Origin of the sequence: Butyrivibrio sp. XPD2006, from assembly GCF_000420865.1 — a bacterium.
Taxonomy (GTDB): domain Bacteria; phylum Bacillota; class Clostridia; order Lachnospirales; family Lachnospiraceae; genus Butyrivibrio.
Genome location: NZ_ATVT01000013.1, coordinates 1 through 57,671, shown reverse-complemented (window position 1 = coordinate 57,671; position 57,671 = coordinate 1). Strand labels below are relative to the sequence as shown.

At 44.9% G+C, this 57,671-nt stretch carries 50 protein-coding genes, 3 tRNA genes and 1 pseudogene; 15 read left to right on the top strand and 39 right to left on the bottom strand.

The window, feature by feature from the left end:
• The first annotated feature begins 520 nt into the window (after positions 1-520).
• Positions 521-1,312, top strand: coding sequence for a hypothetical protein (locus G590_RS20830; protein ID WP_022766279.1), 792 nt, complete (start codon positions 521-523; stop codon positions 1,310-1,312).
• A 992-nt stretch (positions 1,313-2,304) separates the two neighbouring features.
• Here the strand turns inward: G590_RS20830 and G590_RS20825 are convergent.
• Positions 2,305-4,701 (bottom strand): annotated as a pseudogene (locus G590_RS20825) (Tex family protein); the annotation flags it as partial.
• 207 nt (positions 4,702-4,908) lie between these two features.
• Between G590_RS20825 and G590_RS0113940 the strand changes: the two are divergent.
• From G590_RS0113940 to G590_RS0113925, 4 genes are read left to right on the top strand one after another with little or no spacing between them, the layout of a single operon-like run.
• Positions 4,909-5,259 (top strand): hypothetical protein, encoded by a 351-nt coding sequence (locus G590_RS0113940; protein ID WP_155828774.1) that lies wholly within the window; start codon positions 4,909-4,911, stop codon positions 5,257-5,259.
• Between the two features lie 30 nt (positions 5,260-5,289).
• On the top strand, positions 5,290-5,817 hold the full coding sequence (locus G590_RS19665) for a hypothetical protein (protein WP_022766276.1): 528 nt from the start codon (positions 5,290-5,292) through the stop codon (positions 5,815-5,817).
• A 42-nt stretch (positions 5,818-5,859) separates the two neighbouring features.
• Entirely contained in the window at positions 5,860-6,588 is a 729-nt protein-coding gene (locus tag G590_RS20820; RefSeq protein WP_022766275.1) for a DUF975 family protein, read from the top strand.
• Positions 6,589-6,608: 20 nt separating this feature from the next.
• Positions 6,609-8,564: a glycoside hydrolase family 2 protein gene (locus G590_RS0113925; RefSeq protein WP_022766274.1), complete on the top strand. Its 1,956-nt coding sequence runs from the start codon at positions 6,609-6,611 to the stop codon at positions 8,562-8,564.
• Here the strand turns inward: G590_RS0113925 and G590_RS0113920 are convergent.
• Positions 8,561-9,928, bottom strand: coding sequence for an MATE family efflux transporter (locus G590_RS0113920; protein WP_022766273.1), 1,368 nt, complete (start codon positions 9,926-9,928; stop codon positions 8,561-8,563). The genes G590_RS0113925 and G590_RS0113920 overlap by 4 nt on opposite strands.
• Before the next feature lie 160 nt (positions 9,929-10,088).
• Between G590_RS0113920 and arcC the strand changes: the two genes are divergently transcribed.
• The gene (gene arcC, locus G590_RS0113915) at positions 10,089-11,027 is read left to right on the top strand and encodes a carbamate kinase (protein ID WP_022766272.1); all 939 of its coding nucleotides are present in this window, start codon (positions 10,089-10,091) and stop codon (positions 11,025-11,027) included.
• A 108-nt stretch (positions 11,028-11,135) separates the two neighbouring features.
• On the opposite strand, the gene clpX is transcribed toward arcC, so the two are convergent.
• Complete coding sequence (gene clpX, locus G590_RS19655; protein ID WP_022766271.1) at positions 11,136-12,692, bottom strand: ATP-dependent Clp protease ATP-binding subunit ClpX; 1,557 nt, start codon at positions 12,690-12,692, stop codon at positions 11,136-11,138.
• Between the two features lie 11 nt (positions 12,693-12,703).
• The gene (locus G590_RS0113905) at positions 12,704-15,256 is read right to left on the bottom strand and encodes a hypothetical protein (protein ID WP_051142160.1); all 2,553 of its coding nucleotides are present in this window, start codon (positions 15,254-15,256) and stop codon (positions 12,704-12,706) included.
• Positions 15,257-15,293: 37 nt separating this feature from the next.
• Between G590_RS0113905 and G590_RS0113900 the strand changes: the two genes are divergently transcribed.
• Positions 15,294-15,791 (top strand): DUF402 domain-containing protein, encoded by a 498-nt coding sequence (locus G590_RS0113900; protein ID WP_022766269.1) that lies wholly within the window; start codon positions 15,294-15,296, stop codon positions 15,789-15,791.
• Here G590_RS0113900 and G590_RS0113895 read toward each other — a convergent pair.
• The 6 genes from G590_RS0113895 to G590_RS0113870 form a co-directional block, all read right to left on the bottom strand.
• The gene (locus G590_RS0113895) at positions 15,785-16,984 is read right to left on the bottom strand and encodes a cell wall hydrolase (RefSeq protein ID WP_022766268.1); all 1,200 of its coding nucleotides are present in this window, start codon (positions 16,982-16,984) and stop codon (positions 15,785-15,787) included. The two genes, G590_RS0113900 and G590_RS0113895, sit on opposite strands and share 7 nt — an antisense overlap.
• A gap of 6 nt (positions 16,985-16,990) precedes the next feature.
• Positions 16,991-17,473, bottom strand: coding sequence for a deoxycytidylate deaminase (locus G590_RS0113890; RefSeq protein WP_022766267.1), 483 nt, complete (start codon positions 17,471-17,473; stop codon positions 16,991-16,993).
• 76 nt (positions 17,474-17,549) lie between these two features.
• The gene (upp, locus tag G590_RS0113885; protein WP_022766266.1) at positions 17,550-18,179 is read right to left on the bottom strand and encodes a uracil phosphoribosyltransferase; all 630 of its coding nucleotides are present in this window, start codon (positions 18,177-18,179) and stop codon (positions 17,550-17,552) included.
• A 22-nt stretch (positions 18,180-18,201) separates the two neighbouring features.
• Positions 18,202-18,630 carry a ribose 5-phosphate isomerase B gene (gene rpiB, locus G590_RS0113880; RefSeq protein WP_022766265.1) on the bottom strand — a complete coding sequence of 143 codons (429 nt, stop codon included), beginning with the start codon at positions 18,628-18,630 and terminating at the stop codon, positions 18,202-18,204.
• Positions 18,631-18,667: 37 nt separating this feature from the next.
• A complete protein-coding gene (locus tag G590_RS0113875) occupies positions 18,668-19,726 on the bottom strand; it encodes an L-threonylcarbamoyladenylate synthase (RefSeq protein ID WP_022766264.1) in 1,059 nt (352 codons plus the stop codon).
• Positions 19,727-19,734: 8 nt separating this feature from the next.
• Positions 19,735-21,435 (bottom strand): glycosyl hydrolase family 18 protein, encoded by a 1,701-nt coding sequence (locus G590_RS0113870; protein ID WP_022766263.1) that lies wholly within the window; start codon positions 21,433-21,435, stop codon positions 19,735-19,737.
• A gap of 684 nt (positions 21,436-22,119) precedes the next feature.
• Between G590_RS0113870 and G590_RS0113865 the strand changes: the two genes are divergently transcribed.
• A complete protein-coding gene (locus G590_RS0113865) occupies positions 22,120-22,920 on the top strand; it encodes an adaptor protein MecA (protein WP_022766262.1) in 801 nt (266 codons plus the stop codon).
• 123 nt (positions 22,921-23,043) lie between these two features.
• On the opposite strand, the gene nifJ is transcribed toward G590_RS0113865, so the two are convergent.
• Complete coding sequence (nifJ, locus tag G590_RS0113860) at positions 23,044-26,574, bottom strand: pyruvate:ferredoxin (flavodoxin) oxidoreductase (RefSeq protein WP_022766261.1); 3,531 nt, start codon at positions 26,572-26,574, stop codon at positions 23,044-23,046.
• A 384-nt stretch (positions 26,575-26,958) separates the two neighbouring features.
• On the opposite strand from nifJ, the gene G590_RS0113855 reads away from it, so the two are divergent.
• Positions 26,959-27,129, top strand: coding sequence for a DUF362 domain-containing protein (locus tag G590_RS0113855; RefSeq protein WP_022766260.1), 171 nt, complete (start codon positions 26,959-26,961; stop codon positions 27,127-27,129).
• Between the two features lie 49 nt (positions 27,130-27,178).
• On the opposite strand, the gene dnaB is transcribed toward G590_RS0113855, so the two are convergent.
• From dnaB to G590_RS0113825, 6 genes are all read right to left on the bottom strand, one after another.
• Positions 27,179-28,522, bottom strand: coding sequence for a replicative DNA helicase (dnaB, locus tag G590_RS0113850; protein ID WP_022766259.1), 1,344 nt, complete (start codon positions 28,520-28,522; stop codon positions 27,179-27,181).
• Position 28,523: 1 nt separating this feature from the next.
• The gene (rplI, locus tag G590_RS0113845; protein WP_022766258.1) at positions 28,524-28,970 is read right to left on the bottom strand and encodes a 50S ribosomal protein L9; all 447 of its coding nucleotides are present in this window, start codon (positions 28,968-28,970) and stop codon (positions 28,524-28,526) included.
• A 4-nt stretch (positions 28,971-28,974) separates the two neighbouring features.
• Positions 28,975-31,026 (bottom strand): DHH family phosphoesterase, encoded by a 2,052-nt coding sequence (locus tag G590_RS0113840; RefSeq protein WP_022766257.1) that lies wholly within the window; start codon positions 31,024-31,026, stop codon positions 28,975-28,977.
• 166 nt (positions 31,027-31,192) lie between these two features.
• Positions 31,193-31,837, bottom strand: a complete 645-nt coding sequence (locus G590_RS19650; protein ID WP_022766256.1) for a PepSY domain-containing protein — start codon at positions 31,835-31,837, stop codon at positions 31,193-31,195.
• A gap of 91 nt (positions 31,838-31,928) precedes the next feature.
• Positions 31,929-32,435, bottom strand: coding sequence for a YgjV family protein (locus tag G590_RS0113830; protein WP_022766255.1), 507 nt, complete (start codon positions 32,433-32,435; stop codon positions 31,929-31,931).
• Positions 32,432-33,616, bottom strand: coding sequence for an MFS transporter (locus tag G590_RS0113825; RefSeq protein WP_022766254.1), 1,185 nt, complete (start codon positions 33,614-33,616; stop codon positions 32,432-32,434). Before G590_RS0113825 ends, G590_RS0113830 begins: the two co-directional genes overlap by 4 nt.
• Before the next feature lie 169 nt (positions 33,617-33,785).
• Here G590_RS0113825 and G590_RS0113820 point away from each other — a divergent pair, with 169 nt between their 5' ends.
• The gene (locus G590_RS0113820; protein WP_022766253.1) at positions 33,786-35,333 is read left to right on the top strand and encodes a sodium/proline symporter; all 1,548 of its coding nucleotides are present in this window, start codon (positions 33,786-33,788) and stop codon (positions 35,331-35,333) included.
• 89 nt (positions 35,334-35,422) lie between these two features.
• Here G590_RS0113820 and G590_RS0113815 read toward each other — a convergent pair whose 3' ends face one another.
• The 8 genes from G590_RS0113815 to G590_RS0113780 all read right to left on the bottom strand — a co-directional run bounded on the left by G590_RS0113815 (position 35,423) and on the right by G590_RS0113780 (position 40,474).
• On the bottom strand, positions 35,423-36,151 hold the full coding sequence (locus G590_RS0113815; protein WP_022766252.1) for an AlkZ-related protein: 729 nt from the start codon (positions 36,149-36,151) through the stop codon (positions 35,423-35,425).
• Between the two features lie 14 nt (positions 36,152-36,165).
• Positions 36,166-36,792 (bottom strand): flavodoxin family protein, encoded by a 627-nt coding sequence (locus G590_RS0113810; protein ID WP_022766251.1) that lies wholly within the window; start codon positions 36,790-36,792, stop codon positions 36,166-36,168.
• Between the two features lie 22 nt (positions 36,793-36,814).
• On the bottom strand, positions 36,815-37,300 hold the full coding sequence (gene msrA / locus G590_RS0113805) for a peptide-methionine (S)-S-oxide reductase MsrA (protein ID WP_022766250.1): 486 nt from the start codon (positions 37,298-37,300) through the stop codon (positions 36,815-36,817).
• A 17-nt stretch (positions 37,301-37,317) separates the two neighbouring features.
• Complete coding sequence (locus tag G590_RS0113800) at positions 37,318-38,313, bottom strand: DUF4003 family protein (RefSeq protein ID WP_022766249.1); 996 nt, start codon at positions 38,311-38,313, stop codon at positions 37,318-37,320.
• Positions 38,314-38,382: 69 nt separating this feature from the next.
• Entirely contained in the window at positions 38,383-38,814 is a 432-nt protein-coding gene (locus G590_RS0113795; RefSeq protein ID WP_022766248.1) for a DUF7684 family protein, read from the bottom strand.
• Positions 38,815-38,899: 85 nt separating this feature from the next.
• Positions 38,900-39,889 (bottom strand): PstS family phosphate ABC transporter substrate-binding protein, encoded by a 990-nt coding sequence (locus G590_RS0113790; protein WP_022766247.1) that lies wholly within the window; start codon positions 39,887-39,889, stop codon positions 38,900-38,902.
• Between the two features lie 158 nt (positions 39,890-40,047).
• Positions 40,048-40,224: a hypothetical protein gene (locus G590_RS21400; RefSeq protein ID WP_022766246.1), complete on the bottom strand. Its 177-nt coding sequence runs from the start codon at positions 40,222-40,224 to the stop codon at positions 40,048-40,050.
• A 22-nt stretch (positions 40,225-40,246) separates the two neighbouring features.
• A complete protein-coding gene (locus G590_RS0113780) occupies positions 40,247-40,474 on the bottom strand; it encodes a hypothetical protein (RefSeq protein WP_022766245.1) in 228 nt (75 codons plus the stop codon).
• A gap of 157 nt (positions 40,475-40,631) precedes the next feature.
• Here G590_RS0113780 and G590_RS0113775 point away from each other — a divergent pair, with 157 nt between their 5' ends.
• Together G590_RS0113775 and G590_RS0113770 are read left to right on the top strand one after the other, a co-directional pair.
• Positions 40,632-41,423: a hypothetical protein gene (locus tag G590_RS0113775; RefSeq protein ID WP_022766244.1), complete on the top strand. Its 792-nt coding sequence runs from the start codon at positions 40,632-40,634 to the stop codon at positions 41,421-41,423.
• Between the two features lie 51 nt (positions 41,424-41,474).
• Positions 41,475-42,647 (top strand): hypothetical protein, encoded by a 1,173-nt coding sequence (locus tag G590_RS0113770; protein WP_022766243.1) that lies wholly within the window; start codon positions 41,475-41,477, stop codon positions 42,645-42,647.
• Positions 42,648-42,733: 86 nt separating this feature from the next.
• Here G590_RS0113770 and G590_RS0113765 read toward each other — a convergent pair whose 3' ends face one another.
• From G590_RS0113765 to G590_RS0113750, 4 genes are all read right to left on the bottom strand, one after another.
• Entirely contained in the window at positions 42,734-43,570 is an 837-nt protein-coding gene (locus G590_RS0113765) for a carbohydrate ABC transporter permease (protein ID WP_022766242.1), read from the bottom strand.
• Between the two features lie 7 nt (positions 43,571-43,577).
• A complete protein-coding gene (locus tag G590_RS0113760; RefSeq protein WP_022766241.1) occupies positions 43,578-44,459 on the bottom strand; it encodes a carbohydrate ABC transporter permease in 882 nt (293 codons plus the stop codon).
• 2 nt (positions 44,460-44,461) lie between these two features.
• A complete protein-coding gene (locus G590_RS0113755) occupies positions 44,462-45,820 on the bottom strand; it encodes an ABC transporter substrate-binding protein (RefSeq protein ID WP_022766240.1) in 1,359 nt (452 codons plus the stop codon).
• Positions 45,821-45,978: 158 nt separating this feature from the next.
• Positions 45,979-48,177 (bottom strand): alpha-galactosidase, encoded by a 2,199-nt coding sequence (locus G590_RS0113750; protein WP_022766239.1) that lies wholly within the window; start codon positions 48,175-48,177, stop codon positions 45,979-45,981.
• 171 nt (positions 48,178-48,348) lie between these two features.
• Between G590_RS0113750 and G590_RS0113745 the strand changes: the two genes are divergently transcribed.
• From G590_RS0113745 to nagE, 3 genes are all read left to right on the top strand, one after another.
• Positions 48,349-49,185 (top strand): AraC family transcriptional regulator, encoded by an 837-nt coding sequence (locus tag G590_RS0113745; RefSeq protein ID WP_022766238.1) that lies wholly within the window; start codon positions 48,349-48,351, stop codon positions 49,183-49,185.
• Positions 49,186-49,319: 134 nt separating this feature from the next.
• Entirely contained in the window at positions 49,320-49,802 is a 483-nt protein-coding gene (locus tag G590_RS0113740) for a PTS sugar transporter subunit IIA (RefSeq protein WP_022766237.1), read from the top strand.
• 44 nt (positions 49,803-49,846) lie between these two features.
• Complete coding sequence (gene nagE, locus G590_RS0113735; RefSeq protein WP_022766236.1) at positions 49,847-51,289, top strand: N-acetylglucosamine-specific PTS transporter subunit IIBC; 1,443 nt, start codon at positions 49,847-49,849, stop codon at positions 51,287-51,289.
• Positions 51,290-51,318: 29 nt separating this feature from the next.
• On the opposite strand, the gene pflA is transcribed toward nagE, so the two are convergent.
• The 10 genes from pflA to G590_RS0113685 all read right to left on the bottom strand — a co-directional run bounded on the left by pflA (position 51,319) and on the right by G590_RS0113685 (position 57,668).
• Positions 51,319-52,053, bottom strand: coding sequence for a pyruvate formate-lyase-activating protein (pflA, locus tag G590_RS0113730; protein ID WP_022766235.1), 735 nt, complete (start codon positions 52,051-52,053; stop codon positions 51,319-51,321).
• 28 nt (positions 52,054-52,081) lie between these two features.
• Positions 52,082-54,340, bottom strand: a complete 2,259-nt coding sequence (pflB, locus tag G590_RS0113725) for a formate C-acetyltransferase (protein WP_022766234.1) — start codon at positions 54,338-54,340, stop codon at positions 52,082-52,084.
• 235 nt (positions 54,341-54,575) lie between these two features.
• Entirely contained in the window at positions 54,576-54,839 is a 264-nt protein-coding gene (gene rpsR / locus G590_RS0113720; protein WP_022766233.1) for a 30S ribosomal protein S18, read from the bottom strand.
• A 15-nt stretch (positions 54,840-54,854) separates the two neighbouring features.
• Positions 54,855-55,334, bottom strand: a complete 480-nt coding sequence (locus G590_RS0113715; protein WP_022766232.1) for a single-stranded DNA-binding protein — start codon at positions 55,332-55,334, stop codon at positions 54,855-54,857.
• A gap of 17 nt (positions 55,335-55,351) precedes the next feature.
• On the bottom strand, positions 55,352-55,639 hold the full coding sequence (rpsF, locus tag G590_RS0113710; RefSeq protein ID WP_022766231.1) for a 30S ribosomal protein S6: 288 nt from the start codon (positions 55,637-55,639) through the stop codon (positions 55,352-55,354).
• A gap of 110 nt (positions 55,640-55,749) precedes the next feature.
• Entirely contained in the window at positions 55,750-56,505 is a 756-nt protein-coding gene (locus G590_RS0113705; protein ID WP_022766230.1) for an NAD-dependent protein deacylase, read from the bottom strand.
• A 20-nt stretch (positions 56,506-56,525) separates the two neighbouring features.
• Positions 56,526-57,218 (bottom strand): S1 RNA-binding domain-containing protein, encoded by a 693-nt coding sequence (locus G590_RS0113700; protein WP_022766229.1) that lies wholly within the window; start codon positions 57,216-57,218, stop codon positions 56,526-56,528.
• 79 nt (positions 57,219-57,297) lie between these two features.
• Positions 57,298-57,368, bottom strand: a tRNA-Cys gene (locus tag G590_RS0113695).
• A 21-nt stretch (positions 57,369-57,389) separates the two neighbouring features.
• Positions 57,390-57,461: transfer RNA gene (locus tag G590_RS0113690), tRNA-Glu, on the bottom strand.
• Positions 57,462-57,595: 134 nt separating this feature from the next.
• A tRNA-Asn gene (locus tag G590_RS0113685) sits at positions 57,596-57,668 on the bottom strand.
• Positions 57,669-57,671: the final 3 nt, after the last annotated feature.

The following is a 57,671-nucleotide window of genomic DNA, read 5'->3' as shown; positions in this document are numbered from 1 at the left end:
GGCTTGGCCCGGCACATGAATGTGTAGATTAGGATTTTTCTACCTATACGTTAAAAAGTAGCCTATGGGCGTAGAAAGCCGGGGCATGGAAATTTGCACAAGAGGTTTTTTCTACCTATACGCCGAAAAGTAGCCTGTGGGCGTAGAAAGCCCAAGATGGGTTTCTACCTATATCGCAAAAAGTGGCTCGTGGGCGTAGAAAATTCGCCTGTTTTTATTAAACGCTTAGATTTCTTTCTCCATATATCACCAAAAGTACCCCATGGGCGTAGAAAAATAAATATGGCTGCTTTATTATTATTTCATTTCATTTCTTAAACAGTAATATTTGTATGTAATAGTGTTAATTTCTTAAGATTTGTTTAAGATTGGTCCAAATCTATTTACATGTATATTCTCATTTGATATATTCTGTTGCAGCGTTTCATCAAAAGCATTCTGCTCAGATGGCGCCCGAGTGTCTACCTGCTGTCGCAGGAACATTTCAACACATGTATTATTTATGAAAGGAATTGAATAATTGGATCAAACAACTTATTTTATCGATCGTAAAAAGAGGCTTGAAGCAGACATCAAAAAAATAGAGAAAAAACTATCATCAATGCCTGAAGAAACTTTGGTTTACCACAGACAGATGAAAAATGGTAAAACCTATATAACTTATTTCAAACAATCATTTATAAATGGGGAAAGAATTCGCACTCTTTTGACAAAAAAGAAAGACATAAAAGAAGCAAAGCTGCTCGCACAGAAAATGTATTTATCCAGGGCTCTGATCGACAAGAAAAACGAGTTAAAGTGCATTGAATTCTACTTAAAACACAGAAAGAATGAAAGCTACTACGATATGCTCGGGACAGATTCTCCATATAGAGAATTGCTAGTGATCGAAAACTCAATTGCTGATGAATGGGAATATGCTCCATATGAGAAGAGTACAGATCATCCGGAGCATTTGATTCATCCAGCCCCCAAAGGAGAAATGGTCCGTTCAAAATCCGAAGCAGATATAGCACAATCTCTTTTCTCTCATAATATACCTTACAGGTATGAAGAAATACACGATATCTATGGTTCTCCGATAGCAACAGACTTTACGATAATGCACCCAAAAACACATAAGATTATTCTTTGGGAACACTTTGGACGTTGTGACGATCCCGGATACCAAAATACCATCGATTATAAAATGTATCGCTATATCCGAGCCGGTTACCTTCCCGGGCGCACAATGATCATAACCTATGAGGATAGTACCCATCCATTCGTATTCTTAGACGCTGAAGAAATAGTTCAAAAATATTTCCTCTAAAAAGATCAATGTCTATTTTCTACGCCCATAGGGTACTTTGGGTGATATATGGAGAAAGAAATCTGGGCATTTAATAAAAACAGGCGAATTTTCTACGCCCACGAGCCACTTTTTGCGATATAGGTAGAAACCCATCTTTGGCTTTCTACGCCCACAAGCTACTTTTTAGCGTATAGGTAGAAAAAAACCTCTTGTGCAAATTTTTATCGCCTTGGCTTTCTACGCCCATAGGCTACTTTTTAACGTATAGGTAGAAAAGACACCCTTGCGCAAGCTTCAACTCAGCCTAGCGCCGATGATGAAGCCTAACGCCGATGATGAAGCCTAACGCCGATGATGAAGCCTAACAGCCCCGCGATACTCAAAAGGCAAAACAAAGCCCCGCGGGGCCAAGGCTCCGCGGGGAAAACTTGCATAAAAGGTTTATTGACAGCCGTATAGTCGCAACAAATCATTATCTATATCGATAATCTTACAATCACTGCCAAAGCCCAACCTCACTTACCAAGCCATCAGTCGTTGGCGTTACCCTTGAAGATTACGATACCTTTCTTCTTGAACTTCTTGGGTGCTGCATCGCCGGCAGAAGCTGCGGCAGGTGCATCGCCGGATGAAGACACCGGTCTTCTTGTTGATGATGTAGCAGGCGCATCGCCGGATGCAGAAGCAGGTCTTCTTGCTGATGATGTAGCAGGTACATCAGCGTTTGCAGGTCTGCGAGCAGATGATGTTGCAGCGCCCGTGCTCTTTACAGCAGCGCCTTCACCGGCAGAAGCTGCCTTCTTGGCGGGAGCTGTTCTCTTGATGCCGGCTTCCTTGGCGAGCTGATCTACGACTGAAACCTTCTTGGCTGCGGCTTTTGCAGCATCTCCGCTTCCTGCGGACTTGCCGGATCCCGAAGCCCCTGAAGCGCCTGACTTGCCGGCTCCACTCTTGCCTCTCTCGGCAGCCTTGGCTGCTGCCTCGGCAGCTACCTTGGCAGGATCCTGGATCTTCATGGTAAGAGAGATCCTCTTCTTATCAAGTTCAACATCAAGAACCTGAACGTCTACGATATCGCCTACGCTGACAGCCTCAAGCGGATGCTTGATGAACTTGTCTGTGATGTGCGAAATATGTACAAGGCCGTCCTGGTGAACACCTATATCTACGAAACAACCAAAGTCTATAACATTTCTTACAGTTCCCTTGAGAACCATACCGGGCTTTAAGTCCTTCATCTCAAGGACATCGCTCCTTAAAATTGGAGCAGGCATGCTCTCACGAGGGTCTCTTGAAGGCTTCTCAAGCTCTGAGAGGATATCAGTAAGAGTGATCTCACCGATTCCAAGCTCCTCGGCAAGCTTCTTTTTATCTGACTCGGAAACCTTCCTGGAAAGACTTCCGACTCCTGATGCTGCCCCGGTCTGTGCTCCGCTTACCGAAGCCCCGTTACCGTTCTGTGCCTTCTGGCCTTTGCCGCCCTTTGCGTCATTTGAATCCTCAACCACTGCAAGATTACTTCCTGCGAGGGCTGCAGCAAGTGCTGCTCCCATAGCTGTAGAAGTATTCCTGATAACCACCTGCTTGGGTTTCTTCTGTGGACGCGGCTTGTCCTCTGCCTTGGCTGCCGGCTTCTCAAGTGCAGCCTTAGCTGCGTTCTTCTGAGCCGCTCTTACATCATCAAATGTAATGCCAAGCTTATCCATAAGCTTCAAAGTTGCCTCATAAGACTCAGGGTGCACACTTGTTGCATCAAGAGGATTCTCACCGTCTGCTATCCTGAGGAATCCTGCACACTGCTCATAAGCCTTTGGTCCAAGCTTTGGAACATTCAGAAGGTCCGCTCTGCTCTCGAACTTACCGTGCTCTTCTCTGTAGTCAACGATATTCTTGGCAATAACCTTACTGATACCTGAAATATACTGAAGGAGCGGTGCCGAAGCAGTATTAAGATCAACACCAACCTTGTTAACGCAGTCTTCTACTACGCCCTCAAGTGTTTCTCCAAGCTTCTTCTGATTCATGTCGTGCTGATACTGACCAACACCGATGGACTTAGGATCGATCTTAACAAGCTCAGCAAGCGGATCCTGAAGTCTTCTTGCGATAGATGCTGCACTTCTCTGTCCAACATCAAACTGAGGGAACTCCTCTGTAGCCAGCTTACTTGCAGAATAAACAGAAGCTCCTGCCTCATTGACAATGACATACTGAAGAGGTCTGTCAAGCTCATGGATAAGCTCAACGATTACCTGCTCAGACTCACGTGAAGCAGTTCCGTTTCCGACTGAAATAAGATCAACATCATATTTATCAATAAGCTTCTTGAGATCTGCCTTGGCTTCCTCAACCTTAAACTGCGGAGCTGTAGGATAGATGACCTTGGTATCAAGAACCTTACCTGTAGGATCTACGATAGCAAGCTTACAGCCGGTTCTGAAGGCGGGATCCCATCCCAGTACTGTCTTTCCCGCAATAGGCGGTGCCATAAGGAGCTGAGTGAGGTTCTTGCCAAAGACAGTTATGGCTCCGTCCTCAGCCTTCTCAGTAAGCTCATTTCTGATATCCCTTTCAATTGCAGGAGCAATGAGTCTCTCATAAGCATCCTGATTGATCTCCTCGATAACAGGAGTAGTGATCGGGTTCTCATTCTTTACCATCTTCTTGTTAAGGAACTGAAGGATCTGCTCCTCAGGTGCCACAATCTTAACCACAAGGAACTTCTCAGCCTCTCCTCTGTTAAGGGCCAGCACTCTGTGTCCAAGCACCTTGCTGATGGGCTCCTCATAGTCATAGTACATCTCATAAACGGACTGGGCCTTCTCATCCTTGGCTTTACTGGTGAGCACGCCCTTCTCCATAGTTGCCTCACGGATATATGTACGGAAATCAGCGTTGTCAGACACATCCTCAGCGATGATGTCCATAGCGCCCTGAAGGGCGTCCGCTGCGTTCTCCACACCTTTTTCTGCATCGACAAATGCTGCTGCCTCGTCAAGAAGCGGCTTATTGGTCTCCTGTGCAAGCAGTATCTCTGCCAGTGGCTCAAGACCTTTTTCTCTTGCCACTGAAGCTCTTGTCTTTCTCTTTGGTCTGTAAGGAAGATAAAGATCCTCGATAGCCACCATGGTCTCAGCCGCAACAATCCTGGCTCTGAGCTCATCTGTCATCTTGCCCTGCTCTTCAATTGATGCAAGGACCTGCTCTCTTCTCTCCTCAAGGCCTCTCAGATATTTGAGTCTCTCATCGAGATTACGGAGCTGTTCGTCATTGAGCGATCCGGTGACTTCCTTTCTATATCGAGAAATAAAAGGAATTGTGTTGCCCTCGTCAATAAGTTTGACTGCTGCCTCAACCTGCCATTTCTCAACATTTAGTTCTTCTTTGATCTTTAAAACAATGTCCATAAAATCCTCTCCAAACCTGTTTTGCTTTGAAGTGCGCATAAATACTGTAGGAAATTTAACTTAATTTTTCATAAACAATGCGCACTCCCATATTATACCAAGCATTTCGGACACTTTTCAAGACTCCCCGACACCCCTCAAACATTGAAAAAAACACGCTTTTAGTGTAACATCTATAGTAAGAATGAGGTTTTGTGAGGAAAAGTTTTGATGGGAAATGACGGGCATTTAGCTTTAGCAGGTACTGCTTTGGTGATGGGGTTGGCTTCCATACCCCTTTGTTTGTTTTTGAACTTAGGTGTTGTAATTGGAGGAATAGCCATTGTTCTCGCAATCCTGAGCAAGGGAACTTTAGAGAAGCTCCTTCCTCAGGCCAAGAAAGCCATCATCTACGGTACGATCGGAATCATTGTAGGATACGGCGTATTTGCCTACGACCTTCACACAGTCCTCACCGATCCCGAGTACAGAGCTCAGCTGAATGCAGTTTCAGAGCAGATGAACGGCGTAAGCTTTGACGACATGCTTAAGGATTTAGGAGTCCCGCTGGACGACTGAGATCCGGTCAGGCATGGAAGAGAGGTGCCTATGGGTATCGGTGCAATAAGTGGATACGGAGCATATAACAGTTCATATGCAATGGGCATGTCGACCGGCGCTTATGCTGCAGCATCAACTGCAGTAGCAGCAGGCGAAGCCCCCAAGGCCATATTAAATCCCGGACAATCCACCAAGGCCAATCCGGGCAAAAGAGTTTCTCCCGCAGAATGTGAAACCTGCAAGAACCGCAAGTATCAGGACGGTTCCGACGAAATGGTTTCTTTTAAGACTGCGCAGCATATAAGCCCACAAGCAGCAGCATCCAGAGTTCGTGGTCATGAAGCAGAGCATGTGAGCAACGCCTACAAGGATGCAGCCATGAACAACGGCAAGGTCCTTCAGGCCTCAGTTTCTATCAGGACAGCAGTGTGTCCGGAATGCGGACGCACCTATGTAGCAGGCGGAGAGACCTGCACCAAGATTGCATACAGCAATGAAGAAAATCCTTATGTTCAGGCGAGAAAAGACCTCAACAAGCAGGGCTTATTGGGTGCGAATGTGAACCTCGCCGGATGATCACATGGAGGAGTTATCTAGCAGTGGGGAGCATTTACTTTAATGAACTACTTGTCATCAGCGCAGCTTAAGGCTATCGCAAAAGAAAAGTCACTTGGAAAATACGGAACACTGATCGGCGCAAATCTGACCATCCTGGCCATTCAGCTGCTGGTCTCCGGCTTCTCGGCCCCTTCAGGCACGAGAAGTATTCTTTTAATAATCATCAACAGTTTAATCACCATAATCATAAATATTCTTCTGGGTGTACTTGTGTCCGGAAGAGCTTATCTGTACATGAATCTTCTGTATTCACAGCCGGTATCAACTTCCGACATATTCTTCGGTCTCAGGCAACAGCCTCAGAAAGCGGTTACCATCCAGGCCCTCTTTGTCCTTGTTGATTTTATTGCGAGTATTCCGGCACAGATCTTCATGACCAGATACATTACGACCAGAGCATCCTCTGACATGACTGCTGCTGTTTTTCTTCTGGGAATAGGACTTATCATCAATATCGTTGTTAATCTGGTCTACTCCCAGTCATTCTATATTCTCCACGACTTCCCTGACAGGTCGGCAAAAGAAATTCTGGCCACCAGCAGGCGATTGATGAAAGGCAACATCTTCAGGCTCTTTTACCTGAATGTAACCTTCATTCCGCTGTATCTGCTCGGTATTATCACGATGTTTATTCCGCTGCTTTGGATCGGCGTTTACAGAAATGCAACAAACTGCGCATTCTATCAGGATCTGATAGCCAAGGCTGCAGGTCAGGAAAATTTGAACTAACGAGGAAAGGTAATTTATATATGGACCTCATTGATGCACTAAGAAGTATCGATAAGCCACACGAAGACGACGTTTTGAACAGGCTCTTTACCCCATGGGGTGAAAACCTTGATAAAGATCATGTCCTTCAGGAATATCCAAGACCACAATTTGTAAGGGACAGCTACATCAATTTAAACGGCTATTGGGATTACTGCATTGTTCCCATGCCGACAGATTCCGAAAACGAGAGTCAGAGCAGCTCACAAGAGGTTCAGATCCCGTCACAGATTGACGGTCAGATACTTGTACCCTTCTCTCCCGAGTCTATGCTCTCCGGAGTAGAAAGGCGTCTTGAGCCAAACCAGTATCTCTGGTACAAAAGAGCTCTTCCCACCATCACAAGAAAAGAAGAAAACTCAAGGATCCTGCTTCACTTCGGAGCTGTTGATCAGTTTGCGGATATCTTTGTAAACGATACCTTTGTTGTATCTCACAGCGGAGGCTATCTTCCTTTTACCATCGATATTACCGATCAGCTGAATCTCTCAGCAGACAAAAGAGCTTTTGAGAACAACACACTGATGGTAAGAGTTACCGATACCAGCGACTCCTCTTATCATTCAAGAGGCAAGCAGACCCTGCGCAGAGGCGGAATGTACTACACCTGTCAGAGCGGAATCTGGCAGACCGTATGGATGGAGGAAGTTCCCGCAACCTATATCAGAGAAGTGCGCATTCGCCCCGAGAGCGACTTAAAGACACTTTCCATCGAAGTTTCAACAAACCTTCCCGGCAAGGTATCTGTTAAATTCCCGGGACATGAAATGATAAAATCAGCGGAATCTTCAGGTTCTTTTGAACCTATGATCGCGGAAGACCTGTCTTTTGCCTCGGACACATGTCCATACACACAGGCAGACAGTAGGACGCTTGCGCCAAGTCACTACCGCTTTACATTTACAATTGACGACGCACACCTGTGGAGTCCCGAGGATCCGTTCCTCTACCCACTTCATATCAGCACAGGAGACGATCATGTGACATCGTATTTTGCCATGAGAAGCTTTACTGTTGAGCCAGACAGCGAAGGCACTCCGAGATTCTGCTTAAATCACAAGCCGTACTTCCTCATGGGTGTGCTTGACCAGGGCTACTGGCCGGACGGTCTCTACACCGCACCTGCTGACGATGCACTGATATTCGACATTAAGGAAATGAAGCGCCTTCACTTCAATATGATGCGCAAGCACATCAAGGTAGAATCCGCACGCTGGTACTACCACTGCGACAGACTCGGAATGATAGTCTGGCAGGACATGGTCAGCGGAGGTTCCAGCTACGCCAAGCCGGTGGTATCCTACCTTCCCACCGCGTTTCCTAAAATCTTTGGTCGCATGAGCGACGGTCCTTCACATTACAAGACCTTCTCGAGAGGCTCTGCCGAGGGACGAAGCGAGTGGCTTCAGGAGATGAAGGGAACGATCAGTCACCTCTTCAATGTTCCCAGTATCGCAACCTGGGTTCTGTTCAACGAGGGCTGGGGACAGTTCAACGCCGCCAGTGCAACTATTATGGCAAAAGAGATTGATGACTCCCGTCCAATCGATCAGGCCAGTGGATGGTTTGACGAAGGCAGCGGAAACTTCAGAAGTGTCCACAACTACTTCAGACCTCTTGATGTGGAAAAAGAAAAACAACGAGCTTTTGTCATTTCCGAATACGGCGGACTTGCCTGCCATATCGACGGACACAGCAGCGTTGACAGAATTTACGGATATAAAAAATACGACTCCCTTGATACTCTGGGAGTCGCATATTACAACCTTATAAATGCAAGTATGAAGCCCCTTATTCCAAAGGGACTTTGCGGAGCTGTCTACACACAGGTCAGCGACGTTGAGGAAGAAGTAAACGGCCTTATGACCTACGACCGCAGGATCACCAAGATAAATCCTGATCTTGACCCGCATATGACAACTCATATCAATGATTAATATATTTCCACCTGTCCTCTGAAGATTCGATCCAGCTTGTTTCTGACAGAAATATAAGCCGGTATCAGGAAGGCATCTGCAAGGACCCAGGCTATCGGGCTTGCAAAGCACAGGGCAGGAAAACCAAGTATCGGTACAAGAACCAATGCAACAATGGTTCTTCCTATCATCTCCATAACTCCTGCCAGTACGGCAAAGAGTGAGAAGCCCATTCCCTGGATGAGAAATCTTACGATGTTTACAAGCGCCAGCGGAATGTAGAACGCACTGTTTATTATCAGGTAGAGGTGTGCATTATCAAGACATGCCACATCTCCCGAATCAAGGAATATCATTGCAAAAGTCCTGCCAAAGAAATACAGGACAACAAAAGCTATAAGTGAATAGGCAACGCCAAGCTTGATTGCGGCTGTGAGTCCCTGCTGAAGGTGGTCGAGCTTTTTGGCTCCCACATTCTGACCACCGTAGGTCGCCATGGTTGAACCAAGCGCATCAAAGGGAATGCAGAAGAACATTCCGACCTTGCCGGCTGTTGTAACCGCCGCTGCTGCATCCACGCCAAGTCCGTTGATTGCTGTCTGCAGGATAACGCTTCCGATGGCTGTTATGGAATACTGAAGTCCCATGGGAAGTCCCATGTTGAGCAGGATAAAGAAATGCGATCCGTCAAGTGCCCAGTCTTCCTTTGAAAGATGCAGAATCTCAATCTTTCTGATAATAAAGACAAGACACATGATCCCTGCAAGTGCCTGGGATATAACAGTAGCAAGTGCTGCTCCGGCAATACCCATATTAAGCGGTATGATGAACAGAAGATCAAGTCCGATATTCACAACAGATGCAATGATAAGAAACTGCACCGGATGCTTGGAATCTCCAAGAGCCCTGATGATTCCGGAGAGCAGGTTGTACATATATGTAACAGGTATTCCCAGGAATATCACCAGTATATATTTATAGGCATATTCGAGAACATCCGCAGGCGTATGCATTGCTATCAGGATCTGTCTGCAGAATATGCTGACAAAAAAAGTCATGACAGCAGCCAGTGCAGCGCATAAAATAATGGCATGGGACACAAACTTGCGCATGCTCTTTAGGTCTTTTGCCCCGAATCTCTGAGCGACAGGGATGGCAAAACCGTTGCACACTCCCATGCAAAAGCCCATGATAAGGAAGTTGATGGCTCCGGTAGTACCCACGCCGGTATAAGCCTCTTTTCCCAAAAACCATGATACGATGGCTGTGTCTATGATATTATAAAGCTGCTGGAACAGCATTCCCCAAAAGAGCGACAGGGCAAAGCCAAAGATAAGGCCCATGGGATTGCCGACTGTGAGATCCCTGGTATTTGTTTTTTTCATATATATCCGATCCGCCATGAAGATATGGCAAACAAAAATTAACGTGTTACCGACAAGGCTATATAATACAATCCTATTATAGGAAATTCAATCATCATTTTGCACATATTATATCAATTCGCTACAATGTTTTTATCTAAATAGCGCATAGGAGGAGAAAATGGATAACATCAAAGCAGTAGTTTCACTTGGTCACGAGGCACTGGGCGTCACAACAGGCGAGCAGCTCACAGCCACCAAGATTACAGCAAAGGCCCTTGCAGACCTGGTAGAAGCCGGATATCAGCTGATCATCACTCACAGCAACGGCCCTCAGGTAAGCATGATACACAAGGCCATGACAGAGCTTCACAGGATCTATATCGACTACACCCCTGCACCAATGTGTGTTTGCAACGCCATGAGCCAGGGATATGTCGGATACGATATTCAGAATTCGCTTAAGACTGAGCTTTCCAGCCGCGGTATTTCAACACCTGTCAGCACAATCCTCACACAGGTTACTGTTGATCCTTACGACGAAGCCTTCTATGCACCGACCAAAGCCATCGGCAGAAACATGTCCAAGGAAGATGCTGATATTGAGATCAAGAAGGGAAATTTTGTAAGAGAAGAAGCCGGCAACGGATATCGCAGGATCATCGCCGCGCCCAAGCCGATCGACATTGTCGAGATAGATGCGATCAGAGCTCTCGTTGACGCAGGCCAGGAAGTAATCTGCTGCGGAGGTGGCGGAATTCCTGTAATCCAGCAGGGTCATGTGCTCAAGGGTGCATCTGCGGTTATCGAGAAGGATGCCATCGCAGGCAAACTCGCAGCTGATCTTAAGTCTGACAGACTTATCATCCTGACTTCCGTTCCTTATGTTTATAAGAACTTTGAAACACCCGAAGAAGAACCCATCACCAAGATGAACATTTCTCAGGCAAAAGAGTATATCGTTGCCGGAGAATTCGGCGAAGTAGATATGCTTCCTAAGGTGGAAGCAGCTATTGAATTCCTTGAGGCCAACCACAACGGTTCAGTACTTATCACATCGCTCAGTACCGTTGCTGATGCTCTTAAGGGTAAGGCAGGAACATTTATTACATTTGAGTAAGTGTGAATATAAATTTTGGCCCTAGGGGACGGAGTCAGGGGACCATTTTCAGAATATTCTGTAAATGGTCCCCTGACTCCGTCCCCTAGGGCCAAAATTTTTTAAGGATCAAACCTCTTTAGCCTCTTTTGTATTAAGCTGTGGAATCTTAGGCACGCTGTCACCCCTGATCTCGATGATCGGTGAAGCCTTACCCTCTATATAATCTCTTGTAATGGTCACACGGCCAATGTTTTCATCCTTTGGAATCTCATACATGATATCAAGCATAAACTCCTCAATGATAGCACGAAGAGCTCTGGCTCCCGTCTCCTTCTCCATGGCCTTCTCGGCAATGGCTTCAAGGGCAGAGTCATCAAATCTGAGATCCACTTCATCCAGCGCCAGGAGTTTCTGGTACTGCTTGAGGATAGCGTTCTTGGGTTCCTTGAGAATCTGAACCAGCATGTCCTTATCAAGAGCACGCAGTGTACAAATGATAGGAAGTCTTCCGAGGAACTCGGGGATCATTCCGAATTTCTTAAGGTCCTCAATGGTTACATTAGTGAGAATATCCGGATCATTCTCGTATTTATCCTTAAGGTCTGCATCAAATCCAATTGAAGTCTGCTTGTTGAGTCTCTGGGTAATGATCTCCTCGAGATCAGGGAAAGCTCCGCCGCAGATAAAGAGGATGTTTCTGGTGTTGACTGTAGCAAGCGGAACCATGGCATTCTTGCTGCCGGCGCCCACAGGAACTTCAACATTTGAACCCTCAAGGAGTTTTAACATTCCCTGCTGTACCGACTCTCCGCTTACATCTCGGGATGTGGTGTTTTTCTTTTTAGCTATCTTGTCTATCTCGTCGATGAAGATGATACCGTGCTCGGTCTTCTCCACATCGTTGCCGGCTGCTGCCAGGAGCTTACTTACTACGCTCTCTATATCATCACCGATATAACCCGCCTCAGTGAGGGATGTTGCATCTGCAATTGCAAGCGGCACATCAAGAAGTCTGGCCAGAGTCTTGACCAGATATGTCTTACCGCTTCCTGTCGGACCAAGGAGCAGAATATTGGACTTCTCAATCTCAATCTCGTCCATGGTGTCTGTGGCAACTCTCTTGTAGTGGTTGTAAACAGCAACACTCATGACCTTCTTGGCCTGATCCTGTCCGATGACATACTCATCGAGCTTGGCCTTAATCTTGTGAGGTGCAGGAATATCCTTGATATTTATTACAGGCTTGTCTGCCTTCTCCTTCTTTTTCTTGATCTTCTGTGAATTGGGGATTCCTCCGCCAAGATTAGAATCTCCATTATTGAACCCATCCATGTTAAAGAAACCGAAGTTCGGAAATCCTCCGGAATGCTTGTTGAGCTCGTTCATAAGATTCGGGTTGTTAAGAAGATTGTTGTAATCAAACTGACTGACAGCATCCATGGTTTTGTGCATGCAGTCATCGCAAATACTTATATTGTTTGGAAGATGGAACATCTTGCCTGCCTTGCTCTCGGGTCTTCTGCACACAAAGCAGACATCCTCATACTGAGACTGCTCTTTGCCTTCTTCACCTGTGCCTTTGGCAGAGCCTTCCTGCTCTCCCCCTACTACATCGCCTTCAAGTTTCTCTCCGTCTTCATTAACCTCTCTGAAGTCCAGATCGTCGTTTCTATTATCTGTCATTGTATATCCTTTCATTTTATATAAGTGATGAAATGATAGCCATTATCGGAAAAGAGCTTGTCCGTATCATTCATTCCATACTTATAAACCTGACCTGTCTGCGGATTCATAAGAACCGTATTCAGGTCATTGAAACCGATCACCAGCATTGATGATCCGTCGTTTAGCATTGCAAGAACCGGTATGTCCTGATTGACATAGTATAACATAGCTGACAAAGGACAGCCATCCAGTTCAAGTATCTGTGCTTCCGGCAGCGAGCTCTTTAGAATGTTCACTACGCTCTCGCCTTCATCCAGAAGATCCTGGACATTTCTGTTGATGCCCTCATATCTGAGCATAAGGTCTATGCACACAGCTGTCGAGCTCATCTCATCCATTCCCTCATAGCTCTCGGCAGTTCTGGTGATGGTCATATTCTGATTGGAGCGAAGAAGATTACCCTTAAGCCACACATAGTCATTGTCATCGCCAATGACAACACCGGGCGCATCGTTGGCCAGTTTGACCGCATCTGCCGGATTTGTATAGATAGCCCTGATTCCGTCCATGCCATAGACATAGTAGAAAGGCTTTTCTTTGGTATCTCTCTCGATATCGGGCTTAACATTTCTGCTGCCCTCGAACAAAGTCTGGTTCGGTGTAAGAACCCTGAGCTGCTTGGACTTGATGTCATTCTTGGTTGTTATCTGAACAATCTTCTCAAAGATATCAACGGATACCACTGTTACCAGATTGTTGCCTTCATCAGCCTTAAGCGTGCTCATGATCTGATCGTCATAGGTGGAGATATAATTCTCTCCGGCTTCATCCTTAACAACTCTGGTGAGCTTGATCTGTGTATCTCCGATTGACACACCTGTCACATAAACACCGCTTGGATGGTAGTTTTCAAGGATGTTTCCGTCCAGATCTCCAATCCTGATGTTGTACATTGCATAAAGCGGATTGCCGATGGTATCTACTCCGATGTCTGACGTATGGCACAATCCATATACCAGATCTTCTCCCATAAATCCCAGCAGGATGATGCAGTCTCCCGGGTCAGCCTTTATCTCCGACTCAACCCTGTTGCTGAGGTTCATAAGCTTAAGGCTCTGAAGATTGTTCTGCCATGCGATGGTGCTCTCTGATCTTGAAATCTTGTACTCACCTGCGCCGATATTATCAACCACAAGACTGGCTGTCTTGGTATTAAGGTCAACAGCATATATATTCTGATCCAGCATTGCGTAAAAGATATCTGCGCTGCTGGCATAGGCTATGTTTCCGACATAGTTGCAGAGAATCTCAGCTGACTGAACACTCTCTACAAAGACCTGTTCCTCCACTGCATTTATTGCTGAATTGTAGTCATAGACGGCAATTCCCACAGCTCCTTCGTGGATTCCGCGGTTCATGTAACCCGCAACTGCAAATCTTACGTTTCCTGCCTCATCCACCTTAAGGATCTTGATAGAATGATCCGGCCATCTCGTCCTTGGATCATCATTGTCTGTATCGTAGAAGCCAAAGAGATATGCAAGCTTACTCTCTGAATTGTTGAACATATAGAGCCTGTTCTCGCTGACAAATGCAAATGCGCTTCCGCCACTGCTCTCCACCAACTGGAGATCCGGATCCGAAATATTCAAAGCGATTGTGTTTGTACCGACAGCATATGAATTCGAGTCAAACAGATAGTTCATGGTCCTCTCAAAATTCAGAAGATACATTCTGTCTGTGGTATATCTGACTCTGTAATACTCCGATACATTGTAGAGTCTGCTGGCTGTACCGTCCTTGATCGTCACTCTGTACATCAGCTCATAGACACCTGTCTGTCCATGCAGATCCTTGACAAACACCTCAGGCTCAGTATGCCCTGTGACATTCATATCGCCCCAGGTAACCTGGCTGAAGCTGCTGTGGATATTGACCTTGTTAAAAGTGGTGTTGTCGCCGTCACCGTTGGATTCTAAGTATTTGGTATACTCCTGAGCCTCGGTCTTGCTGAAGGTTGCTTCACTGAATCCTAAAACAAAATCCAGTTCATCATTCATGTGATACATGGAATCGTCCTCTGTCCACACGAATCTTGTGTAGTACCTGGCTCTGCCTATATCAGTATCCATCAGAATGACCAGCATATACTCCTGGCCGGCATTTATAAGGTCTTTTAAGACAAAAGACCCTTCGATATTATCAGCACTTTCCCTGTAGTCGGTGATCTCAGTGTTCTCTACAAGGCTCTTGCCGTCTATACTTCTGACTTCAAACCCAATATTCCAGGCCTTGCTTCCGTATGTATTGATCTTGTAATGTACATCCCTGCCTGCTCCTATCGGAAGTATTGTTCCGCGAAGGTAACTTAAGTCTATCTCTGAGGTGTATCCGTGAAGAGGGTTGATCTCTTTGTCTCTGCTGACAAGAGTAACAATTGGAAGCGTTGCCTCAGACATCGGCGCAGACATGTCCGCGTTGTCCCCGTTGGAGAAGTGACTTACAACGATCATTGCTATGACAAGAACTACTATAAAGTAGATTGTTTTTAATATTGTTAGTCTAATTGATTTATCTCGCATAATTGACTTTCAATTTTCGCTAGAGTATTATTTTTGTATGAATAATTTAACGCTATTTCGCAGGCGCTTCATCCCTGATGAATGCGTCGAACTCAAGGATGATATTATTCTTAAACGTACCGATTCCATGATCGTGACAAAATGGCATGTCATCAAGGAACGGCGCGATTTTTCTGACGGCTATTCCTGCTTCTATCTGGATAGAGGTTACAGGATCAGCAAGTTCTTAAAGAGCAACGGAGATCTTCTGTTCTGGTACTTTGACATAGTTGACTACGACTTTGACTCCGACAATAACGCTCTTCACATCATTGATCTTCTGGCTGATGTAGTGGTATATCCAAACGGCAAGCTCAGGGTCGTTGACCTTGACGAGCTCTCTGAGGCTTTTGAAAAGCATCTCATCGATGAGACTCTTCTTAAAAAGAGCCTGCTCTCTCTGAACAGGCTCCTGAATGAAATCTATACAGATGGTATAGAGCCACTTGCGGCCCCTATTGAAGATCTTATTAAAGCCGAGGGCAGTGATCAGTAGAACACGTGCCCACCAATGTTGATTCCCGAAAGTCCCGGCACCGGCGTTCTGAAATAAACGCAGTTGCCTACATTCGAATAACCTTTCATAGCTTCGTCGGCAGCCTTGTAACAGTCTGCCGATGCTTTTCCATCTGCCAGCGCCAGCGCAAGTCTTCCGCTGGACGCAGGTGAAAACTGTTTGTTCTGATAAATAACTCCCACCACCGTATCCGGATAGACGGAAGATAATACTCTGTTGATAACCACCGCGCCAACTGCCAGTTTGCCGTCATACGGCTCTGACCCGGCCTCGCAGTATATCAGGTTCGCCAGAAGGTATCTGTCTCCCTCGGCAAAAGTAACTTCAGAAATATTCCTCCAGGTAGAGTTTCTGGCCAGTTTGGACATCCTCATCTCTTCAGCAAGCTTGGCTTCCAGTTTCTTGATGTCCGCCTCCTGAGCCTTGATCTGATCCTCCAGCGCCTGAGCCTTGGCCTCGGCATCGGAAATATCATTGGCATATTGCTTGATGGATCCGGAAGTCTGACTTACCAGGCCTGAGACTCTGCTCTGTTCAGCCTGTTCCTTAACCTTGTAATCCTCAAGCTGTTCTCTCTCTTCCTCGAGGACAGCTTCTTTTTCTTCTATGAGCTGCCTGGTCTCAACATATTCGTTAAACATCCTGCGGTCGTAAGCCGAAAGCTGTTCAATATAGTTGTTCTTGTTGAGGAAATCCGCAAAATTACTGGAACCAAAAACCATTCCCAGAAGCACGTTGTCCTGTTTCTCATACATAAACTGTATGCGCTTCTTCATGGAAGCATACTGATTCTCTTCTGTAACTCTTGCTGCTTCCAATTCAGCCAACGTATTCTCTATCTCGGTTTCCTTGTCTCCAATCTGCTCTTCCAAAGACTCAAGGTTGTTACTCACCTCGGTCAGCTGATTGTTAAGGTTGTTGAGCTGCCCCTGAAGTGAGGATTTTTCCTCATTCATCTCGGCAATATCATCCTTGGTATCATCAAGCTCACCCTGGGTCTGTTCCTTGGCTTTCTTGGCATCTTCAAGCTGCTGTTTGGTTGATTCTGTGGCATTTGCCACAACAGGCATGCTGACAAACAACATAACTGCTGCGCACAAAAGTGCTGCAGCTTTCAAAAGAGCTCCGAGTATGTAATTGTCTTTTGCAAAATAGCTCTTCACGTGTTCCATGGTGCGTTAAATTGTAATCTTGATGGCCCTTCCGCTTCTGGTGTACTGATAATACCTGACTCCCGCTGCGTCGAACATCTTCTTGGATGCCCTGGTAGAGGGTGTCTGACTGTATTTATCATCGTCATATACGACTGTTTTGATGCCGGACTGAATTATAGCCTTGGCACATTCATTACACGGGAAAAGAGATACGTATATCTTGGCGCCTACAAGACTACCGCCACGATAATTCAAAATGGCGTTGAGCTCGCTGTGAGTAACGTAAGGATACTTGGTACCCAGTTCATCATCACTTTCTCTCTCCCAGGGAAATTCCTCATCAGAACACCCCTTAGGAAAGCCGTTATATCCCATAGAAAGAATGTTGTTGTCCTCACTGACTATGCAGCTCCCAACCTGTGTGTTGGGATCCTTGGAACGCATTGCCGCCAGTTTGGCAACACCCATGAAATATTCATCCCAGGAAATGTAGTCTTCACGCTTCATATGTTCTCCCCCTCCATACTTGCATGCCAGATTGCGATACAGGATTGCTCCGCTGCGCTCTCGCAATCCTTACCTTTTACTTGGTTCCGAAAATTCTGTCTCCTGCATCTCCAAGTCCGGGAACAATGTATCCGTGCTCGTTAAGATGCTCATCAAGTGATCCAACGTAAATGTCTACATCAGGATGTGCTTCCTGCATAGCCTTAAGTCCCTCAGGAGCTGCGATGATGCACATGAAGTGAATATGCTTGCATCCTCTGTCCTTGAGCATCTGGATAGCTGCAACTGAAGATCCGCCTGTTGCCAGCATAGGGTCAACGACGAAAATCTCTCTCTCTGAAACATCTGCAGGCATCTTGCAATAATACTCAACAGGCTTAAGTGTCTCGGGATCTCTGTAAAGACCGATGTGACCAACCTTGGCTGTAGGAATAAGTGTAAGCATTCCGTCAACCATTCCAAGGCCTGCACGAAGGATCGGAACTACACAGAGCTTTCTGCCCTTAAGTTCTTTTACTGTTGTCTTGCATATAGGTGTCTCAACTTCAACATCCTGAAGCTTAAGATCTCTTGTAGCTTCATAGCAGATCAGCATAGCAATCTCACTGATAGTCTCTCTGAAGTCTCTTGTTCCTGTTGTTGTTCTTCTGATAAATCCAATTTTGTGCTGGATCAAAGGATGATCCATAATTACTACTTTGCTCATACGTATCCTCCTGATTTATATGTTATTTTTCTATCTTGGATATTCTTCTTGCGTGCTTCTCAAGCCCTGAAAAAGGAGTATCCAGGAAAACATCTACGATCTCATTGGCAAGGAGCTCACCTGTCATTCCGCCACCCATGGCAAGAACGTTGGCATCATTGTGCTCTCTTGTAAGTCTTGCTGTTGTTGTCTCGCTGCAAAGTGCGCATCTGATTCCGGGAACCTTGTTGGCTACAATTGAAATGCCGATACCTGTTGTGCAGATAACGATTCCTTTTTCACACTCGCCTGCTGCTACAGCCTCAGCCGCAGCTCTTCCAAAGTCAGGATAGTCGCAGGAATTCTTGTCATAGGTTCCGAAATCCTTAACTTCCATGCCTCTCTCAGCCAGGTGCTTTTTAACTGATTCCTTAAGATCAAATCCGCCGTGATCACTTGCAATTGCTATCATTTTTTACGCTCCTTCATCTATTATACTATATTTATTTCTATATCATAATTACGTGATGTCCGGCAGCCTTCAAAAGCCTGTTCATTATTGCCTGGCCGATTCCGCTGTCATCAAAAGACTCTGAGAACATAACATCAATATTCTCATCATCGAATTCTCTGAGCACCTTAAACAGCTCATGAGCGATGGAGGATTCATCCTCCCTGTTACCTACGCTCTTTATTACATCTGCGCTGTAAAGGTCTCTTGTGGCATCCGTTCCGATTATTCCTACTCTTTTGCCCTCTTCCATGGCCTCTTTTGCCCTGGCATTTATATAGTCCACTACATCCTTCTGGTTGCCCTGGATAATAGTAAGGCTTCCCTTGGGTGCATAATGTCTGTACTTCATTCCCGGAGCTTTGGGCTTCTGGGTGGAGGCTGCATCGATTATTGTCCTGTCAATTGTAACCTGTCCCAAAACCTCTTTTAACATATCCTGCGTAATGTAGCCCGGACGAAGTATCATGGGCTCTTCCGATGTCAGATCAACGATTGTGGATTCAAGTCCTATGCCAACCTGACCTCCGTCGATTATCATCTCAATCTTGCCCGAGAGGTCCTCCACGCAGTATCTTGCCAGCGTAGGGCTGGGGCGACCTGATGTATTGGCGCTGGGCGCAGCAATATATCCGCCTGACTGCCTTATGAGTTCAAGTGCGATCTCATTATTGGGCATACGGATCGCTACTGTATCAAGGCCTCCTGTTGTCTCGTGAGGTACCTTGTCGTTCTTGTTCATTATCATAGTGAGAGGTCCGGGCCAAAAAGCTTCAGCGAGTCTGTAGGCTGCCTCGGGGACCTCATCCACTATGGCCTCCACATCCTCCATGGATGCCACATGTACTATGAGTGGATTGTCCGAGGGGCGCCCCTTGGCTGCGTAAATCTTCTTGGAGGACTCAGGATTTAAAGCATCTCCTCCGAGTCCGTAAACAGTCTCAGTGGGGAAAGCCACCAGTCCACCCTCTCTTATTATGCTGCCGGCCTTTGTCAGTATCTCTTTTGCCGCAGCATCAATATTGTGTTCATCTATCTTAAAAAGCTCTGTGTTCATAATTCCTGTCAGCCACCTATATAATCAGCTATGAGGTCCCAGATTTCGGGAGATTCCATTCCCAGGCACCACTCTGCAATACCGGCGATATTATTAGCTCTCATGGAATCAATCTTCTGTCCGATGGAAGTCTCATCCTCCATCCAGATCTGAACGAGGGTTCCGCCATCTGTGTACTCACCATAGTTCTGACCTGCTTCAGCATTCCACTGCATATCAATGTTGTGATTTGCAATAAACTCTTTGGCAGTCTTCATTGAGACAGCCTCGCTGGAAACCTTGCCATCGGCTGTGCGCCATATTCTTGTATAGAACGGGACTGCATTTATTACCTTATTTGCAGGTACATCCTCTAAAGTCTTGATAATACCGTTCTCAACATAACCAAGAGAAGCAACGGATCCCGCTTCCTGAGAACCGCCGTAGTGCTCATCATAACCCATGATTATTACATAATCCGCAAAAATACCCTGTTCCTCAAGATTGTAATGCGAATTGAAATTCATAGGTACATAGTTGTCGACCGAAAATACAAGCCCGGCCTTTCTGCAGGCAATGGACAATTCTCTCATGAACTGTACAAAGGACTGTCCATCCTCTGAAGCCACCTGTTCAAAATCAAGGTTGATACCGTCAGCTCCGACAGCCAAAGTCTCTTCCACTGCCTTACTGATGATGGCAGCTCTGCTGGATGCATGGGAGAGGAACTCATGAGTTGATACTTCGCTTCCTCCTGTAAAATTATCAAGAAGAACCCATACATCAATACCTTTATTATGAGCAGTCTCGACATAAGAAGATCCCGCAAAACTTCTGACTGTTCCGTCGTTGTCTGTAACAGCCAGCCATGTAGGACAGATAACATTAAGGCTCTTGGCACCTGAGATCATATCTGTGATCGTATCATTGCCGCCCACTCCTCCGATGTTATGAAAACCAAGGTTGACCATACCGTCTTTGGAAATACCGGTGAATTCAGGTTCAACATAATCCTCAACCGGTATAGGACTCCTGGTAGTAATGTCCTTGAGTCTCTTATTCTCCACGTAACCTATGAAGGAATCAGCACTCTTTACCTTGGTCCAGTTCTCAAGTTCTTCGAGAACAACCACTTTGTCGCCCTTTTTAACCTCTTCAAGAATCTCACTCTTAACACCGCCTCTTAAGCGTATCTGGGTGTTCTTGGAGATTGTCGCAACCTGCTCATCCTCCCAGTTAGTGGTGAGCTGCATGTGGTTGGGGTTATCAAATCCTTCATAATAGAAGTTGGTATATTTCCTAACATATTCAAGAGCCACATAGAGTGTGTCACCCTCGAGGCGTGATATAGTATAACTCTCCTGCGCTCCGCCGCCCTCGGTATCAGACCAGGTGTCAGTACCGATGACATTTGTTATAACAGCAGTCGGTGTTGTGTAGAGAAGTGTTCCGTCTTCGATTCCGTAATAGAATCTGTCGTTGAGATATTTCTGCACTGATGCAAAATCCATGTAGTAGTATCCGTCAAAGAGCTTTGCATGCTCTTCAATACGTTCATTGCCCAAAATAATAGGCACGTCGTTTTCTCCCTCTACTCCGAAGTACGCTTCCAGATCGGCCTTTTCGGTACTGTAAGAATACTTCTTAAGAAACTCCTGCCCAACATAAATACCTGCAAAAATAAAAATAAGGACGATTATAATAATCGCCGGAATTACCTTTTTCTTCATATCCTAGCTCCTTTACAATCGCCCTATATTATAACAGACTATTAAGTTTACGTCATTAATGAAAGTACTCACGCTTTGTGAACAATCTGTATTAATTCGTACCTTGTGTGCATGGTGGGGTCCAGACTTGAAAGGTTGATTGTTATTATGGACTTTCATTTTGTCTAACTGATACCGGTTCTCCAAAAGGTCATAAATCGTGATAAATTCCTCAAATGGTCATTTCCAATAACAGTTTTTCATTGACATATTTTAATATTTAAAGGCACCCAACCACAAATCCTTCTGTCGTATATTTTGACTCGTACAAAATATGGTATAATTTAATTAAGAAAAATAGATTGTCGTTATATCTAAAATCGTTGTTTGGTCTTAGGGGAATCATAGTTGAAACTGCTAAGACATCTTACCTTGAGGTAAGACAATAGAAAGAATAGAAGTTCAAAATTTCCCTATCACGCCTCCTTCCCGGACTTAAGTCTTGGCGGAGCGCCTTACAAGAAACAATGATAACAGCCAAATCTTAAGATTTACCATCGAAATTTCTTAAGATTTGTTGTAGAATTCTTAAGATTTTATGTAGATAGAATGTTTTTAGCGGAAAATGACGATATATCTATTGACATAGTATATTTCAGCACTTAATATCTATGTATTCCAAAGTCAGGAGAGGAGGTATGCATCATGAAGATTGAAAAAGTCAATGATCACCAGATTAGATGTACACTTACCAGAGATGACCTTGCGAAGAGAGACCTCAAGATTACAGAGCTTGCATATGGAACGGACAAGGCTAAAGAGCTTTTCCAGGACATGATGCAGCAGGCAAATATAGAGTTTGGATTTGACGCTGAAGATACTCCTATTATGATCGAGGCTATTCCCATCAACTCAGAATGTATTGTACTTATCATTACCAAGGTAGAGGATCCGGATGAACTTGATACCAGGTTCTCCAATTTCGCTCCTTCCGTTCATGAAGAGGACGAGGATGACGAGTACGACGATGAGGAATACGATTACGATGAGGATGACGAGGACAGTGAAGAAGACGTAATGGGTCTTTTCAAGAGACTTCAGCACAGCAACATGAACGACTTCATGGATAGCCCATTCCAGAGTTCACAGTCAGACTCCAAAAAGGTCAAAGAGAAAACACAAGGCCCCAAGAAAAAAGGCCTTCCAAGCAGAAAGGGATCGAGAATCTTCTCATTCAACTCCCTTCACGAGGTTACTAAATTCGCAGCAATAGTTAATCGCAAGTTCTGTGGAGTAAATACTCTCTACAAGAACGAAGCCAAAGGTAAGTACTACCTGATACTTCATCAGGGTGATATCGATAATGCAGTATTTGCAAACATCTGCTCTCTTCTTACCGAATACGGTCAGACAGAGATCGGCAACACAGCAGATGAGCACTATTTAGCAGAGCATTACACTGTAGTTATCAAGGACAACGCAGTTCAGGCGCTTTCCAAAATTTAAAGAATGTTTTGAAACCCCACGGCCATAGGTTGTGGGGTTTTTCTTTGCACAAAAAAGGCTGCGAGGCAAAATGCCTCACAGCCTTTATCATTACTTATTCAAGCTTTCAGATGATCCAAAAGATCAATCCTTGCCGTAAAGTGCAACAAGCTTCTCGAGATAAGCTCTGTGCTCCTTAGCGTGCTCTGCAGCAGCAGCATTGAGCTTAGCAGCTCTCTCAGGATTCTTGAGCTTAAGTGAAAGGTATCTAACCTCACCGTCAAGGAAGCTCTGGAAGTCCTCTGTAGCAGGCTTAGAATCAAGAGTGAACTTGTTCTCTGCCTCAGGATTGAATCTGAACATATCCCAGTATCCTGTAGCTACAGCCTTCTTCTCCTCATCCATAACCTTGTTCATGCCGGCCTTAAGACCCTGGTTGATACAAGGAGCATAAGCGATGATAAGTGAAGGTCCCGGATAAGCCTCAGCCTCTTTGATTGCGTTGATGGTCTGCTGCATGTTAGCACCCATAGCGATCTGTGCTACATATACATAACCATAGCTCATAGCGATTGAAGCAAGATCCTTCTGCTTGATCTCTTTTCCGCCTGCAGCGAACTGTGCAACAGCACCTGTAGGTGTAGCCTTAGATGACTGTCCGCCTGTATTTGAGTAAACCTCAGTGTTTACAACGAGAACGTTTACATCCTTACCGGAAGCAAGTACGTGGTCGAGACCACCGAATCCGATATCGAATGCCCATCCGTCACCACCGAAGATCCACTGTGACTTCTTAGCTGCAAAGTCTTTATTCTTAAGAACGTACTTAGCTGCGTCTGAGTTGTCGCCTGCAAGAGCCTCAACAAGAGCATCTGTAGCAGCGAAGTTCTCAGCGCCGTTTGAGAATGTATCGAGCCACTTCTGAGCAGCATCCTTAGCAGCGCCGCCGGCAGCAACGATCTCCTCAACCTTCTCCTTGATTGCATCACGGAGAGCGTTCTGAGCAAGTACCATACCCATACCAAACTCAGCATTATCCTCGAACAGTGAGTTATCCCATGCAGGACCCTGTCCCTTAGCATTTACTGTGTAAGGTGTTGAAGGTGAAGAGTTACCCCAGATTGATGTACATCCTGTAGCGTTTGCAACGTACATTCTCTCACCAAAGAGCTGAGTAACAAGTTTAACGTAAGGTGTCTCACCACAACCAGCACATGCGCCTGAGAACTCAAGGAGAGGCTGCTTGAACTGTGAACCTCTGATTGATGTCTCTTTAAGCTTCTCAACAACTTCATCCTTAATAGGAAGAGTTACTGCATAATCGAAGTAAACCTGCTCGTCCTTGTTGTCTGCAATAGCACCCATCTTAAGGGTCTCACCCTGCTTGTTTCCAAGACATACATTTGCGCAAGATCCGCAACCTGTACAATCAAGAGCAGAGATAACAACTGAGAACTTGTATCCGGGAACGCCGTTAAGGTCCTTAGTCTCAAGTCCTGCAGGAGCCTTAGCAACTTCATCGTCTGTAAGAGCTACTGTACGAATTGCAGCGTGAGGACATACGAGTGAGCAGAAGCCACACTGTACGCACTTCTCAGGATTCCACTTAGGAACGTTAACTGCGATACCTCTCTTCTCGAATGCAGCTGATCCTGAAGGTGTATCACCGGCAACGTAAGGAAGAACCTCTGAAACCTTAAGAGTATTACCTTCCTGAGCGTTAACCTTAGACTGGATGTTGTTAACGAAGTCGATAACGTCTTTTCTTGATCCTTCTGCCTTCTTAAACTCAAGACCCTCATCCTGTGCGTTAGCCCATGACTCAGGAATCTCAACCTTGATAAGGTTCTTAGGATCTGCACCGGCATCGATAGCATCCCAGTTCTTCTTAACAACGTCTTCACCCTTACGGCCGTATGTCTTCTGAGCAGCGTCCTTCATGAACTTGATAGCGTCTGCTTCAGGAATGATCTTTGTGATGTTGAAGAATGCTGACTGAAGAATTGTGTTAATTCTTGTAGGTCCCATTCCAACCTCAACACCGATCTTAGAACCGTTCATGATGTAGAAGTTGATCTTGTGGTCATACATGAACTTCTTAACCTGTCCGGGGATCTCATCCTCAAGCTGATCTACTGTCCAAGGGCAGTTAAGAAGGAATGATCCTCCATCAACAAGCTCCTGAACCATGTTGAACTTGCGGATGTATGAAGGATTGTGGCAAGCTACGAAGTCTGCCTTCTTGATGAGGTAAGTTGACTTGATAGGCTTCTTACCAAATCTAAGGTGAGACATTGTAACACCGCCTGACTTCTTGGAGTCATAATCGAAGTATGCCTGAGCATACATATCTGTGTTATCACCGATGATCTTGATGGAGTTCTTGTTAGCACCAACAGTACCGTCAGCACCAAGACCCCAGAACTTGCAGTTTGTTGTTCCCTCAGGAGTTGTAACAAGAGGTGCACCTGCATCAAGTGAAAGATTTGTTACATCATCCTCGATACCGATTGTGAACTCTTCCTTAGTATCGTTGTTGAATACAGCAACGATCTGAGCAGGAGTTGTATCCTTGGAACCAAGGCCGTAACGTCCGCAGAATACAGGAACTGACTCGAACTTTGTTCCCTTAAGAGCTGCGATAACATCAAGAGCAAGAGGCTCACGGTATGAACCGGGCTCCTTTGTTCTGTCGAGAACTTCGATTCTCTTAACTGAATCAGGGATAGCATCAACAAGAGCCTTAGCTGAGAAAGGTCTGTAAAGTCTAACCTTTACAACACCAACCTTCTTGCCCTGCTTCTCAAGGTAATCGATTGTCTCTTCGATTGTATCGTTTACAGAACCCATAGCTACGATAACTACCTCTGCGTTAGGATCGCCGTAGTAGTTGAAGAGCTTGTAATCTGTACCAATCTTAGCATTAACCTTGTCCATGTACTTCTGAACAATTGCAGGAAGCTCGTTGTAACCTGTGTTGCAAGCTTCTCTTGTCTGGAAGAAGATATCAGGGTTCTGAGCTGAGCCCATCTGACATGGATGATTAGGATTGAGTGCGCCAGCCTTGAAAGCATCGATTGCTTCATGGTTAACCATCTCATCGAGATCCTTGTAATCCCAAACTTCAATCTTCTGAATCTCATGTGAAGTACGGAATCCATCAAAGAAGTTAATAAAAGGAATTCTGCCTTCGATTGCTGCGCAGTAAGCAACAGGTGTTAAGTCCATAACCTCCTGTACACTAGAATCGCAAAGCATAGCAGCACCAGTCTGGCGGCAAGCATATACGTCAGAGTGATCACCGAAGATGTTAAGTGCGTGAGAAGCTACGCAACGAGCTGATACGTTGAATACACCGGGAAGTCTCTCACCAGCTACCTTGTAGATATCAGGGATCATAAGAAGAAGTCCCTGAGAAGCTGTGTATGTAGATGTAAGAGCACCTACTACCAGTGATCCGTGTACAGCACCTGCTGCACCAGCCTCAGACTGCATCTCAGTAATCTGAACTGTACGGCCGAAAATGTTCTTCTTTCCGGCTGTTGCCCATTCATCTACATGCTCAGGCATAACAGATGATGGTGTGATTGGGTACATAGCGGCAACTTCAGTGAATGCATATGAAGCATATGCAGCAGCTTCGTTACCGTCCATGGTTTTCATGTTTCTTGCCATTTTAATTCCTCCTACCTTATTATATTGTGAGTTATTGGCTTTTTTTACACAATTGTCAGTATACGACAATAAGTGTAGTAAAAACTTGATTAGAATCAAAAACGCGCAAAAACACCGTCCACACCTTTTCCCTCCCATAGAAATTAGCTGTGTACGGATGAATCGCTCGTATTCTGCCGTCTTTCATAGTAACATTTTTGTAAAAGATTGTCAGCCAATTTATAATATTTTTATCAATTAATCTGATAAAACTTTTCGTTATTGTTATTGATTAATCACTTTTTCTATATTATGATAAATAAGTAACAAAGGTAGGTATGGCTAAGCCGCTTTGTTATGCTACACATTGGTAGTAACTTTTTATTTACGGAAGGAGAATTTATTATGGCATACGTTATTAGTGATGGTTGCATCAGCTGCGGATCATGCGCTGCTCAGTGCCCTGTTTCAGCTATTTCTCAGGGAGACACACAGTACGTTATCGATGCTGATACATGTATCGATTGCGGTTCTTGCGCAGCTCAGTGCCCTGTTTCAGCTATAAGCCAGGGTTAATCAAATTAAAAAACATGAGCCTTTCGGAATCTGCCGAAAGGCTCTTTTTTTATCTTCCTTTTTCAAGATTGGCGAACTTAGTGAACTGCGGAAGCCACATAAGCTCTACTGTTCCGATAGGGCCGTTTCTCTGCTTGGCGATAATGATATCCGCTACACCCTTCTTTTCAGTGTCTTTATTGTAATAGTCATCTCTGTAGATGAACATTACCATATCCGCATCCTGCTCGATGGCTCCGGACTCACGAAGGTCTGAAAGCATAGGTCTGTGATCCGGCCTCTGCTCAACCGCACGGGACAGCTGTGAAAGTGCAACTACCGGTACATTGAGCTCTCTGGCAAGAGCCTTGAGTGCACGGGAAATATCTGAAATCTCCTGCTGCCTCGACTCTGAACTTCTGCCGGTTCCACCTGTCATAAGCTGCAGGTAGTCGATCATGATGACCTGGAGACCAAACTCCATCTTGTACTTTCTGCACTTTGAGCGAAGCTCCTGTATCGAGATACCGGGAGTATCATCGATGATAAGTCTGCTCTTACCTATTACATCAGCACTCTCAATAAGGTTCTCCCAGTCCATATCTGACATGTTACCGGTACGGATGTGCTGAGAATCAACATGGGACTCCATGGACATAAGACGGTTTACCAGCTGCTCTTTACTCATCTCGAGAGAGAAGATGGCAACACATTTGTCATCATGGAAAGCCATATGCTCTGCGATATTAAGAACAAAGGCCGTCTTACCCATTGATGGTCTTGCTGCAATAAGTATAAGATCGGAAGGCTGAAAACCTGCCGTATCATAATCAAGATCTGTAAAGCCTGTGGCATGACCCGTTACGTTACCTGTGGTCTTGCTGGCTTTTTCTATTCTGTCCAGAGCGTTCATAACGATCTTGTCGATGGCCACAAACTCTCCGGTGTTCCTCTTCTGTGTAATCTGGAATACGCTCTTCTCGGCATCATTCAAAATGCCTTCCATGTCATCTGCGTTGTTGTAGCAGTTGTTGATGGTATCTTCGCTGACATGGATGAGCTTCCTGAGTGTGGATTTCTCAGCAACGATCTGGGCGTAATACTTGACATTGGCTGAAGTGGGAACGGCATCAACAAGGCTTGCAAGATACTCTGCACTGCTGACCTGAGCCGATACGTTCTTGTCCCTCAATCTGTCCTGAAGTGTTACCACATCCACGACTCTTCCGTCAGCCTCAATCTCTTCCATGGTCTGAAACAGTATTCCAAGCTGCTTATTGTAGAAATCATCTGCTGTGATTATCTCAGATGCTACGTGGATCGCTTCCCTGTCAAGAAGCATGGCTCCTACAACGGATTGCTCTGCCTCAAGGCTGTTTGGCGCCACTCTTTTGAGAATGGTTTCTTCCTGCATATTACTGTTCCTTTACCTGTACCTTCAGGATTGTTGTAACCTGTGGGTGAAGCTTAACGGGTATCTCATATGTGCCGAATGCCTTGATAGGTTCCGGCATCTGGAGTTTCTTTTTATCGATGTCAAATCCAAACTGCTGCTTAGCAGCTGTCACGATCTCTTTTGACGAAACAGATCCGAATACTCTTCCGCCTTCACCGGCCTTCATTGTGAGCTGAACAGTCTTTTCAGCAATCTTCTCGCCGTAAGCCTTAGCTTCGTCCAGCTGATTCTGTGCTACGATTGAATCTCTCTTCTGCTGGTTCTTGAGCTCATTCTTGGCTTTCTGTGTTGCTTCTACAGCCAGCTTCTTGGGGAGTAACATGTTCTTGGCATAACCGTCGCTTACCTTAACGATCTCTCCCTTCTTACCAAGTGTCTTAACATCTTCTAATAAAATAACCTGCATTATATTACAATTCTCCTTCTTCTATCATTTGATCAAGTGTCTTCTTAAGGGTGACAATAGCTTCGTTTACGGAAACGCCTTCCATCTGGCAGCCGGCGCTTGACATATGTCCGCCACCGCCAAGCTTCTCCATGATGACCTGTACATTAACTTCATCAATGGACCTTGCGCTGACATAAACCTGATTCTGGTAATCGGTACATACAAAGCTTGCCCTTACTCCCTTAATATTCAGGAGCTCATTGGCAGCCTGTGCACCAACGATGGTAGGACTTGAAATATCCTCATTGGTGAGAACCGATATTGCGAATCTGTTCTTGTAGATCTCTGCCTGGCTGACTGCATCGGCTTTAGCCTTGTACTCGCTGGCATCTTCTCTGAACAGTTTTCTTACTCTTGTGACATCTGCTCCGTTTCTGCGGAGGAATGCAGCTGCCTCAAAGGTTCTGACACCGGTCTTGTTCATGAAGTTGTTGGTGTCTACCATGATTCCGGAGTAGAGACTGTCAGCCTCTTCAGCATGAATCTTGACGTTGTCGCCGATGTACTGCAGAATCTCCGATACCATCTCACAAGCAGATGAAGCATAGGGCTCAACATATGAAAGTGTTGCATTCTCTATAACCTCTGTACCCTGTCTGTGGTGATCCAGCACAACTATGGTCTTGCAGAATCTTAAGAGCTCAGGGCACTCGGTAATGCTGGGCTTATTAACATCCACAACTACCAGAACCGTGTTGTTTCCTGCCACATCAATGGCCTGCTGGTTCGATATTATCATGTCATCTTCGTACTCGGGATTGGACTTGAACAGGTCAACCAAAGGCTGCATGGAAGTTGTGACATCGTTGAGCACGATGTGGCACTTCTTGTCCAGGGTCTTGGCGATTCGGTAAATACCCACCGAAGAACCAAAACTGTCTACGTCTCCGATCCTATGTCCCATTACAATGACATTGTCTTTTCCTGAAATGATCTCTCGAAGGGCGTGGGCCTTGACTCTGGCCTTGACCCTTGTACTCTTCTCAATCTGCTGGCTCTTACCGCCGTAGTAGGAGATAGTGTCTGCACTCTTAACAACCGCCTGATCTCCGCCTCGTCCGAGAGCTACATCTATGGCATTTCTTGCAAACTCATAATTCTGCGCATAGGAAAGTCCGTTGAGTCCGATACCTATACTCAGGGTAACTGCCATCTCGTTACCGATGTTAACTGTCTTAACATCCTCAAGGATATCAAATCGCTGTTCTCTCAAAAGTTCACATGACTTCTTGGGCATAACAACGAAGTACTTGTCTTTTTCAATCTTCTTGGTAATACCGTTGCAGGAAGCAATGTACTTGTTGATCTTCCTGTCTATAAGAGCTGTCAAAAGAGATCTTCTTACTTCCTCTACGCTGTCCAGAGCCTCTTCGTAGTTATCAAGATAAATAAGTCCTGCTGCCAGTGACTGATTATCAACTTCCTGAATAGCAAGCTTAAGTGCTGTCTCATCAAAGAGATACACAGCAATAAGGCTTCCGTCATACCCTTCCGCATCGATGATGTCGCTGTTAGTCGCCATCTCTTTTAGCGAGATTCTCTTGAGCTTCATGGTGTAATTGCTGTTCTCGTAATCTATTTCATAGGAAAGTTCTTCATAACCTTCCGGGAACTTATCAACAGTAATACTCGGGAAAAGAGATGAAATGGACTTCCTGTATCCCCTCTCCTGATGAACGATTTTCTCGAATGCGGAATTGGTCCAGACAACCTTGCCGGTATCATCCAGTACTGCATGTGCCAGGTCAAGTTCTCTCAGGAGCTTCTTCTGGATCTGACCGTACTCGGTAGCAAAGCTCACAAGCTCATTCATAATGATGGGCTTGCTGTAGAAATGCATATATAAAACCGCTATGAAATAAAGTCCTGTGAAAATAAGAAGAATCAGGCCGGCAGTGAAATTGACGGTAAATATCGCCAGATTAACAAACGCCAGCAGAATTCCCAGATATGTAAAGACACGAAAATAAGATTTGAGTCTCCCCTTTAATTTAACTCTGTTCTTAACAGCCATATTTCCAGTCCTCTTCCCCCAACACATTGGACATCAGATGCAAAATTACCACTAATATAGTATAGCATAAAATCCTCGGAATGATTATATCAGAATTGGGTTAACATAAAGATAGGAAGGACTCTCGTCCTTCCTACTGTTTATAAGTGATTCAGTTATTGTCTTATTAGTCGTCGATATCGAAATCTACGATCTGTCCGTTTGCTACTGCGATGTCGTAGTTGTACTCGTAGAAGCCCTGATGGAACTCAACTTCCCAGATTTCCATTCCGTCATCGTAATCTTTTCTTACATTTGAGAACATTATGTCGTTCTTGGTAAGTCCTGCATGATTAAGTGCGATCTGAAGTGCCTGATCCTTGGTTACCGCGCCTGTGGTTGCTGCCGGTGCCTGAGGTGCTGCGGGAGCTGCTGCCTGAGGAGCTGCTGCCTTAGGTGTTACAGGAACTGCTGCAGGAGCTGTTGCCTTAGGTGTTACAGGAACTGCTGCAGGAGCTGTTGCCATATAATTTACTTCGCAATCCTGGTCAAAAGAGATTATTGCTCCTGTTAATGCATCTATATCGTAGTCATATTCCATGTTTCCTGCATAGAATTCAACTTCATATTTTGTTCTGCCATCATCCATTTCCATTCCTTCTTTTACGAAGGTAACCTGGTTGGCGTTAAGACCTGCGTTTGTGAGTGCGATCTGCTTAGCCTGCTCAAGTGTAATGTTTCCTGCTGCAAATGATGCGATTGGCATTGCTGTGATTGCTAACATTGCTGATGTGATGATAGTTGCTGCTGATGTGATAATATTCTTCTTCATAATGTATTCTCCTTCTCTTCTTCACTTCCCTTTCGGGAAGGCTCTCTCTCTTTGTTGAGTTAAGAATACCATTATGTGTATCACAGAATTATCACACAGATTTCTTGTTCTCTTTTATCATCTTAGCAAGGGTTACAGCATTGGTTACAACTGTGGCGGCATCAAAGATAGCGCCTGTATATGACTTAAGGATGAAATGATAAACAGCCCACGGCACGAAAGAAAGTGTTACAAGGAGCTTGAACTTAACCGGATCCTTGATATCCATAAATATAATATAGACAGTGCAGACTGCTGCCGGAATAATTCCAAGAAATCCCTGATCGTTGAGCGCTATGGTAAATCCGATGGATGCCACGATCAGAATAACCTTCCACACCCAGTTGAGCTTGTCCTTATAGCATAGGAAATTCCTGAAGCAGGAAAGCACGTTGCTGACAGCACCGGTAACTCCTCCAAGAAGAAGCATGCTAACTGCCTGCATAAGGAGCTGGATTGTCTGTACAATAAGTATCTTACTTTTTTTCTTGATGGCGCCGGATCCTACCTGAACAACAGCTGCCACAAGATCAATGATGTTCGCAATTATAATATTCATTTAACACTGATACCCTTCTTAACTTTTCTTACTAATATCATGATAAATATCATGTCGATGAAAAGAGCTATCGCAATGCTTCCAACACCTGTTGCGATGCCAAAATCATCGGCGATAAAACCAACTATCGAAGGCATGATTATAGACCCGAGACTGGCAGTTGTCAAAATAAAACTCCAGGCGAGGCTGTATTTCTTTATGAGCTCCCCGGCAAAAGAGACAGTGGTCGCATAAATACCTGCCATAGAAAAGCCAAAGCCCATTATTCCTATGACAATAGGCGTTGTCGACTTGGACATGATGAGCACGATGAAGAACAGCACTATTCCTACTCCCATTGCCGGCAGAAGGTTCTCCTTTTTGACTCTGGTGGACAAAAATGCTGTCGTAAGCCTTCCACATAATATCATTACCCAGAGGATACTGGCAGTGCTCTGCGCAAGGTTGGGCGGCAAAAGACCTGTATCCTTGAAGTACGTGATCATCCAGCCGATTACGCCCTGCTCGGCGCATAGATAGAAGAACAGAGTTGCTGTAACAATATAGAAGATTGGTTCACGAAAGAACCCGAAAGTATTGCCGTCGCGCTTCTCTTTACTCTTCCCGGCATCTTTTGGATCATCCTGATCCTCAGGGATCATATAGTACATAATGCAGGTCAGAACGCCAAGAACCACCAGGAGCATACATGCATAGCTCCAGTTTGCAGACTGCGTCCTTGTGATCATCATCAGGATAAGCGGGAACACGAACGCACCTATAGCAAAGCATGCATGAAGACAGTTCAGCGCCCAAGCCATTCCGGTGGCTATTGAATTTATCTTGGTATTGCAGTAATTACTGGATGCTCCCCTTGCAACTCCTGTTGCAAAGAATGCAAACGCCAGAAGAAATCTGTTTCCTCCAAGAAGCATTATAAGAAATGATAATGGGAAAAAGACCTCGAAAAGGAGTATGCTCTTTTTCCTTCCGATAAGCATTGGAAGTGCTCCGGAGAAAAAGCTTGAAAAGAGATTTCCCACAGAATGCAGACTTACTATAAGTCCGCAAAACGCATAGTCAAGCCCGTGAGCATCTCTTAAAAACGGCAGTAGTGATCCTATAGAAAGCGCCAGCATTCCGTTGGCGAGAAATACCGCAAAGCACAATATGAATTGTTTTCTTTTTATCTTATCTTCCATTCGTAATTCTTCCTGTTCATTTAGTTTTCTGATTTAGCCAACCAACATTATACTGAAGATTTGTTTTTAAATAAATGAAGATATTATACAATTTGTTGTTTTATTTACCTCTTTAATGTGTTAACATGGTGAAGTGTAAGTATGTATGAAAAAAGAAAGGGGAAATATCATGACATCATCACAAATCGGAATTATCATCTCAATTCTTGTGTATCTGTGTGGCATGCTCCTGGTGGGCTTTGTCAGCTCCAAAGATACCAATGACGTAAAAGACTTTTATCTGGGCGGAAGAAAGCTCGGTCCCTTCGTCACTGCCATGAGTGCAGAGGCCTCCGACATGAGCTCTTACCTTCTTATGGGCGTACCCGGACTTGCTTACTTTTCAGGTATTGCCGATGCCGGCTGGACAGCTTTTGGTCTTATAGTCGGAACCTATCTCAACTGGCTCTTTACCGCCAAGCGCCTTCGTAATTACACTGAATCACTGGATGCCATAACCATCCCCGATTATTTCAAAAAGCGTTTCAACGACAATAGCAATGTTATCCTTTGCCTCGGTGCTGCATTTATTCTTATCTTCTTTGTTCCCTACACAGCATCCGGTTTCTCAGCCTGCGGCAAGCTCTTTTCATCTCTGTTCGGAGTTAACTATCAGCTGGCCATGATCGTATCGGCAGTCATCATCGTCGGATACACAACAACCGGTGGATTCCTGGCTGCTTCCAAGACTGACTTTATCCAGTCAATTGTTATGACTCTTGCCCTAGCTTTTGTAGTATGCTTTGGCATCAACGCTGCGGGAGGTATTTCAGCGGTTTCAGAAAACGTAAAGAGCCTTCCGGGCTTTTTGAATGTAAGTGCAACCTACAACAACGCCACAGGTTCTGCGGACTCTTACGGTTTCTTTAATAAAGTCACCATGTTCTGCTGGGGACTCGGATATTTCGGAATGCCTCATATCCTTCTTAGATTCATGGCTGTAAGAAAGTCATCAGAACTTAAGCTCTCCAGAAGGATTGCTTCTGTATGGGTTGTCTTCTCACTCGGTGTAGCCGTAATCCTCGGTGTTATCGGAAGGGCAATGACTCAGGCCGGCGCTCTTGAATCTCTGATTGAAGATCCGACCAGCTCATCCAAGGCAGAGACACTTATTGTTGTTCTGGCAAATCAGATCAGCCAGTACAATTTCCTCTTTGCTCTTATAGCAGGTATCATCATCGCGGGCATCCTTGCATCAACAATGTCCACCGCAGACTCACAGCTCATCGCAGCATCCTCAGCTGTTTCCGAGAATATTGTTCAGGACACATTGGGCATTAAACTCTCTGAGAGAGCAGCTATGCTTACTGCAAGAATCACACTTATCGCTGTTGCAGTATTTGGTGTCATAATCGCATGGAATCCCAACAGCTCAGTATTTGGTATCGTATCCTTTGCATGGGCAGGCTTCGGCGCAGTATTCGGACCAGCAATGATCATGTCCCTTTACTGGAAAAGAGCTAACAAGTTCGGTACGATTGCAGGAATGGTTTCAGGCGGAGTAATGGTATTCGTATGGAAGTACCTTGTAAGACCTATGGGTGGAGTATGGAACCTGTACGAACTGGCCCCCGCATTCCTTGTTGCAATCATCATGATAGTTGTTGTAAGTCTGTTAACACCTGCTCCGGATGATGAGATGGTATCCAAATTCGAGCATGTATCAAAGATGTCTTAATATAAAATAGCCATAAATCCCTAATTCTTAAAAAGAGCTGTCAACCCCGTTCTGGAGTGACAGCTCTTTGTTCGTAGTTATTATTTATCTCACTTCACACCAAGGACTTTTTTCACCTGGGCAGAAGTAGCAATAGGGTAAACATCTTTCATATGGTCTGTGATACGCTTTCCGGAATCAGCAGATGACTCTTTATAAGCAGAAGTCACATGTTCATAACCCCACAGTGTCTCAGGCCTGGTATAGATTGCTATAGGCCATCCGTACAACTCACCTTTTTTGTTCTTTCTCTGCCTGAAGTCCCTGACACATAGATAAGTCTTCATCTGAAGATCGGTCACGGTACCATCAAAGCCCTTCTCCTTGCCCTTACCAAAACCGGCTCTGGCCTTGAGTTCGTTGGAATAAACCTCATCCTCAACTTCCAGCACATCCATGATCTTCTTCTGACGCCTTGAAGCCTTCTCGTCGTCCCAAAGGGCATCAAAATCATAGCCATCCCGTCTGTAGTTTGCAAAATACGGAAGCCACTCTTTGGAAATAAATCCAGCCTTCTTATCAAAAAACTTACCGTAGGCAACCTCTCCGCTTCGGGCAATAACTTCTCTCCACTCCCAGGGATCAACCTCAGGATCACCGCACCACCAATAGTCCGGCACAGTGCGCTCCTCCAGTGAAAATCCCGGAATATCATTTTTAAACAGCGGTAAAAAGCCTGTCTCATTTATGTAGTTTATCGCATCCCGAACAGTATGCAGGCATTCCGGATCGTTCCAGTCAACACCATACATTATCCAGGTTCCGTTTTCATTACCCATGCTCTGCCTCTGATTTATTTGCCGTCAGGAAAGCTTGTGAAGGATCCTCTCTCCACCTCGGGTTCACCATATTTCTCTTTGGCATCGGCAAAAGCTTTGATCATAAAGCTCATGTTCCTGGCCAGATTCCTCATGGTCTGAAGGCCTTCAAGGTCCTTCTCCACGTCTTCTCTTGAAAAGCCGTGAACCTGGTTCCAGTAGGTGCTTGATGCAACAGGCATTCCACTGATGGTAAAGTATTTATTCAGTACATCGAAGGTTGCTGTGTTTCCGCCCCTTCTGCAGCTCACCACAGCCGCACCAACCTTGAGGTGCTTGGAGAATGAAGTACTGTAAAAGAGCCTGTCCATAAACGACAGGATCGTGCCGTTGGGTGAGCCATAATAAACAGGGCTTCCGACAACCAGTCCGTCTGCCTCTTCAAGTTTGGGAGCAACCTCGTTAACCAGGTCATTGACAACGCACTTTCCGTTCTTTTCACAATATCCGCAGGACACGCATCCTCGAATATCCTTGTTGCCAACCTGAATAACCTCAGTCTCAACGCCCTCATCCGAAAAGACCTTGATCATCTCCTCTAACGCTCTGGCCGTACAGCCGTTTGCGTGAGGACTGCCATTAAGTAGTAATACTTTTGCCATAGAAACCTCCTAATCAATTGCCCTATGCCTTTTTCCTGCCGGACTCTATAAGCTCTTTTTCAAAAGCTTCCGGATTCTTGAGGTAATAATCCTGATGATATTCCTCTGCCTCATAGAAGCTCTTAAACTTCTCAAGAGCGATCTGAACGCGCTTTCCGGTCTCCTCTTCCAGCTTTCTGATACGGGCTTCTGCCCTGAGCTTCTCTTCCTCAGTGGTGTAGTAGATTGCCAGAGTATAGGAAAATCCCTTGTCAATAAACTGTCCTTCGCCGTCAAAGGGATCCACGTTGGCCAGGAAGATATCAAGCAGCTTGTCATATGAAACCTTCTCAGGATCATACTCAAGCATTATGGTCTCGCGATGGCCTGTCTTCTGCGCCTTCACATCTTCGTATTTGGGATTTTTCTCATCCCCGCCGGAATATCCGCAGACAACCTTGTCCACTCCATACATCTTATAAATCGGTGTGACGCACCAAAAACATCCACCGGCAAAATATGCTCTCATAACTCTCCTACCTTTTATCAATTTGATGAAGAAGATGTTGCGGAAGAAGTGCTGGCAGCCATGATAGCAACAAGCATTGCAGTCTGCTCTGCAATTACCCTTGCCACAGTTCCGCTTATAACAGACGCTCCAACCTTGTAGTTCTCATCGGAATTATCTCCTGCAACCACCATGGTTCCAAACATAAGCCTTGTAGCCTTGCCCATGTCAAACGCACCAAAGCCCTTATTGCCCTTTAAGTAATCGGCTGTCTCTGCAACCTCTGCCGCAATATCATCAGGGCCAGCACTGACACCTATAAGTGTTCCCAAAGAAGCCAGCTCATAGCCCTTGCCATACTTGGCTCCTGCTGCAGCAAAAGCATCAAAAATTTCTATAGCCTTGTCTGCCTTGTCCTGTGCATTGCCGGTGTATGAAGTAAGAACCTGGCTCAGTGAATATACTGCGTTGTCATGAAGAGCGAACTTCTTCTTGAGAATCTGATAGGTCTCTTCAAGTTCCTCCAGAATAACTTCTGTCTTCTTGTCGCTGATGGCAAGAAGGACAGCAAAAGAAGTATCCTCATCCGATGTAAGTAACGGATGAGCCTTATTCATGCCCTTTAAGATTTCGTTAGTCTTCTCAATAACAGCATCCGCATCTGATGCCTTTCCCACATCGCAAACAGTCATGGCAGCAAGTGCTCTGTAATTGGATTCCCAGAACTTACCCTTCTGGAACTTCTTATATACTCCTGTAACATCCTCGAGATAGCGCTCGGGATCATCGCTAAGAGCCATCTTCGCAGTAACTATGAGCTCGCTGTTACCCCGAAACTCTGAGAATATTCCCTCTTTCTTCCTGAGTATCTTCTGACACTCTTTAAGTCTCTCGACATCGGCGCTCCTATCCTTCTCAGCGAAAGTAGCAGCAGCAATCGCAGCAATGCTGCTATTCTCGAGCCAATAGCCCTTATGAATAAGTTTCCAGTTCTCGATCAAAAGATCGCATTTTCTTGTAATTGCTTCCCTCATTGTTGCTCCTCCTATAGATGTCATTATTAAGCAATATTATAAATGTTTTTTATGTATATTTTATGAACATTATGCCTCTTCTAAGATATCCCGGCATTCCCTGATAAGGGACATGTTGCTGCAAAGGATAAGAACCTCATTCCAGCATGTATAAACTTCATCTGCAAGAGATTCAACATCCTCAAATCTCCACATGACCGCGAAGTCCTCGTAACCTGTGATATCATTGAATCCGTTGATCTCACGGTCAGCCTCATCAAACACCCTCTGCCACTCATCAGATGCTGTTCCGCAGAATGCCACGTTCTTGCAGCCCTTCTTAAGGATCACGTCTGCCAGTTCCTTGATCAGAGTTTCATCTATGATCTCGTCGGTCACAATTATCACCGTATGATTGGAAAGGTCCCTTAAGTTCTTCCTGTTATCAAAGATCCTGCGGTTAAAGATTCCAAAAGAAATATTCTGATTTAATGTATCCTCTGTATATATGTGCTGAATCATGGTAACTCCTCCTTCTCAATCAATGAAGCTTTTATCTGTTATACACAGGTTAGCAAGGATTGAGTCCCATTTTCAGTACAGTAACTCACTTTGGAAGCGCTACATATCCGCAATCTTCGATCAGCTTCTGTCCCTCTTCAGACAAAAGCCACTCCACAAGCTCTTTTACCTTCTCATTATCATTGTCCTTGCGATAGACAACGTAAAAATTGGCAGTCAGAGGATATGCACCATTCCTGATATTCTCTGCGTCGGGATATACGCCGTCAACAGCAAGCATTTTAACACCGTCATCGGATACCATTCCCGAGAGATAGTATCTGAAGGAATATCCGATGGCACCTCCCAGGATCTTGAGCGGATCATGGGTCAGCACAATGTCTTTTCCCATGAACTTCTCCATCATGGTCTGTGAGCCCGAGCCCTTGATCCTGACCAGTGGATTTATGAGCTTTGACGGACCACCGACCTCTTCCCAGTTTGTGATCTCGCCTGAATAGATAGCACGAATCTGATCCGCCGTGAGACTGTCTACCGGGTTGCTGGTATTAACAAAGAATACAAAAGCTTCAAGTCCTACGGGAACAATCTCCAGTTCAACTCCTTTTTCTGCTGCAGACTCAAGCTGTTCCCCCGAAGGATGAGCGGTAAAAAACAGATCTACCGAGCCATCCACCATGGCATCAAAGCCTCGTATCGTATTCTGATACTGCATCACGCTGTCACCAGCGAAGTTCTCTCCGTAGAAATTGTCATCGGAAAAGCTTCCACCCTCATAAGTCACGCTTCCTTCCGGATAGCAGTTGTCAATAACCGAAGCATAGACAGGGACAAGCGCAGCAGCTCCGTCCAGCACCGGAAGATCATCTTTACCAGAAAACTTCAAAGAAGAATCCACTTTCGCAAGGTCAGACTCCTCCTCAAAAGGTAAATACTGCGATACATCAATCATCTTCCTCTGGGACGCTCCGCTGAAATTGTTGCCCAGTCGTCTTGTTACAGTCATAAAAATAAAGCCATTTACCGCGACTGTAACCAGTACCACCGATAAAATGGCTATTATTCGTCCTCTCATCACCATATCTCCTGAGATATCAAATGTATTATTGATGAATTCTCATATGCTTTATATGCGTATATGCAATGCGCCACAGTCAGCAACAGGCATACAGCACATACAATAACTAATATTGTAAAAAATCTCTTATCACTCATCACTCTAACCGGCACTTCTTACATATTGGCCACTATTGCCCATGTGATCAAAAACATGAACAAATAGCATCCTCCGATAATCAGTCCAATATAAAGCAATACAGTCATCAGTACTGTCACCCATGTTACAGCACGGGTCTTTTTTGCTTTTTTGGCCTCTTGCTCATAGTTGTTATCGTTTTTATTTACTTCCATCGCCACTCCTGCAAGGATCAGGTCACGCACCTGTACTCTGTCTTATCACTCTGAAACTCTTATTCCATTTCTGCTCTATTCCTCTCCAGCTGTATGTAAGCTCCCCGTTTGGATAGAGGCAGATAGATTTGGATGTTATCTCCGAAGGATTGTCGTAAGAGTCATAATATGCTCCTCCGCTTACCCCCTGTGACATCTTTTTGTAAACGAAACCATCGATTGTTATTACTTCCGGGAACTGTGTTATCATAATACACTCTCCAATTGAACAAAAGGATTAACAGGTTTCTACTACAGTATATTGTAGAACTATTCCTTTCAGAATACAAGATAATGTATTTAATCTCTTTGTGCGAATTTTGTGTATAATTATCTAAAAAATCTGACAAAATCGTGGGGAGATAATCATGAAAAAAAAATGTGTGCTCTGTCTGTTCATTGCAGCAATGATTTTTGCCATGACAGGCTGTGGCTCAGAGACGATAGATGAATCAAAATATTTTCTGTACACCCCTGAGAGCGGAAAAAACATGCCTCTTGTAATTGTCTTTCACGGCTACGGCGAGACCGATAATGCAGGAACCACCAGAACCGTATCCACACTGACAGATGCCGGGGGCCAGAGCAAGAGACCCTGCTACGTACTGGCACCACATATTGAAGATGACACATTCCTTGCCCAGACGAACAGGGAAGCTCTTTATTCAGAAATAAAGAAGATATCAGATAATCTCATCTCTAAGGGCAAAGTCGATCCAGCCAGGATCTATTGTATGGGAAATTCTTTCGGCGGTCTTTCAACAGTTGAGTTTCTGGAGACCTATCCCGAATATGTTGCAGGTTCCATAGTCATGTGTCCCGCGCTGACATACTCTCGGGATTCAACAACAAATCTCTCCGGAATAAAAGACATTCCGATATGGTTTGCACATGCTACAAACGACAATGTTATTCCTGTCGATGTCAGCAGATCGGCTGTCATGACCTTAAAGGCCATGGGCGCTGAAAATGTGAGCCTTACCGAATTCTCTGATCAGGAAATGCTCTCCTGCGGTGCTCTTACAGGCTTCCATCAGGCGGATTTTGCAGTGATGGCAGACGAGACGTTCCTTGAATGGCTCTTTTCTCAAAAAAAAATAATGGCAATGCAACAATTGTTGCCCCGTAAATGTATAAATGTTAGAATGCTGAGGGTATAGCCTGCATTCGTAATATTTTCATATCATCATAGAAAGGACAGGTAGTTATTGTTGAAAAAAGTATTCACCAAACTTGTTAGTATCGTATGTGCGCTTGTCATGGTTGCCGGCATGACAGCCTGCAATGTCAATGTGGAAACATCAAACAATATCGGAAAATCAGCTGTTGAATATAACACAGAATATCTCGCAGACAATTTCGAGATTGAAGATTTAGTGGCTGAAATCATTGCAACAAAACTTGACGAGAGAGATTTCGGCAAGATCAAATCTTACAAAAAGAAGATCGTAAACGGCAACGGAAGCATGACCTTCGGCGACGGCAAAAAGAAATACACGATCAATGTTGAGGATGGTTATATCTCCACTGTCACAGATGCGGACGGCATGGTGATCATGACACTCGATGACATACTTGAAGAAGCAAACAATCCGCAGCCTGACACCACTCAGGACACAACAACGGTTGATCAGCAGGATCCCGGACAACAGGAGCCCGCTCAGCAGGAGTCTGAGGTTACAGATACTCCGATTGATACAACTAATGACACCACTACTTCAAACACAGGAAGTGATGCTCCTGCCACCAGCTCATATCTTTCAGCTGATGCACAGTCAATCCTGGACGGACTTGAAACTGATTACTCAAAGGTCAAATGGGGCGTACAGTATTCGCCTACAGGTATGGATGGAGTTGTCATCTCAGTAGCTCCATATACAGCTTCCAATCTCTCATTCCTATTAATCGGCGTCACAAACCTTTATGACCAGGATATAACCTTTTCCGCCAAGGCAATCGCCAAGGGAACGAGTGGACAGGAAGTAGGAAATGCATCCTTCTATGAACTTGCAATAAGGCCGGGCAATACTGTTGTGAAAACTATTTATTGCAACGATGCACCTACAGGAGAACTTCACTGGGATTACATTGAATTGCCGAATGTTTATGACAAGAGCGTTTACTGGGAGAGCGACTGGACTATAAAAACAGATAAAGACGGATTCTTCGAAGTACCTTACAGAATAGTCTCTGAAGAAAAAATGGTTCCGGGATCTGTCACAGCCGTTATACTTGATGCAAACGGTAACATCCTTGCAGTAGAAGATGACTACAACATTGAAGAAGGCACAGATCTTTCCGGAACAATTTCGCTCTATACCAAAGATCTGGGCGGCACTCCCGCAGACCTCGCAATGTTTTCCAATCCTTTGGCACCACGATAATCTGTAATAAAGAAGAGCTTAAGCTCACAGAAAGATAAAGGGGTTCCCACAAATTGGGAACCCCTTAACTTTTTCTTTTTGAACCGTCACAGCTTACCGCCTGAAGTAGCAATACCTTCAATAAACTGTTTCTGGAAGAATATATAGATAATGATCATAGGCACGCAGGATATCAGCGCTGCCATCATAAGTTCCGGGTACTTCTGTGAGTACTGACCGTTCATCTTGGCAAGAGCAGATGCCAGAGTGGTCGCTCTGTTATCCGGGCAGACGATCATAGGCCACATAAGATCTTTATATGCAAAGACTGCAGTGAATATGCCCAGAGCCACCATTGATGACTTTACCAGAGGTGTCATGATAAACAGACACGTCTGAGGAATATTACATCCGTCAAGTCTTGCTGCCTCTTCAAGATCCTTTGGAAGCTGCATGTACGCCTGTCTCATCAGGAAGGTTCCAAACGCAGAGACAATTCCGGGGAAAACAAGTCCAAATATACTGTTGGTCATGTGAAGATTGCTGACCATGATGTACTGAGGGATTATAAATATCTGGACCGGTATCATCATCTGCAGAAGAACCAGCGCGAACATGAGGTTTTTGCCCTTAAAGTTAAGCCTTGCGAAGGCGTAACCGCTGAGCGTAGACGTCACTACCGCACACACAATCCTTAGAGCAACCATTAAAAGTGTGTTGGCATAGAGCCTTACAAAATCCATAGCCTTTATTACGTTTCCAAAGTTCTGCGTCTGCCATACCTTCGGAACAATAACAAAGGGATCTACCTGTGTAGTCTCCGAAACCGTCTTAAATGCTGTCAGGAACATCCACAAAAACGGCACCAGCATGGTTATGGAAACCAGGATAAGCACTATATAAATAATGGTATTACTGATTATATTTTTTGATTTCACACCCATACTCCCGTTACTCGTAATGTACCCACTTCTTCTGACCTATCAGCTGGATTGCAGTAATTATCATGATAACCACCAGAAGTACGACTACAACTGTTGCGCCGTAACCTTTTTTACTCTGTTCAAATGAATACTTGTAGAACAGATATACCAGCGACTCGGTCTTTTTCCAAGCAGGATTGTTCATATCAATCATCATGTAGATAAGGTCGAATACCTGCATGGCCCCTATTACTCTCGTAACAATAACAAAGAAGATCGTAGGCGAGATCAGCGGAATTGTAATATGTATAAGCTGATCCCATCCGTTGGCACCATCGATTGATGCCGCTTCGTAAAAGTCTCTCGGAACCTCCTGAAGTCCCGCCAGGAAAAGAACCATGTTATAACCCAGCATGGACCATATACCTATTACTGCAATCGAGTAGATTGCAAGGCTGGGGCTGGAGATCCAGTTGACTTTGATGTGGAACACGTTGTTGATAAGACCAAAGTTCGAGTTATAAAGCCACTTCCAAACCATGGCGATTGCAGCCGGGGCCACAACCATTGGGAGGAAGAATATTGTCCTAAAGACATCTCGGCCCCTTAGCTTCTTGTTCAAAAGAACTGCAAGAAGCAGCGCAATCACTACTGAAAATGGCACTTCCACTAAGGCATACTTAACAGTATTCCACAGAGCCTGCCAGACTTCGGTATCCCCAAGGACCTTCTCATAGTTTTTAAGTCCCACGAAAACATTGCCCTTGCCGAAGTCTCCGGTCTTATAAAAGCTCTGTCTGACCGTATCTATCATCGGATAGATGTTTAAGACAATCAGTCCTATCATTGTGGGCAGGATAAAGATCCATCCCCATATGAATTCACTTTTTTGTCTTGCTGTAATTTTCATACTTATTCCTCTGCCAGGTCTTCATTCATCTGAGCTGCGATATCCTTGCAGACATCCTCTACAGGTCTCTCACCTGTCCATGCATCCTGAAGCTTCTCGATCATCATATCTTCCCAAACTGTGGTATCTCTTGAGTAAGGTCTGAATACAAGCTTAGCATCAAGCATCTTCATATGTCCGTTGAGGTCGAAGCAGTCTACGCTGTTAACCCATGCATCTGATGTTCCCATGTAAGCTGACATTGTTACTCCAAGCTCTGCCTGCTTAAGCTGGCCTTCCTTTGAGCAAAGGTACTCGATAAGACTCCATGCTGCGTCAGGGTTCTTTGTATTAGCTGCTGCTGCCCATCCAAGTCCGTTATAGATTGAAACTCTGTCTGAAGGGTCTTTTGTGAAAGGAAGAACTGCTACGTCACAGTTAGCTGATGTGTACTCGTTGTCACGATAGCCTGCAAGCATCCATGATCCGCTGATGCACATTGCTGTCTTGCCGGCATTGAGGAGCTCGTTAGGAGCTGTCTCTGATACAGTTGCAAGGTCAGGACATGAACCTGCTGCGATCATATCTGTGAAGAGCTTTACTGCCTTGATTGAGTTAGGATCATCCATTCCTGAGGTCTTCTTATCATCGCTGATAACATATCCGCCCATTGAATAGATTGTGTTGTAGTAACCTTCCTGGTTGTTACCGGGAGCAAGTGCAAATCCCCAGTGATCATCATTTGTGAGCTTGGCTGCTGCCTCTGCAAATGTATCCCATGTCCATGTATCATCAGGATAAGCAACGCCCATTTCATCAAAGATTGTCTTGTTGTACCAAAGAGCGATGGTATCAATATCCTTAGGAACCGCATACTGCTTGCCGTTTGACTGATACAGCTTAACGATACCTTCATAGTAATTATTGAGATCTATTGTGTCACTGCTGTTGATCCTGTCTGTTAGATCAAGAAGCTGATCGTTCTCCATATACTTCTGAGCTACGTTTGAGTGCATCCAGAATACATCGGGAAGCTCTCCGCCTGTTGCGCCTGCTTCAAGAAGTGTCCAGTAGTTATTCCAGTCTACTACCTGAATAGTAGCCTTAACACCTGACTGTGCGCTCCACTCGTCAACGATCTGCTGAAGTCCGGGTCTCTGGCCCTCATCCCAGATTGTTACTGAAAGCTCACCCTCAACACTGCTTCCGATACTTGTTGGCTGCTCTGCTTCTGCTGCCGGTGCTTCTGCAGCTGGAGCTTCTGTCTGTGCAGGTGCTTCTGTTGTGGCAGGTGCAGGCTCACTTCCACAAGCTACTATAGAAGCTGCCATGATTGCGCCCATGATAACTGAGCATGATCTCTGGATAAAACTCTTTTTCATAAACATAACCTCCATTCGAATAAAACCTTCTCTAAAAAGTTTACTGTAACCGTTACTTTCACCCCATTCCGATCACGATTACGCCTATATCATAATAAATACGCGTCGGTTTTGGGATGGTTTTTCGTGTTGTTTTGATGTCATAATGTGATATGATGTCATTTTGCTTCCAAAACTTCCACATAGGAAACAAAATCTCTTCCGACAGCAAGACCATCCGAGGAGAGTTTTCCTACCGGAACTCCAAGATTCATAAGCTCATCGCCGTAATACTCTTCCCCTTTAAGCATATAAACCGCATCTTCTTTAAGTCCGGCCAGTCTGAGGAATCCCGGAAGCATATTTACATTTGATCTCATGCAGTAGAGGCCGAAAACAGCTTTTTTGCCGTCTTCAGAAACCACGATCCATGCTGCCTGATCAGCTTCAAATGGTGACCTGAGTCTGTAGAACTTCCCAAACTGCAGGAGTTCTCTGTTCTCCTTCATGAATTCGATCTGTCTTTTGACCTCTTCAAACTCTTCGTCTGTTATGTGGTTAAGGTCCAGCTCATAGCCAAATGCCCCAAAGAATGCAACATTGGCTCTTGTCGATATCGAAACATCCCTTCCTGTCTGCTGGTTGGGACACGCTGAAACATGCGCACCTATCGAAGATATCGGATATCCGTAGGATGTACCGTACTGTATCCTGATCCTGTCAATAGCATCTGTGTTGTCGGAGCACCATGCCTGAGGCGCATAATAGAGCATTCCGGCATCAAATCTGTTTCCGCCTGACGAACAGGATTCGAAGAGTATCTCAGGAAACTCGGTCCGCAGCCTCTCATAGAGACTGTAAACGCCCATTATATATTTGTGATAAACCATTCCCTGCTTCTCAGGTGGCAGTTCTGCGCTGTACACCTCCGTAAGGGAGCGGTTCATATCCCACTTGATGTAGCTTATGGGAGCGTCTGTCAGCACCTTCTTAAGCATGCTGTATATGTAGTCGACAACTTCCTCTCTGGAATAATCCAGAACCAGCTGATGCCTTCCAAGGGAAGCTTTTCTGCCGGGTGTCTGCAATGCCCAATCCGGATGCCTTCTAAAGAGGTTGCTGTCCGGATTTACCATCTCAGGCTCAATCCAGAAGCCGAACTTAAGCCCCATGGCGTTCATCTTTCGGGCAAGTCCTCTGATTCCCTGAGGAAGCTTGTCCGGGTTCTCAACCCAGTCCCCAAGGCCGGCATAGTCATCATTTCTCTCGCCGAACCAGCCATCATCAAGAACGAACAGTTCAATCCCTGCTTCCTTGGCCTTCTCTGCTATATGAAGGATCCTCTCTTCAGTGAAATCCATGAATGTGGCTTCCCAGTTATTGATAAGGATCGGCCTTGGTTTATTCTTCCACTTGCCTCGCACCAGGTGATTGTTAAACAGGCTGTGATATGTCTGGCTAAGGTCATTGAGACCGCTGTCCGTCACAGCCATTACTACCTCGGGTGTCTCGAATTCCTCGCCCTTATCCAAAGGCCAGGCAAATCTTTCAGGGTTGATTCCCATCAGTATTCTGGTGCGTCTGTAGGTATCGCATTCAGCCTGAGCTATGAAGTTTCCGCTGTAAACCAGCGAAAAGCCGAACGCTTCACCTGTAAACTCATCTGTATTCGGTCTTTTAATGATGATGAAAGGATTTTGGTTTGCACTGGAAATGCCTCTTTTGCTCTCGATCATAACAGAGCCCGACGAAAGGTCTTTTTCCTGAGGAATCCTCTCACGTGCCCAGGCGCCGGAAAACTGCATCCAGCGGTAGTTCTGATCCGGCAGGTCAAGGCAGGTGCTCATGACTTTGGTCAGCTTAACGGTCTCCGCACCGTCATTTCTGAATACCGCATGTCTTACTACAACCGGGTACTTGTCAAATATTGTATAAGACAGTATCAGGCTCATTCTGGCCACATCATCTTCTAAAGTAACCTCCAGAGTCATAGCCTCGTTTTCCTCTGCATATGTCGCAGGGAGCCCCTTTAGCGGAGTCTTTCCTTTGAATATACTGTGACTTTTGTAGGTAAAAGAGCTGACGCAGGACCCGTTACTCTGTTCCATTTCATAAGCCGACGCACCAAAGTCTGTGGTTCCGAATGACGGATACTCCTGCCTGTTAAGCTCTCTTGAATAGCTCTCAGTATCAGGATCCACAACTATGTTTGGAAGGCCTCCGCGATACTCCACATAGGAAAAGTCCTCCTTGTCATGGACTTTCTTTCCAAAGTAAATGCCTCCAAGCTCTCCCACAGGTGTGACGCCCATGATGTAGCTGATCTTGTCGTTATACAAATGATATTGTCTTGATTTTTTGTGCCAAATAATGTTCATTCGTAAAACCCTTCAAAGTTAGTTAATGCTTCGTTAAATAATCGGAATAAGATAGTATCAGTATAGCCTAAGCTTTTCATGATTCTGAATGGCATTATTTGATTTATGGATGTCAAAATGCGACATGTGATATATAATGATTTTGGGGGAACGAGAATGGGGGTATAAGTTATGGCAGTACCAAAACTAGAGGGGTGTGATTTTTGTAAATTCGTCAATTACGAAGATTCTGACGACTTTTATCTGTATGAGCTCGGCCGAAACAAGTGCGAGCCTCTTTATTCCTATGAACATTTCGTTCAAAACCGGATAATCCTGCACATTATACTAAAGGGTAAGGGAATTCTGCGCATCAACAACAGGCAGTACGATATCCACGAGCACCAGATTTTCCTTATACCTGATAATACAAGGGCTTTCTATCAGGCTGATGAAAATGAGCCATGGGAATATGTCTGGTTTCACATAGGTGGTCCTAAGATTCCTCAGATTCTCAAGGAATCAGGCCTTTCACCCGAGCATCCCGTCTACACGCCTGTGGACCGCTCATCTGCCAAGATAATTGAAGACCTGGCCATGGATATGCTCAAGCACTACAGTCGTCAGTATTACTGCATCGGCACTCTCTATAAAATATGTGATTACATGATTGAGAAATCTGCTTCGAAAGAAGACAAAGACGTCAATAATTCTCTTTTATATGTAAAGAATGTTATTTCCTATATAAGACTTAAGTATTCCGAACCGGTCAAGATCGATCAAATTGCACTGTCTCTCGGCCTTAACAGGAGCTATTTAACGCGCCTTTTCAAGGATGCCACAGGATATTCACTTCAGGAATACCTTATAACCTATCGCATGAAGATGGCAGTCAAGCTCCTTGCTGACGAATCCATGTCCGTAAATCAGGTGGCTGCAAATGTAGGTTATACCGACACCTTCACTTTTTCAAAGGCATTTAAAAGACATTTCGGCAAATCACCTTCAGAATATCGCAGCGCTGTATAAGCTTAACGCTTTACCATGCTAAGTTTCCTGCAATATGCCAATTTTGTGCAATAAAAACAAATATATTTCCTTCTTGAGTTTCGTTTTTATGGTAAAATATTAACCAGAAGTATTGCTTTATGGGGGAATTCAATATGGGTCTATTCGACAAACTTTTCCAGGGAAACAAAATCACAATTGCATCTCCTGTTAACGGAGAAATAGTGCCTATAAATCAGGTCAAAGACGATACCTTCGCTCAGGAAATGGTAGGCAAAGGCGTTGCTATCATTCCTTCAGACGGTAAGTTTTATTCGCCTGCTGACGGTAATCTTATAGCTCTTTTCCCAACAGGACATGCATTCTGCATAAACTCCAATGACGGAGCTGAAATACTCGTCCATATCGGAATCGACACCGTTAAGCTTGAAGGTCAGCACTATACCATTCATGCAAAACAGGGAGATACCGTCAAAAAAGGTGACCTCATCGTTGAAGTAGATCTTGAGGGCGTAAAAAGCGCCGGCTACGATGTCATCACTCCTATGATCATCTCAAATCCCAATAAATTCTCGAATCTTGAGAAAAAGAGCGGAACCGTAGCAGCCGGCGATGCTGCTATCGTGCTGAGCAAATGAATGTAATTGCAGAAAGCAATTCATAAATAAAGGAGGACAAAAGTATGATGAAGTATCTTCAAAAGATCGGTAAATCTCTGATGCTTCCTGTCGCAGTTCTTCCAGCAGCAGGTATTCTCTATGGTATTGGATATTGGATCGATCCAACAGGTTGGGGTGCCAACAGTGTTTTGGCAGCATTTTGTATAAAAGCTGCATCGGCGATCATTGATCAGATCCCGATTCTTTTTGCCATCGGCGTATCCGTAGGTATGGCAAAAGACCACGATGGAACCAGTGCTCTGGCAGGTCTTGTCTCATTCCTGATGATCACCACTCTTCTCAGTACAGGCGCAGTTGCTATGTACAAGGGTGTTGACGCTTCAGAAGTTCCCGCAGCTTTCGGTAAGATCCAGAATGCATTTATCGGTATTTTAGCCGGTATCATCGGATCAAGCTGCTACAACAGATTCAAGGATACCAAACTTCCTGACTGGCTTGCATTCTTCAGCGGAAAGAGATCCGTTGCAATTGTTACTGCGATTGTTTCAGCCGTTACAGCAGCTATCCTGTACTTCGTATGGCCTGTAATCTTCGCAGCACTTGTTGCTTTCGGTACAGCTATCCTCGGCCTTGGCGCAGTTGGATCAGGTATCTATGCAATGCTTAACCGTGCACTTATTCCTCTTGGATTGCACCATGCTCTTAACGCCGTATTCTGGTTCGATACCGCAGGTATCAACGACCTCGGACTCTTCTGGTCAGGCGCAGAAGGCGCAGTTAAGGGTGTTACAGGACAGTACATGACAGGATTCTTCCCTATCATGATGTTCGGTCTTCCCGGCGGTGCACTTGCTATGTATCACACAGCAAAAGACTCAAAGAAGAAATCTGCAGCATCTCTGCTTCTTGCAGGATCACTTGCTTCTATCTTCACAGGTATCACAGAGCCCCTTGAGTTCGCATTCATGTTCATGGCTCCCGGCCTTTACCTTGTACATGCGGTTCTCACAGGTATCTCTGCAGCAATCTGCACACTCCTTCCTTTGAGACTTGGCTTTAACTTCTCAGCAGGACTTGTTGACTACATTCTCAGCTTCAAGGCTCCTATGGCTGTTAACCCTTGGCTCCTTATCCCGGTTGGTCTTGTATTTGCTGTTATTTACTACTTCGTATTCCGTTTCGTTATCACCAAGTTCGACCTTAAGACTCCCGGCCGTACAGATGACGAAGATGAAGATGAAGAGAAGATCGAGCTTGCAAACGACGACTTCACAGCAATCGCTGAGCGCGTGCTTGCAGGTCTTGGTGGAAAAGACAATATCGTAGAAGTTGACTACTGTGCAACAAGACTTCGTACAGAGATCAAGGACTACACTCTTGTTGATGAGAAGGCAATCAAGAACGCCGGAGTTGCCGGTGTTATCAGACCTTCCAAGAATGCAGTTCAGGTCATTGTCGGACCTAAGGTTCAGTTCGTACATGATGAGCTTAAGAAACTGCTCTGATTCAGCTAAATAATTAAAAATCCTAGGTGCTAAATTGCACCTAGGATTTTTTTTGCATTTTCTATACGATCCTGAGTCGGTGATTCCACACCTTCAAGGCGATATGGAATTCCAAGCTCTTGATATTTAGGTACGCCCAGAGTGTGATAAGGAAGTACCTCAACCTTCTCAACGGAGGGCAGAGTATCTATAAACTCCCTGGTGCGATGCAAATAATCATCATTATCGCTTCCTCTGGGAACAAGTACGTGGCGTATCCAGATTGGAATGCCCATGTCCGATATCTCTTTTGCCATCTGAAGGATGTTGGCGTTATCAACACCTGTCAGCTCCCTGTGGGCATCAGGATCTATATTCTTAATATCCAAAAGAACCGTGTCTGTAAGACTCATCAGTTCTTTCCATTTTGTGTAAAAAGGTTCATCATGAGTGAAAGGCTCTCCGGCTGTATCTATGCAGGTACTTACGCCGGCGGCTTTTGCCTTTTTAAACAGGTCAAGCAGAAAATCAATCTGGAGAAGCGGCTCGCCACCACTTACTGTGATGCCTCCGCCGTTTTTCCAATATGGTTTAAAACGCAGAGCCTTCTTTAAAAGCTCATCAGCTGTATACTGCTCTCCCTCGCCTTCCTTCCAGGTCTCAGGATTGTGGCAAAAAGCACATCTCATCCTGCATCCGCTCAGGAAAATGAGGTATCTGACGCCGGGTCCATCCACGGCGCCAAAACTCTCCAGCTTGTTTATATATCCTATAATTTCACTCATTAAAAAACTCCAATATTTCCGGTACTTATCAAAGTGCCTCGTGGCAAGTACGAGAAATTACGTCGAGCTGCTGCTCCTTAGTCAAGTCGATGAACTTAACAGCATATCCTGATACACGGATAGTGAAGTTAGCATACTCAGGCTTCTCAGGATGCTCCATAGCATCGATGAGCTTCTCCTTACCAAATACGTTGACGTTAAGGTGGTGTGCACCCTGGTCGAAGTATCCGTCAAGTACGTTTACAAGGTTATTTACACGCTCTTCCTCAGTGTGTCCAAGGGCACCCGGGTTGATTGTCTGTGTGTTAGAGATTCCATCAAGAGCCTCTTCATAAGGAAGCTTAGCAACAGAGTTAAGTGATGCAATAAGACCATTTACTTCTGCGCCGTATGCAGGGTTAGCACCGGGTGAAAGCGGCTCGCCTGCAGGACGTCCATCAGGAAGAGCTCCTGTAGCCTTACCATAGACAACGTTAGATGTGATAGTAAGGATAGATGTTGTAGGCTCTGAATCTCTGTAGGTATGGATGTGACGAAGCTTGCCCATGAATGTGCGAAGAAGCCAGATAGCGATTTCATCAGCTCTGTCATCATCATTACCGTAACGAGGGAAATCACCCTCAATCTCAAAGTCCTTAGCAATTCCGTTCTCATCACGGATAGCCTTAACCTTAGCATACTTGATAGCTGAAAGTGAGTCTACACAGTGTGAGAATCCTGCGATACCTGTAGCAAATGAACGACGTACATGTGTATCGATGAGAGCCATCTGGCATGCCTCATAGTAGTACTTGTCGTGCATGTAGTGGATCATGTTAAGTGTTCCAACATAGAGGTGTGCAAGCCAATCCATCATCTGGTCAAACTTGTGCATAACCTCATCATAGTCAAGGTACTCAGAAGTGATTGCCTTGTACTCAGGTCCAACCTGGTCTCCTGACTTCTCATCAACACCACCGTTGATAGCGTAGAGAAGACACTTAGCAAGGTTTGCACGAGCACCGAAGAACTGAAGCTCCTTACCTGTCTCTGTTGCAGATACACAGCAGCAGATTGAGTAATCATCACCCCATGTAACACGCATTACATCATCGTTCTCATACTGGATAGAAGATGTTGTAACTGAAATCTTAGAAGCGTACTTCTTGAAGTTCTCAGGAAGACGACTTGAATACATAACTGTAAGGTTAGGCTCAGGTGAAGGTCCCATGTTCTCAAGTGTGTGAAGGAATCTGTAGCAGGTCTTTGTAACCTGGTGACGTCCGTCAAGACCGATACCACCAACCTCAAGAGTAGCCCATACAGGATCGCCTGAGAAGAGCTGGTTGTAAGACTCAATACGAGCAAACTTAACCATACGGCACTTCATTGTGAAGTGATCGATGATCTCCTGTGCCTCCTGCTCTGTGATGATTCCCTTTGCAAGGTCACGAGAGAAGTAGATATCAAGGAATGTTGAAACACGTCCTACTGACATAGCAGCACCGTTCTGTGTCTTGATAGCTGCAAGATATCCAAAGTAGAGCCACTGAACAGCTTCCTTGGCAGTTCCTGCAGGCTTTGAAATGTCGATGCCGTAGATGGCGGCCATTTCCTTCATGCCCTTAAGAGCATTGATCTGATCTGTGATCTCCTCACGAAGCTGGAAGTCATAACGACGCATTCCCTGACGCTCAGTTGCCGCGAAGTCAGCCTGCTTCTTCTCGATGAGGTAATCGATACCGTAAAGAGCAACTCTTCTGTAATCGCCTACGATACGACCACGGCCGTATGTATCAGGAAGACCTGTAAGAATCTTGTTGTGACGAGCCTTCTTCATCTCAGGTGTGTAGATGTCGAATACGCCCTGGTTGTGTGTCTTGTGATATTTTGTAAAGATCTCGTGAAGCTTCTCACTTGGCTCATAACCATACATTCTGCATGACTGCTCTGCCATTGTGATACCACCGAAAGGCATGAAAGCTCTCTTAAGTGGCTTGTCAGTCTGAAGACCAACAATCTGCTCTAAATCCTTTGTTTCTTCTGAAATATAGCCGGCACCATGTGAAGTAAGAGAAGATACGACGTCTGTATCCATATCAAGGACACCGCCCTTTGCTCTCTCCTGTGCCTGAAGCTCCTGAAGCTTGCCCCAAAGCTTATTTGTAGCCTCTGTAGGGTCTGCTAAGAATGATTCATCTCCATCATATGGAGTATAGTTGTTCTGGATGAAATCACGCACATCAACGTTGTCTTTCCAAACGCGACCTACGAAGCCATCCCACTGTGTGAATTCATGATTCGCCATTGTGTTTCCCTTTCTATTTATAAACAATCTGTAAAATAGCCATTACATACTATACCATATGGGTGTCAAAAAATTAACAAATTAATTAAGAAGATTTCTCATTTTGTCGAAATAGACAATTTATCTCAAAAAACTGAAGACTTCTTGTAGGCTTTTACTTTTCTTTTTGAGCATAAAAAAGACACTTTTTAGAATTTCTTCTAAAAAGTGTCTCAATTGTTTGTCTTATTACTGATTACTCAGCTACGTAAGGCATAAGTGCAAGATGTCTAGCACGCTTTACAGCTGATGTAAGCTCTCTCTGGTGCTTAGCACAGTTACCTGTGATTCTTCTGGGAAGAATCTTGCCGCTCTCAGAAACGAACTTCTTAAGCTTAGCTGTATCCTTGTAATCAATTACATTATCCTTGCCACAGAAAACGCAAACTTTCTTTCTTCTGTGCATTCCACCCTTTCTCCTTACTGGAGAATCGGATCTATCAGACTTTGTGAAAGCCATTGTATATTCCTCCTTTTAGTTAAAAGGCAGCTCCTCTTCGATTCCGTCAGGAATGTTCATGAAGCCATCGCCTGCTGCAGCGGGAGTGGAATTACTAGCTGGTGCACTTGCCTGAGCAGGTGCGCTGTTTGCACCGTAGTCAAAGTTTCCTCCGTTTGATGAAGAGTTCTTAGACTCTGCAAACTCCTGATCTTCCACAACCACCTCGGTTGTGTAGACCTTAACACCATCCTTGTTGGTATAACTACCTGTCTGGATACGTCCTGTAATAAGCATCTTAGTACCTTTCTTAAGGTACTTCTCAGCAAACTCACCGGCCTTACCAAAGGCTACGATACTGATAAAATCAGCTGTCTGCTCGTTAGGGTCGTTGCTTCTTGTTCTCCTACGGTCAACAGCAAGTGTATATCTTGCGATTGCCATGGGCTCAGCGCCCTGTGAATATCTTACTTCAGGATCTCTGGTTAAACGTCCACATAAAATTACTTTGTTCATTTTTCGTCCTCTTCTATTTAAGCCTCGTTCTTAACGCATAAATATCTGATGACGCCGTCCATGATTCTCATGCGAGCTTCGATCTCAGCGGGAGAAGTTGGCTCACCATCGAACTGGATGAAATAGTAGAAGCCTTCTGTCATCTTCTCGATCTCGTATGCAAGCTTCTTCTTGCCCCACTCATCGATGTTGGTAATCTGACCACCATGCTTCTCGATAGTTCTCTTTACCTTCTCGATGACTGCGGTTCTTGCGTCGTCTTCGATCTTTGCACTAACAACAACGGCTAATTCGTATTTGTTCATGCTATTTGTTACCTCCTTTTGGTCTCTGGCCACTTGTATCAGTCAAGTGACAAGGAATTTATCACAGGATGATATGTTATCATAAATCCGAGAACTATGCAAGTCCTTTTTTATAATTCAATCCCCTGGAGAGCTGCAAGCTCAGTAAAGACTTTTCCAATCTTATCCCTGATTATAAGGGTATTCTGAGCTCCGCTTATCTGTATTTCACTCTGATTGATTATCACAAGGTTTTTACCCCTGAAATAATTAATGAATGACGCAGCCGGATATACAGTAAGTGATGTACCACCAATTATCAGCATATCCGCACTTGCTATTGAGCTTATTGCTCCGTCAACCTGATCATCGGGAAGTCCTTCCTCATAAAGTGTGATATCAGGTCTAATAGTTCCTCCACAGGAGCATTTTGGTATTGGCTCTGTGGATTCGAAAATATAGTCAGCCGGATACTCTTTTCCGCAACTCATGCAATAGTTACGCAGAGCACTTCCATGGATCTCATAGACCACTTTGCTTCCGGCCTTTTGATGAAGGCCATCGATATTCTGAGTCACGATAGCCTTGAGCTTGCCTGTCTTCTCTAAAGCTGCCAGATATTTATGGGCATTGTTGGGCTCGATATTCCTAGTATCCATCTTTTGTCTGTGGAACTCATAATATACCTTGGGTTCATAGACAAGACAGGAATGACTGAGGAGATATTCAGGCTGATACATATCGAATCTGACATCATGCTGGTTGTATAATCCGTCTTTACTTCTAAAGTCCGGTATTCCGCTCTCTGTGGAAACACCTGCACCGCCAAAAAATACTATATTATTAGAATCGTCGATAAGTTCTTTTAGCTTTTTGACTTCCTCCATACAATGCCTCCTTTCGCTTTTTAGAAGCCTGCTTTCTTAAGAAGATCTGCAAGAGAAGTTGTAGCCTCTCCTTCGCTTTCAAACTCGATTTTCTCTTCTGTAACCTCTTCTGCTCCGATTTCATCGACAGCTTTCATGCTAAGGCTGAGTTTACCATCTTTGATAGCTGTAACCTTAACCTTAACAGTCTGTCCAACCTTAAGAACCGATGATGGATGTGCAATCCTCTGATTACAGATCTGAGAAATATGTACGAGACCGGTTGTGCCATTCTCAAGCTTCACAAAAGCACCATAGTTCTGAATGCTCTCAACAACGCCTTCTGTTACAAGTCCAACCTGAACCTTGGCAATTGCCTCTGCCTTCTTTTTATCAGCTTCTTCCTTAAGGTAATCCTTAGCTGACAGAACAAGCTTATCCTCTTCTTCATCAACAGTTATTACCTTAACCTTGAGAGTCTTACCTACAAACTCAGGAAGCTTCTCTTCATCAATATAAGAAAGAGAAAGCTTGGATGCAGGAATAAATCCCCTCTTCTCCTCAAGGAAAGCAACTACGCCTCCCTTAACAGCTTCTGTAACTTCTACATCCACATATTCACCGGAATCAAGAAGTGCATGAAGCTTGTCCCAGATGAAACCGTCTCCGTCCTTGCCCTTAGCAAGTGATTTGTCGATCTCATCCATAAAATCATTCATTGTTTCTTCTGCCATACCTTACCTCCAATTAAGACTAGATGAATAAATTATAGCACAAAAAAACCTATGAACAACGAATGTTCATAGGTTTTAGAGGTGACAGGCGGATTTGAACCGCCGCTCGAGGTGTTGCAGACCTGTGCCTTACCGCTTGGCTATGTCACCAAATAAGGTATTTTCGATGAATGACTCCGACGAGAATCGAACTCGTGTTACCGCCGTGAAAGGGCGATGTCTTGACCGCTTGACCACGGAGCCTTAAGCTGAGCCGTGATTAACAATCAGGCTTTTCTTTCTTCCGCTCTGGCTGCTCCACTAGGCTCGACAAGACCTCGCCAAGTGGCCATCCAGGCTACGCACCAAACTCGAAAGGACCTCGTTAGGTGCTATCGCTCCCCCTGTCGGACTCGAACCAACGACACTTCGGTTAACAGCCGAATGCTCTACCGACTGAGCTAAGGAGGATTA

Excerpts from the sequence above, each read along its gene's own strand:
- G590_RS0113775 (WP_022766244.1), top strand. The coding sequence starts at position 40,632 with ATGAAAAAAAAATGTGTGCTCTGTCTGTTCATTGCAGCAATGATTTTT.
- G590_RS19665 (WP_022766276.1), top strand. The coding sequence starts at position 5,290 with ATGGGTATCGGTGCAATAAGTGGATACGGAGCATATAACAGTTCATAT.
- upp (WP_022766266.1), bottom strand. The coding sequence starts at position 18,179 with ATGAGCAAAGTAGTAATTATGGATCATCCTTTGATCCAGCACAAAATT.
- G590_RS0113815 (WP_022766252.1), bottom strand. The coding sequence starts at position 36,151 with ATGGGTAATGAAAACGGAACCTGGATAATGTATGGTGTTGACTGGAAC.
- msrA (WP_022766250.1), bottom strand. The coding sequence starts at position 37,300 with ATGAGAGCATATTTTGCCGGTGGATGTTTTTGGTGCGTCACACCGATT.
- nagE (WP_022766236.1), top strand. The coding sequence starts at position 49,847 with ATGATGAAGTATCTTCAAAAGATCGGTAAATCTCTGATGCTTCCTGTC.
- G590_RS0113855 (WP_022766260.1), top strand. The coding sequence starts at position 26,959 with ATGGCATACGTTATTAGTGATGGTTGCATCAGCTGCGGATCATGCGCT.
- G590_RS0113705 (WP_022766230.1), bottom strand. The coding sequence starts at position 56,505 with ATGGAGGAAGTCAAAAAGCTAAAAGAACTTATCGACGATTCTAATAAT.
- G590_RS0113750 (WP_022766239.1), bottom strand. The coding sequence starts at position 48,177 with ATGAACATTATTTGGCACAAAAAATCAAGACAATATCATTTGTATAAC.
- G590_RS0113865 (WP_022766262.1), top strand. The coding sequence starts at position 22,120 with ATGAAGATTGAAAAAGTCAATGATCACCAGATTAGATGTACACTTACC.
- G590_RS0113800 (WP_022766249.1), bottom strand. The coding sequence starts at position 38,313 with ATGAGGGAAGCAATTACAAGAAAATGCGATCTTTTGATCGAGAACTGG.
- G590_RS0113925 (WP_022766274.1), top strand. The coding sequence starts at position 6,609 with ATGGACCTCATTGATGCACTAAGAAGTATCGATAAGCCACACGAAGAC.
- G590_RS0113920 (WP_022766273.1), bottom strand. The coding sequence starts at position 9,928 with ATGAAAAAAACAAATACCAGGGATCTCACAGTCGGCAATCCCATGGGC.
- pflA (WP_022766235.1), bottom strand. The coding sequence starts at position 52,053 with ATGAGTGAAATTATAGGATATATAAACAAGCTGGAGAGTTTTGGCGCC.
- G590_RS0113715 (WP_022766232.1), bottom strand. The coding sequence starts at position 55,334 with ATGAACAAAGTAATTTTATGTGGACGTTTAACCAGAGATCCTGAAGTA.
- nifJ (WP_022766261.1), bottom strand. The coding sequence starts at position 26,574 with ATGGCAAGAAACATGAAAACCATGGACGGTAACGAAGCTGCTGCATAT.
- G590_RS0113755 (WP_022766240.1), bottom strand. The coding sequence starts at position 45,820 with ATGAAAAAGAGTTTTATCCAGAGATCATGCTCAGTTATCATGGGCGCA.
- rpiB (WP_022766265.1), bottom strand. The coding sequence starts at position 18,630 with ATGATAGCAATTGCAAGTGATCACGGCGGATTTGATCTTAAGGAATCA.
- G590_RS0113790 (WP_022766247.1), bottom strand. The coding sequence starts at position 39,889 with ATGAGAGGACGAATAATAGCCATTTTATCGGTGGTACTGGTTACAGTC.
- G590_RS0113740 (WP_022766237.1), top strand. The coding sequence starts at position 49,320 with ATGGGTCTATTCGACAAACTTTTCCAGGGAAACAAAATCACAATTGCA.
- pflB (WP_022766234.1), bottom strand. The coding sequence starts at position 54,340 with ATGGCGAATCATGAATTCACACAGTGGGATGGCTTCGTAGGTCGCGTT.
- G590_RS0113890 (WP_022766267.1), bottom strand. The coding sequence starts at position 17,473 with ATGAAGCGTGAAGACTACATTTCCTGGGATGAATATTTCATGGGTGTT.
- G590_RS0113765 (WP_022766242.1), bottom strand. The coding sequence starts at position 43,570 with ATGGGTGTGAAATCAAAAAATATAATCAGTAATACCATTATTTATATA.
- G590_RS0113745 (WP_022766238.1), top strand. The coding sequence starts at position 48,349 with ATGGCAGTACCAAAACTAGAGGGGTGTGATTTTTGTAAATTCGTCAAT.
- G590_RS0113830 (WP_022766255.1), bottom strand. The coding sequence starts at position 32,435 with ATGAATATTATAATTGCGAACATCATTGATCTTGTGGCAGCTGTTGTT.
- arcC (WP_022766272.1), top strand. The coding sequence starts at position 10,089 with ATGGATAACATCAAAGCAGTAGTTTCACTTGGTCACGAGGCACTGGGC.
- G590_RS0113795 (WP_022766248.1), bottom strand. The coding sequence starts at position 38,814 with ATGATTCAGCACATATATACAGAGGATACATTAAATCAGAATATTTCT.
- G590_RS0113840 (WP_022766257.1), bottom strand. The coding sequence starts at position 31,026 with ATGGCTGTTAAGAACAGAGTTAAATTAAAGGGGAGACTCAAATCTTAT.
- G590_RS21400 (WP_022766246.1), bottom strand. The coding sequence starts at position 40,224 with ATGGAAGTAAATAAAAACGATAACAACTATGAGCAAGAGGCCAAAAAA.
- G590_RS0113905 (WP_051142160.1), bottom strand. The coding sequence starts at position 15,256 with ATGCGAGATAAATCAATTAGACTAACAATATTAAAAACAATCTACTTT.
- G590_RS0113780 (WP_022766245.1), bottom strand. The coding sequence starts at position 40,474 with ATGATAACACAGTTCCCGGAAGTAATAACAATCGATGGTTTCGTTTAC.
- clpX (WP_022766271.1), bottom strand. The coding sequence starts at position 12,692 with ATGACAGATAATAGAAACGACGATCTGGACTTCAGAGAGGTTAATGAA.
- G590_RS19650 (WP_022766256.1), bottom strand. The coding sequence starts at position 31,837 with ATGAAGAAGAATATTATCACATCAGCAGCAACTATCATCACATCAGCA.
- G590_RS0113900 (WP_022766269.1), top strand. The coding sequence starts at position 15,294 with ATGAATAATTTAACGCTATTTCGCAGGCGCTTCATCCCTGATGAATGC.
- G590_RS0113760 (WP_022766241.1), bottom strand. The coding sequence starts at position 44,459 with ATGAAAATTACAGCAAGACAAAAAAGTGAATTCATATGGGGATGGATC.
- G590_RS0113895 (WP_022766268.1), bottom strand. The coding sequence starts at position 16,984 with ATGGAACACGTGAAGAGCTATTTTGCAAAAGACAATTACATACTCGGA.
- G590_RS0113875 (WP_022766264.1), bottom strand. The coding sequence starts at position 19,726 with ATGAACACAGAGCTTTTTAAGATAGATGAACACAATATTGATGCTGCG.
- dnaB (WP_022766259.1), bottom strand. The coding sequence starts at position 28,522 with ATGCAGGAAGAAACCATTCTCAAAAGAGTGGCGCCAAACAGCCTTGAG.
- G590_RS0113810 (WP_022766251.1), bottom strand. The coding sequence starts at position 36,792 with ATGGCAAAAGTATTACTACTTAATGGCAGTCCTCACGCAAACGGCTGT.
- G590_RS0113870 (WP_022766263.1), bottom strand. The coding sequence starts at position 21,435 with ATGAAGAAAAAGGTAATTCCGGCGATTATTATAATCGTCCTTATTTTT.
- G590_RS20820 (WP_022766275.1), top strand. The coding sequence starts at position 5,860 with ATGAACTACTTGTCATCAGCGCAGCTTAAGGCTATCGCAAAAGAAAAG.
- G590_RS0113825 (WP_022766254.1), bottom strand. The coding sequence starts at position 33,616 with ATGGAAGATAAGATAAAAAGAAAACAATTCATATTGTGCTTTGCGGTA.
- rpsR (WP_022766233.1), bottom strand. The coding sequence starts at position 54,839 with ATGGCTTTCACAAAGTCTGATAGATCCGATTCTCCAGTAAGGAGAAAG.
- rpsF (WP_022766231.1), bottom strand. The coding sequence starts at position 55,639 with ATGAACAAATACGAATTAGCCGTTGTTGTTAGTGCAAAGATCGAAGAC.
- rplI (WP_022766258.1), bottom strand. The coding sequence starts at position 28,970 with ATGCAGGTTATTTTATTAGAAGATGTTAAGACACTTGGTAAGAAGGGA.
- G590_RS0113820 (WP_022766253.1), top strand. The coding sequence starts at position 33,786 with ATGACATCATCACAAATCGGAATTATCATCTCAATTCTTGTGTATCTG.
- G590_RS0113700 (WP_022766229.1), bottom strand. The coding sequence starts at position 57,218 with ATGGCAGAAGAAACAATGAATGATTTTATGGATGAGATCGACAAATCA.